At 61.7% G+C, this 47274-nt stretch carries 39 protein-coding genes (1 of these 39 cut by a window edge); 30 read left to right on the top strand and 9 right to left on the bottom strand.

Annotated features, from left to right (window positions below; translation table 11 throughout):
* Positions 1–241 precede the first annotated feature (241 nt).
* The 5 genes from LNV06_RS06945 (at position 242) to LNV06_RS06925 (ending at position 7159) form a co-directional block, all read left to right on the top strand.
* Positions 242–751: a hypothetical protein gene (locus tag LNV06_RS06945; protein WP_263537470.1), complete on the top strand. Its 510-nt coding sequence runs from the start codon at positions 242–244 to the stop codon at positions 749–751.
* A 78-nt stretch (positions 752–829) separates the two neighbouring features.
* Positions 830–1408, top strand: coding sequence for a DUF3885 domain-containing protein (locus LNV06_RS06940; RefSeq protein WP_263537469.1), 579 nt, complete (start codon positions 830–832; stop codon positions 1406–1408).
* Between the two features lie 123 nt (positions 1409–1531).
* Positions 1532–1900, top strand: a complete 369-nt coding sequence (locus LNV06_RS06935) for a hypothetical protein (protein ID WP_263537468.1) — start codon at positions 1532–1534, stop codon at positions 1898–1900.
* A gap of 3547 nt (positions 1901–5447) precedes the next feature.
* Positions 5448–6125, top strand: coding sequence for a hypothetical protein (locus LNV06_RS06930; protein WP_263537467.1), 678 nt, complete (start codon positions 5448–5450; stop codon positions 6123–6125).
* Positions 6126–6520: 395 nt separating this feature from the next.
* Entirely contained in the window at positions 6521–7159 is a 639-nt protein-coding gene (locus LNV06_RS06925; protein ID WP_263537466.1) for a LysE family translocator, read from the top strand.
* Between the two features lie 13 nt (positions 7160–7172).
* Here the strand turns inward: LNV06_RS06925 and LNV06_RS06920 are convergent, their stop codons facing one another.
* The 5 genes from LNV06_RS06920 to asd form a co-directional block, all read right to left on the bottom strand.
* Positions 7173–8789 carry a RimK family ATP-grasp domain-containing protein gene (locus LNV06_RS06920; protein ID WP_263537465.1) on the bottom strand — a complete coding sequence of 539 codons (1617 nt, stop codon included), beginning with the start codon at positions 8787–8789 and terminating at the stop codon, positions 7173–7175.
* A 1-nt stretch (position 8790) separates the two neighbouring features.
* Positions 8791–9966, bottom strand: a complete 1176-nt coding sequence (locus tag LNV06_RS06915; RefSeq protein WP_263537464.1) for a GNAT family N-acetyltransferase/peptidase C39 family protein — start codon at positions 9964–9966, stop codon at positions 8791–8793.
* Between the two features lie 608 nt (positions 9967–10574).
* Complete coding sequence (locus LNV06_RS06910) at positions 10575–11072, bottom strand: GNAT family N-acetyltransferase (protein ID WP_263537463.1); 498 nt, start codon at positions 11070–11072, stop codon at positions 10575–10577.
* 90 nt (positions 11073–11162) lie between these two features.
* Positions 11163–11351, bottom strand: coding sequence for a hypothetical protein (locus LNV06_RS06905; RefSeq protein WP_263537462.1), 189 nt, complete (start codon positions 11349–11351; stop codon positions 11163–11165).
* Positions 11352–11781: 430 nt separating this feature from the next.
* Positions 11782–12630: an archaetidylserine decarboxylase gene (asd, locus tag LNV06_RS06900; RefSeq protein WP_263537461.1), complete on the bottom strand. Its 849-nt coding sequence runs from the start codon at positions 12628–12630 to the stop codon at positions 11782–11784.
* Between the two features lie 80 nt (positions 12631–12710).
* Between asd and LNV06_RS06895 the strand changes: the two genes are divergently transcribed.
* Positions 12711–14378: an aminotransferase class III-fold pyridoxal phosphate-dependent enzyme gene (locus LNV06_RS06895; RefSeq protein ID WP_263537460.1), complete on the top strand. Its 1668-nt coding sequence runs from the start codon at positions 12711–12713 to the stop codon at positions 14376–14378.
* Positions 14379–14486: 108 nt separating this feature from the next.
* On the opposite strand, the gene LNV06_RS06890 is transcribed toward LNV06_RS06895, so the two are convergent.
* Positions 14487–15128 carry a hypothetical protein gene (locus LNV06_RS06890; RefSeq protein WP_263537459.1) on the bottom strand — a complete coding sequence of 214 codons (642 nt, stop codon included), beginning with the start codon at positions 15126–15128 and terminating at the stop codon, positions 14487–14489.
* Between the two features lie 264 nt (positions 15129–15392).
* Between LNV06_RS06890 and LNV06_RS06885 the strand changes: the two genes are divergently transcribed.
* Positions 15393–16634, top strand: coding sequence for a glycosyltransferase family 4 protein (locus LNV06_RS06885; RefSeq protein ID WP_263537458.1), 1242 nt, complete (start codon positions 15393–15395; stop codon positions 16632–16634).
* A gap of 449 nt (positions 16635–17083) precedes the next feature.
* On the opposite strand, the gene LNV06_RS06880 is transcribed toward LNV06_RS06885, so the two are convergent.
* Both LNV06_RS06880 and lplT read right to left on the bottom strand, forming a co-directional pair.
* The gene (locus LNV06_RS06880) at positions 17084–17815 is read right to left on the bottom strand and encodes a PEP-CTERM sorting domain-containing protein (protein WP_263537457.1); all 732 of its coding nucleotides are present in this window, start codon (positions 17813–17815) and stop codon (positions 17084–17086) included.
* 198 nt (positions 17816–18013) lie between these two features.
* Positions 18014–19255 carry a lysophospholipid transporter LplT gene (gene lplT / locus LNV06_RS06875; RefSeq protein WP_263537456.1) on the bottom strand — a complete coding sequence of 414 codons (1242 nt, stop codon included), beginning with the start codon at positions 19253–19255 and terminating at the stop codon, positions 18014–18016.
* A gap of 112 nt (positions 19256–19367) precedes the next feature.
* On the opposite strand from lplT, the gene LNV06_RS06870 reads away from it, so the two are divergent.
* The 23 genes from LNV06_RS06870 (at position 19368) to LNV06_RS06760 (ending at position 46619) form a co-directional block, all read left to right on the top strand.
* Positions 19368–19838 (top strand): YeeE/YedE family protein, encoded by a 471-nt coding sequence (locus tag LNV06_RS06870; RefSeq protein WP_263537455.1) that lies wholly within the window; start codon positions 19368–19370, stop codon positions 19836–19838.
* A 1-nt stretch (position 19839) separates the two neighbouring features.
* Positions 19840–20268, top strand: coding sequence for a DUF6691 family protein (locus LNV06_RS06865; RefSeq protein WP_263537454.1), 429 nt, complete (start codon positions 19840–19842; stop codon positions 20266–20268).
* A 21-nt stretch (positions 20269–20289) separates the two neighbouring features.
* A complete protein-coding gene (locus LNV06_RS06860; protein ID WP_263537538.1) occupies positions 20290–21378 on the top strand; it encodes a rhodanese-like domain-containing protein in 1089 nt (362 codons plus the stop codon).
* An 836-nt stretch (positions 21379–22214) separates the two neighbouring features.
* Entirely contained in the window at positions 22215–22643 is a 429-nt protein-coding gene (mraZ, locus tag LNV06_RS06855) for a division/cell wall cluster transcriptional repressor MraZ (protein ID WP_263537537.1), read from the top strand.
* The gene (rsmH, locus tag LNV06_RS06850; RefSeq protein ID WP_263537453.1) at positions 22643–23668 is read left to right on the top strand and encodes a 16S rRNA (cytosine(1402)-N(4))-methyltransferase RsmH; all 1026 of its coding nucleotides are present in this window, start codon (positions 22643–22645) and stop codon (positions 23666–23668) included. Before mraZ ends, rsmH begins: the two co-directional genes overlap by 1 nt.
* Before the next feature lie 30 nt (positions 23669–23698).
* Positions 23699–24028, top strand: coding sequence for a cell division protein FtsL (gene ftsL / locus LNV06_RS06845; protein ID WP_411970066.1), 330 nt, complete (start codon positions 23699–23701; stop codon positions 24026–24028).
* Positions 24025–25887, top strand: coding sequence for a peptidoglycan D,D-transpeptidase FtsI family protein (locus LNV06_RS06840; RefSeq protein ID WP_263537451.1), 1863 nt, complete (start codon positions 24025–24027; stop codon positions 25885–25887). Before ftsL ends, LNV06_RS06840 begins: the two co-directional genes overlap by 4 nt.
* A 2-nt stretch (positions 25888–25889) precedes the next feature.
* Positions 25890–27677, top strand: a complete 1788-nt coding sequence (locus LNV06_RS06835; RefSeq protein WP_263537450.1) for a peptidoglycan D,D-transpeptidase FtsI family protein — start codon at positions 25890–25892, stop codon at positions 27675–27677.
* The gene (locus LNV06_RS06830) at positions 27677–29188 is read left to right on the top strand and encodes a UDP-N-acetylmuramoyl-L-alanyl-D-glutamate--2,6-diaminopimelate ligase (RefSeq protein ID WP_263537449.1); all 1512 of its coding nucleotides are present in this window, start codon (positions 27677–27679) and stop codon (positions 29186–29188) included. The genes LNV06_RS06835 and LNV06_RS06830 overlap by 1 nt, the downstream gene beginning before the upstream one ends.
* A gap of 11 nt (positions 29189–29199) precedes the next feature.
* Positions 29200–30627, top strand: a complete 1428-nt coding sequence (locus LNV06_RS06825; RefSeq protein WP_263537536.1) for a UDP-N-acetylmuramoyl-tripeptide--D-alanyl-D-alanine ligase — start codon at positions 29200–29202, stop codon at positions 30625–30627.
* Positions 30617–31795, top strand: a complete 1179-nt coding sequence (gene mraY, locus LNV06_RS06820; RefSeq protein WP_263537448.1) for a phospho-N-acetylmuramoyl-pentapeptide-transferase — start codon at positions 30617–30619, stop codon at positions 31793–31795. The genes LNV06_RS06825 and mraY overlap by 11 nt, the downstream gene beginning before the upstream one ends.
* A 154-nt stretch (positions 31796–31949) precedes the next feature.
* A complete protein-coding gene (gene murD / locus LNV06_RS06815; protein WP_263537535.1) occupies positions 31950–33686 on the top strand; it encodes a UDP-N-acetylmuramoyl-L-alanine--D-glutamate ligase in 1737 nt (578 codons plus the stop codon).
* Entirely contained in the window at positions 33683–34957 is a 1275-nt protein-coding gene (gene ftsW, locus LNV06_RS06810; RefSeq protein ID WP_263537447.1) for a putative lipid II flippase FtsW, read from the top strand. The genes murD and ftsW overlap by 4 nt, the downstream gene beginning before the upstream one ends.
* Positions 34954–36042: an undecaprenyldiphospho-muramoylpentapeptide beta-N-acetylglucosaminyltransferase gene (gene murG, locus LNV06_RS06805; RefSeq protein ID WP_263537446.1), complete on the top strand. Its 1089-nt coding sequence runs from the start codon at positions 34954–34956 to the stop codon at positions 36040–36042. The genes ftsW and murG overlap by 4 nt, the downstream gene beginning before the upstream one ends.
* Positions 36039–37445, top strand: coding sequence for a UDP-N-acetylmuramate--L-alanine ligase (gene murC / locus LNV06_RS06800; RefSeq protein ID WP_263537445.1), 1407 nt, complete (start codon positions 36039–36041; stop codon positions 37443–37445). The genes murG and murC overlap by 4 nt, the downstream gene beginning before the upstream one ends.
* Positions 37442–38437 (top strand): D-alanine--D-alanine ligase, encoded by a 996-nt coding sequence (locus tag LNV06_RS06795; protein ID WP_263537444.1) that lies wholly within the window; start codon positions 37442–37444, stop codon positions 38435–38437. The genes murC and LNV06_RS06795 overlap by 4 nt, the downstream gene beginning before the upstream one ends.
* A 13-nt stretch (positions 38438–38450) precedes the next feature.
* Complete coding sequence (locus LNV06_RS06790; RefSeq protein WP_318013446.1) at positions 38451–39299, top strand: cell division protein FtsQ/DivIB; 849 nt, start codon at positions 38451–38453, stop codon at positions 39297–39299.
* An 11-nt stretch (positions 39300–39310) separates the two neighbouring features.
* Positions 39311–40540 (top strand): cell division protein FtsA, encoded by a 1230-nt coding sequence (gene ftsA, locus LNV06_RS06785; RefSeq protein WP_263537442.1) that lies wholly within the window; start codon positions 39311–39313, stop codon positions 40538–40540.
* Positions 40541–40736: 196 nt separating this feature from the next.
* The gene (gene ftsZ, locus LNV06_RS06780) at positions 40737–41981 is read left to right on the top strand and encodes a cell division protein FtsZ (RefSeq protein ID WP_263537441.1); all 1245 of its coding nucleotides are present in this window, start codon (positions 40737–40739) and stop codon (positions 41979–41981) included.
* Positions 41982–42207: 226 nt separating this feature from the next.
* Positions 42208–44370 (top strand): sensor histidine kinase, encoded by a 2163-nt coding sequence (locus tag LNV06_RS06775; RefSeq protein ID WP_263537440.1) that lies wholly within the window; start codon positions 42208–42210, stop codon positions 44368–44370.
* Positions 44371–44375: 5 nt separating this feature from the next.
* A complete protein-coding gene (gene lpxC, locus LNV06_RS06770) occupies positions 44376–45311 on the top strand; it encodes a UDP-3-O-acyl-N-acetylglucosamine deacetylase (RefSeq protein WP_263537439.1) in 936 nt (311 codons plus the stop codon).
* A 39-nt stretch (positions 45312–45350) separates the two neighbouring features.
* Positions 45351–45536, top strand: coding sequence for a hypothetical protein (locus LNV06_RS06765; protein ID WP_263537438.1), 186 nt, complete (start codon positions 45351–45353; stop codon positions 45534–45536).
* Between the two features lie 174 nt (positions 45537–45710).
* Positions 45711–46619, top strand: coding sequence for a PEP-CTERM sorting domain-containing protein (locus LNV06_RS06760; protein ID WP_263537437.1), 909 nt, complete (start codon positions 45711–45713; stop codon positions 46617–46619).
* A 91-nt stretch (positions 46620–46710) separates the two neighbouring features.
* On the opposite strand, the gene LNV06_RS06755 is transcribed toward LNV06_RS06760, so the two are convergent.
* A protein-coding gene (locus tag LNV06_RS06755) for a hypothetical protein (RefSeq protein WP_263537436.1) crosses the window boundary here: on the bottom strand, positions 46711–47274 show its 3' portion. 537 nt of this gene lie beyond the right edge of the window; only the last 564 of its 1101 coding nucleotides appear in the window; the start codon falls outside the window, past its right edge — the gene reads right to left on this strand; the stop codon is at positions 46711–46713.

Below are 47274 nucleotides of genomic sequence, written 5' to 3'. Positions count from 1 at the left end.
GCTTGCCTCCAATCAGCAGCACGCAGTCAGCCGTCGGGCAAACCACGAAGATTTAGCCAGTTAGGACTGGCAAACTGCCGGTGCCGCATTTGCCAGATTTGATAGTGCTGTATAAATACACATATATGCAACGCAAACCCAGACTTGGCGCGCCCTGCAGGCAGGTTGGGGGTGCCGTATTAGGGAGACAGGAGGCCGTGATAAACGGACACGGCTGTCTCCCTACAACACGTTGGGCGTCATGATGTTCCCCTTCCGATCCGCAACACTTGCTTTGGTACTGTTGTGCCTTCCGCCTTCTGCGCTTGCGTCCGAAGCACCGATTTGCGGGGTCGCTCTCGGGCATCGATTTGAAAATGTGCGCGGCGCACTGAACGTGAGTAGCGTCGGCTTCAAAATGTTCAAGAACCTTGAGGCTCCGAACCGCACAGTGCGCGCTGAGAGCTTCGAGGGGCGTTTCATTGCGCCTTGTTCGGAGGTTGCCGCTCAAAGTGTTCCCGAGCCAACTATCGTGGTGGCGGTAGCTGTGCGCAGCCCGCGAAACGTTCTCGCAATCGCCTTCCGTCCGCGAGCAGCCTGCGCCGAGGCAGTATCGACGCTCACAAAGGAATATGGTGCCGCCACATCAACGTCGAATGAGATCACCGAGTGGCGTGTTCCATCATTGAAACGCCATGTCATGGTCTCAAACCAAGACGGGCAATGCTGGGTTCACCATCTTCCCTTCACGCTCAAGGGTGTGCGGCCATGACGCCCAACCCTTCAGTCAACCGGACCTGCCGCATGAAGATGCGGCAGGCCAGTTACTTTGAACGTTAGACGTCACGAAATGCAGCCCGATCCACTGGCTTGGTGGGAATCCACTTTCGGAAGCATTGCCCCTGTTGGACATGCCCTCAGGCGCTACCTGCCGTCAAACTGGACTCGCTTTCACTCACTGCCTGAGTCCAAACGCTATCCCGACTCGAAGAGTGAAGTAGAAGAAATTGTGTCGCGCCACACTCAGGTGGCGGCAGAGTTGTTCGCACCTGGCGAGCCGCTGTACGCTTTCCAGTCTCGGTATTCGACAACCCGTCGAAAGCTCAAGGAGAAGCGCTCAATTTCTGGAAGACAACTTCGTCAATCCATTGTGATGCTCCCAGTCAACACGGGAGCGGTAGCCAGGGAAGACGACGACATTCTGGTTACACGCGCACTAGTGACAACGTGGAAGCCAGACTTCTTTGACCGTCTCGTCAGAGAAGTTGCCAACGAGCAAGAGTCCTTGGTCGCATTCGCAGCGCCAGGCTCCCAAAACGTCTATTGCCCGTACGATGGAGGAATGGACATCTTTGTCTTCTCAACAACACCCGTACAGCTCGAGAAGAAGTTTCCAAATTGGTTGTCGGATAGGCAGGACAAGCTGTGACGTCTAACCAGTCGCTCGAGTGGACCTCCACCAGCTGGCCGCGCTACGCTCAGCAGTTCATCATCGCTTCGCGCGGCCAGCCGGTTCCGGCCCCTCAGCTTCAACGTTAGGGCTCTAGTGCACATGCTACCAACTCACTGGCTACAGTTCGTCGATTCCAATCACCTGGCGGGCAAATCCGCTAGCTTTTCCGAAGACGTTGACTTGTCTACTCTGGGCGCAGATATGGGGTTTCTCAACGAGACACAATCTGCCACCGAACTAACAGACTTCTGGCCTGGCATCGGCGTTGCTAAAGACGGGTACGTTCCAGTTGCCTGGTGCTCCGAGGGCAGTGGGGATTACTACTACATCAATACGAACGACGGGCCAAACGGACCTTTGTATCGCATCTATCACGATGCAGTGGGTCCCGACGGCTACAGCGCTGAGGATGCCGTGGTCAAGGTACTCAATCACTATGAAGAGCTGCTTGTCCATGTCGATCCCTAACCATTCCATCGAGGGGACAAACAACGGCGGTTCAAGCTTGTGCTCGTCGCGGGGGTCGGTGCCGCCGCTGTTTGCCCCTCATGTCAAACGTTAGGCCTCACATGACAAGTGGCTCATCACAGTCCGGAGTATTTGCCTTCAGGCCGCCTACGCCTGCTGAGGTGGATCAACTCGCGACAATCAGCGCGATAAGCTCCATTTTGGGTTTCTTGGCATTTCTATGCATTGTGGGCGCCGCAATGGCGGTAGCGCTTAAGACAAAACTCCCTGGGCGCAGGTCTGTTTTCCTCAGTGTCGTGCTTCTGTTCGGTTGGTGGGCCTTGGTCCAGTTCATGGGCGGCGATCTTGAGATGATTTTTGGTCCAATTGCGCTCCTAGTTACCTACTCGGTGTACTCAGCAATTGCAATTTGCTTCGCACTCGGCTACGTGCGAATGAGTTTTTCGGTCCTCAGGCAAGTCGCTGCAAAGGCTACAAGTAATGAGGCCTAACCATTCGCTCGAGTGGACCTACACCGGCTGGCCGCGCTACGCTCGCCAGAACATTTCCGCTTCGCGCGGCCAGCCGGTTCCGGCCGCTCAGCTCAAACGTTGTGCAGCAGGCTAATCCTTCTTCAAAGAGCCGTGGCCGGTTGCGCATTTGGCCCGATCACGCGGAGCAATTTCCGCAGCGGTTTGCCAGTTCGGTCGTCACTCCATTGGTGTCAGGCTTTGCCAGCAGAGATTTCGCCAGTTCAGGCAAAGTCGGGCGTGCACTTTCCATGGTGCGCGACGAGTCTTTGAGTTTGCGGCCAGCCTGTCGCCTCGGGCGTTCGCCACATGGGTGTGGCTCCGATGTACAGTTTTTGCATTCAACCCGTGGGGCTTTCAATACGGCTCCGCACAACAGGTCGCTGCAGCGGACGGCTTCGCCGCCCGCTGAGCTTCAACGTTATGCGTCACTACCCACACGCTAGACTTATCCGCTGGGACGCTTTAGTCGTCGTGGTGGCCTGGGCGCTGCTCGCGGTTTCTGGCGGCGGTGTTCTGCTGGTCGGATTGCTGAAACCGGCAGCCCTTCAGTGGGCCATGTGGGCGCTTTATGTCGCGCTTGGATTCTCAGCGCTGCATGTACTTCTCGCGTTCATTCACAAGTGCCCGGTTTGCGCAAAGCGTCCAATGATTGAAGGATTCACCCCGGTTCACCCTGACTCGATTTCACAGGCAAGATTAAATGGATGGGCAGGAGTGGCGTGGAATGTGCATCGCCACCGCCGCTTCATTTGCATCCACTGCGGAACTGAGTTCACATGCGACCGGTGACGCATAACCTGTCATTGGAGCGGTCCGCCTTCGGCGTCCGCTCACTTTCACGTTAGGCCTCACATGACAAGTGGCTCAACACAGTCCAAAGTATTTGCCTTCAGGCCGCCTACGCCCGCTGAGGTGGATCAACTCGCGACAATAAGCGCGATAAGCTCCATTTTGGGTTTCTTGGCCTTTCTATGCATTGTGGGCGCCGCAATGGCGGTAGCGCTTAAGACAAAACTCCCTGGGCGCTGGGCTGTTTTCCTCAGTGTCGTGCTTCTGTTCGGTTGGTGGGTCTTGGTCCAGTTTATGGGCGGCGATCTTGAAATAATTTTTGGTCCAATTGCGCTCCTAGTTACCTACACGGTGTACTCAGCAATTGCAATTTGCTTCGCACTCGGCTATGTGCGAATGAGTTTTTCGGTCCTCAAGCAAGTCGCTGCAAAGGCTAAAAGTAATGAGGCCTAACCATTCGCTCGAGTGGACCTACACCGGCTGGCCGCGCTACGCTCGCCAGAACATTTTCGCTTCGCGCGGCCAGCCGGTTCCGGCCGCTCAGCTCAAACGTTAGGCATCACCAAATGGGCTTGGGCCGACTACTCGCCTGTATTGCTGCATCGCTATTTGTGATCGCAAGGGCGCTTGCCCAAGATACGAGTGTCCTCAAGCTGAAAGAGCTTCCACTGAAAGCCCCTGACTATGTGCTCATTGAGTCCGTGTCGGAAGGAGATGCCTACGGCCCCGTAAGCCAAGAGGTTCGCGGCCGCTTTCATCGGCTGGTAGTTTTGCGAGCGAGCGTCGCCTATGACAGGCCAGTCCTTCGCCTAGAGACACTGACTTATGGCGACGAGGGCTGTTGCACTCGCCTTGTTGGGGCGAAGGAGTTGCCAATAGAGCAACTCAGCGAACACGGTATTGCGCTTCCGGAAGCCACAAAATCCGAGTTCAAACTAGTTCGCTGGCTCGACCCGCGCGCTATCGAGTTCAAATACGGTAACCTCGTTTGCAGGCTATCAGGCCTAGGCAGGCCGCAGCCCACGCTGACATGCAAGCAGTGACGCCTAACTGGTCGCTCGAGTGGACCTCCGCCAGCTGGTGGCGCTATGCCGCCTGTATATTTTCAGCTCCGCGCGGCCAGCTGGCTGCGGCCCCTCAGCTCGAACGTTAAGCATTTATGACCAAGTCCGTGAAAGGATGGCGCACGCAGGTTGCGTCGGACGTCGTTCGCGACGGTCTTGGCGTGGAGTTGCTTGACTGTGAGGATCAAGTCGTCGCAGAAGTCTTTCGATGCGATGCGGACCACACAGTTCTCTTTGCACAGTTTGTAGAAGCAATCCCTTTGCACGCTATCGAGACTTTGATTGTCCGAGCAAAGGAATGCCTTGATCCATTTGAGGACGGAACGCCCTTGGCTTCCAGCAACAGCGATGCTTAACCGTTCGCTCGAGTGGACCTCCGCCAACTGGCCGCGCTACGCTGCCTGTATATTTTCAGCTTCGCGCGGCCAGCTGACTACGGCCGCTCAGCTCGGACGTTAGGGCGCTTCAAGTGAAGTCCGTGATTCGGCTGATGCTGCTGTCCTCGCTTAGTTTTGGTGTAGGCCAAGTTCAAGCCACGTCGGACCTCGGCTACGGCGCGGTTCGGTACGGCAAAGGTCTCTCGTTCTCCACAGGCGTCTTCAGTCCAATCCTCATTGGGTACTTGGCCAACCCTGGCAAAGAGCCCTTTCTGATATTCACTGGCCGAGGCTGTACTGAGTGTGACGCCGGCACGAACATATACATACATTCGCCATCAAATGGCGAAATGAAGGGATCAGAGCAAGACCCAAGGCATTTGATTCCAGGTGATTTTTATCATTACGAGACGCGGGAACTGATCGAACGAGTCTGGTTTTTTTGGGGGCGTTGCTTAGCTGATCAATCAGAGGCTGCTGTTTGGTTGCACAGAGCTAAGGTAACCAATGGGGGCTGGGAGCAGCATGTAGTCGTGGCTTCCCAGAAAGACAACAAGCTGAACGTCAAAGTGGACCCGATTCGAGTTCCAACGCTGGTGGCGCTCCGCCGCGCTGTGAGCCTAGGGGCTTGCAATGAACTTGGCCGAAAGAAGCACATTTACACTGAGCCATGAGAAATCGCCCTAACCCTGCGCTCGAGTGGACCTCCGCCAACTGGCAGAGCTGCGCTGCTGGTGTGTTTTTAGCTCCGCGCGGCCAGCTGGCTCCGGCCGCTCAGCTCGGACGTTAGGCCTCTGAATCTTCTATGCACCAGAGTTTCCTCTCGCCGAATCGTGAACTGGCGCTGTCCCATCTGTCAACGCAGCATCCGTCGCGCCTCAGAGTGGTTTCACAAACCTTCGAACAGATCGATGGTTGCTTGGGTGCGTTTGAACGCCATTCACCCGCGGGTCCGTTTGCAACTGCCTGTGGTGTCGCTCTTGTCAAGGGTAAAAACTTCGCGGTTTGCTCCTTCGGATTGATAGCCGATGGGTACGGTCAAGAGAGCGGTGTGCTGCTTCGGCTCTTGGTCGAACACATAGAGCTCTTGAACTATCTTGAGAAGTTTCCTGACGAGGCGGGGCGCGCCCTCGAGAACAAACTTCCAACCGCAGGCGCACGCGCGATGCGAATCAATGGCAAATTCAAGTTTCTCCGTGACTTCCTGAATGAAAACTCCTCGCACGGTAGCTTTTCAGACCACTCCGTGGGGCATGTGCGAAACCGCGATGGCTCCATCAACAAGCGCCCCAACTTTGGAGCGACGACCTTCGACGCGAACTTCAGACTCACTGCCGTTTTCACAATCTTCCTACTTCGGGCTGCGGTTGAATGCATTAGGCCAGTTGATGGTCCGTCGTTCGATGACCATGCAAAGTTGTTCGATAAGTTGATTGGGAGGGCTCGAGATGTATTCAACATTTCCGCGAACGAAGAGGCCTAACCATTCGCTCGAGTGGACCTCCGCCAGCTGGCCGCGCTACGCTGCCTGTACATTTTCAGCTTCGCGCGGCCAGCTGACTACGGCCGCTCAGCTCGGACGTTGAACGACAGCATTCGGGCGCTGCAACACAGGCGGGCAACGTCAGCTTTCGGGTCTCAACTTCCTAGTGATGTTCTGACGCGAGTTTCCGCTCCGGGCACTTTGCAGCGACTGCCGACCGCAGGCTCGCTGACGCCTTTGGGTATGAGACCAGTCATTGACGCGGCATCGGTCTTGCGCAAGCCGTAGCAACTTTGGCGGCCAGGGGGAGTGAACGGAGTGGGCTGAGGCCGACAGGGCGACAATTGGCACCTTCGCGCTTTTTGGCGACGCCCTTTTTTCTATTCCCCCGCCCCATGCTCAGCTTCGACACCGCTTTGACCTTTTTCACCCTGGCCATGCTGCTGGGCTACACCCCCGGCCCGGACAATGTGTTCGTGTTGATGCAGTCCGCCATGCAGGGGCGTCGCGCCGGCTTTTATGTGGTGCTGGGCCTTTGCACCGGTTTGCTGGTGCACACGGCGGCGATTGCGCTGGGTTTGGCGGCCGTGTTTGCCGCCTCGGCCTTGGCCTTCACCGTGCTCAAGCTGCTGGGCGCGGCCTATTTGGCCTATCTGGCTTATCAGGTCTTGCGCGCACCGGTCGGGCCCTTGGCGGACCAAGCGCAGCTGCGTTTGAGCCCCTGGAAGATGTACAGCCGCGGTGTGGTGATGAACCTCACCAACCCCAAGGTGGTGTTCTTCTTCTTGGCCTTGCTGCCGCAGTTTGTGGACGATGCCGCCACCGCGCAAAAAGGCCCGGTGGCCTGGCAAATCGCCCAGCTGGGCCTGATCTTCATCGTCGCCACGCTGATCTCTTTTGGCTCCATCACCTACTTTGCTGGCGCGCTCAGCCAGGTGCTGAAGCGCTCCACCCGCGCTCAGCGCGGCTTGAATTGGTTGGCAGGTACGGTCTTCATTGGACTGGCACTGCGTTTGGCTTTGGCTGAACGCTGAGATTGCAGGCCCATCAAGTAGAAGCAGCTGCCGCGCTACGGGGCACGCCACTCTCTCGCTTGGTAGGGGGGCTTTTGCGATTCAAAGCACCGCTGCTGATGGACAGCTGCAGCGGCGTCTGAGGCGCCGCCACAAGTTCGCGCTTCTCGAACTTGGCCAGCAAATGGTTCAGCAGGCGCCGGTACACCTCGTCGCCGAGGATTTTGTCTTCGGCGCCGACATCGAGATTGGGGTTGTCGTTGATCTCGATGACGAAAACCCCGGCCTCGGTCTGTTTCAGGTCCACGCCGTAGAAACCATCACCAATCAGGCGGGCCGCGCGGATGGCGGTGTCGAGCACCGCGATAGGTGTGTCTTGCAGGGCCACCGCTTCGGTGCGGCCTTCGGTGGAGGGGCCGTCGCCAGCGTGTTTGATGATTTGCCAGTGGTCGCGCACCATGTGGTAGCGCGCCACGAACAGGGCTTCACCGCCGAGCACCCCGACTCGCCAGTCAAAGGCGGTGTACATAAAGTCTTGCACCAGCACGATCTCGGAGTCCTTGAACATGGCGTTAGCGATCTCTTGGAACTGTGCGTAGTTCTGGGCCTTGCGGACCTCCCGGCTGAAGGACCCATCGGGCACCTTCAGCACCACCGGGTAGCTCAAGGTGTCTTTGAAGCTGGGCAAGCTGCGCCGGCTGACCAAGCGGGTGCGCGGCGTGGCGATTTCATGTTCGCGCAGCAACTCGGCCAAAAAAGCCTTGTTGGTGCAGCGCAAGATGGAGCCCGGGTCGTCGATCACCGGCATGCCTTCGGATTCGGCCTTTTTGGCGAACTTGAAGGTGTGGTGGTTGACCGCCGTGGTTTCGCGGATGAAGAGCGCATCAAACTGGGTCAGACGCGAGAAGTCTTTTTTGCGAATCAATTCGACGGCAATGTCCATGGACTGGCCGATCTCGACCATGTGTTGCAGCGTCGCCAAGTTGGACGGCGGTAGCGGGTCGCTCGGGTCATGCAAGATTGCCAGATCCATCTTGGGTGCAGACGGCACTAGCGCCGGGCTCCAGCGTCGCCGTGAGAACTCATCGAGCGCACCCATGAACAAGGCGTCGCGCGAGGCATCCACCTCACGTGGGTCCAAGGCCCGCACAGCGGCGGTCTTCCAGCCGTTCAAGCCATCGGGCCGCTCCAACTCGATCTGCAGCAGCGGGCAGCGGAACAACTCGAAGGCCTTGCGCGCCAGATCGGCCAGCTCCGGGTCTTCGATGTGGCCGAAGAAGACATGGAAGCTGAGCGTATTGACCGAGCGCGGCACCTCGTCCAGCCCGGCAATCAGGCGGTCCAGGCGCTCCAGCGAGCTTTGCTGGTTGCTGCGGTGTTGCAGATCGAGAATGGTTTCGACGCTGGGCGTGACCCGGTCGCCGCGGGCCTCGGCCAGCAGGGAGCAGTAGTAGCCCAGGCTCAGATAGTCATAGCTGCGGCAGAGATTGATGAGTTTGCGTGGCCGCTTGCCGGCCTGAATCTTTTTTGATTCATCGCTTTCGGCGCTGCATTCGGAAATGAACTCCTCGGCCGTCAGCACGCGGGTGTCGGCATCGACCCAGCGAAAGTCAGCGAGTCGTTCCACCACGATCAAATGATCGGAAGCCATATCAAGTTCCTTTGGAGAGGATGACGGCCGCGCCTTGTCGGCGCCGCCCATAGCGCGCCATGCGCTTGAATTCGTCCACGCTGACCGAGAGGCCGGGGTCGGCGCCAGCCGGTGCAGGGGCAATCGGGTCGAGGATGCGAAAGACCTGGCCATCAAAGCCGGTCACCACCACCCAGTGCGGTCCTTTCTCGCCGTGCAAGCGCCACAGGCTGATCAAGACCAGGGGCACGCCGCCCTGACGCAGATGCTCGGCCAGACGCTGCGGCGTCAGCGCGGTGTTGACCCATTCGGCCTTGGAGGCGAGCAACTCGCTGCGGAAGTCGGCCTCAACCAAAGCGATCACGTCTTTTTTGCGCGGGTCGCGCACCGACTCGATGAACATCGAGGCACCGGCCGGCGCGTAAACGGTGGCGCCGAAGCCGCGCTGCAGGGCCGCCAGAGCCAGGCCGAAAGGGCCGCAGCCGCCATGGCCCGCCGCCATGAAGACGGTGGTGGCTTCGCGCCAGAGCCGGATCTCGGCGGCGCGGTCAATCACCGTGCTCGGGTCCAGCGCGGCCATCGCCATCAAGAGGGCGCAAGGGCCGCAGGTGAAGTCCAGGGTTTGGCAATAGAAGGGCGCTTGCAGGGCGACGGCCTGATTCGCCCGGCCGCTGTCCCATAGCGATTTTTGAAAGCGCAGTGCGTCGGCGCCGTCTTCGTAATAGGCCGGCTTGCGATCCAGCGCGCTGAAGCCATGGCGTTTGAAGAGGCGCTGGGCCGCATGGTTGTGAAGCCGGGTTTCCAGCCTCAGCACGGCCGCGCCGCTGTCACGCGCACTGTGCAGCACTTCGCCCAGCAGCCGGTCAGACAGACCGCGACCGCGTGCGCTGGCTGCCACCGCAATCGAGTACAGGCGTGCGACCGAGCTTCGGGCTCGGCGCAGCACCACCGCAGCGCCCAGCAACTCGCCGCCACCTTGGCCACCGCGCGCCACCAGCACCATGGCCGAGTCGCTGCGGATCAAGTGCTGCCAACTGCGCGCCGAGATGCGGTCGCCGCTGAAGGCCGCCTGCTCAAGTTCGGTGAGCGCCGCCAGGTCCAAGGGCTGGGCAGAAGAGATGCGTATGGGGCCGAGTGAGTCGGCTTTGGCAGTTCGGCGCGGCCGCCGTGTTGGAGATCGGGGAACAGGTTCTGGCATGGAGTCAAACGGGGCACGGCCAAAACGCGGCCGCTTGCTTTCGATTGCGTTTGATTGGACGCCGGGCTCTGCAAAGATCGCATCAAGCTTGTCCGCGGGCCTGTAAAGAAACTGTCTAGAACCAGGGAAAGCCTGGCCGTCAATGCGGAGCGACACCTCCGCATTGACGGCTTCAGTACGCGGGGAAGGCTGATCTCTACAAGTTCTTGAGGTCCGGCTCGCTACAAATGGAGCCCATGGAAAAACTCAAACATCGCTGCCCCAAGTTTCCTAACTGTCCGCCCCAGCAGGCCTCAGGCCAAGCGGGCGAATCGCGCCAGTCGGCATGTGAGTCGTGTGGCCTTCGGTCAGGTCCGTCAGCACGGTCCTTTCTTGCCAGCCTGGAAGCCAAGCTTTTATTCTTCTCTGGAGCGCTCTTGCTGGGCACCCAGATGCCTAGCCTCAGGCTGGTGCTGGGTCTGGATGAATACAGTTTCTGGCGATTCGCCCTCGATGGTCTGTTTGCGACTGCGTACTACAAGCTGTGGCGCCATGCCTATGCAATTTGCATGCGTCGGCAGCGCGGTTTGAAGTGGCCGCCTTGAGGCCTATCCGCTGAAAAGTTGGCCTCAGACCGGTAGCTTCAAAGACATGCGAAAGGCGTTGTGGAAGACGCCGTCGATCAGCATGGCGTCGCGCACGATGGAATCCATGTTGAAGCCGAGCGAGCGGTACAGATTTAGCGCGCAGCGATTGTCGGCTCGCACCTCCAGTTCGATGCAGGCGATGCCCTTGGCCCCAGCCGCACCGATGCAGCTCAGCAAGAGCTGCTTGCCTAGACCGCGGCCTCGGTAGGCCGGGCTCACGCCCATGCCCAGATCGCCGCGATGGGCCACCACAGCGCCTTGGCCGCGCTGAATCTGGGCCCAGCCGACCACGCGCTGCTGGTCGCGCGCCACGATCAGCACCGAGTCATCCTCCAAGCTGCTGCGAATCAGCTGCGTCAGCTGGTGTGGCGGAGGTGCTTGGGTGATGGCCAGAAAGTTGCGCTCACGGGCAACGGCATCGATGCACGCGCGATAGCTGTCGACATCGCTCAGCGCGATGGGGGCGAAGGAAATTGACATGAAAGATGAAATGCGAGCAGGCCTGAAGACAGGCCTTGCGAAAGGGGGGGGCGGCGTGGCTAGGGTGCCTGAGCCTTGGAGGAATGCCAATCAGCGCCGATGCGGCTTGTGGAGCCACTCTTGCATCCAGTCAGAGCCGGACGCCAGTCGGCGTGACCACCAGAGTTCCTCGCGCATATTCATCGCCCCATCGGTTTGGAGCTTGGGGTGAAGCGCGACTTCGCGCGCGGCAGGCGGTGCGCTGAACTTGGCCTGCATGATGCTTTTCGACCGTTGCATGAGCTTCTCCTCATGGCCTTGTCGGTGTCGGTTGGCACCGTTCTGACCATGGCTAGAACTCTAGGAGGGTCGATCTCAAGAGACTGGAAATCTGCGGCTCTGAAGTATCAATTTCCTGTCAAGGCGAGGGAGGAGCCTTGTCTCGTGGGGAAAACCAAACCCGCAGGTGGCCCGGCCTGCCGACGGGCGATTTGTGCGCGGCCGAGGGCGCAGCGCAGCAGGTCAGGCGCGCGCAGCGCGCTTCAAGGTCTAGCTTGGCGGCACCTGTTTGAGCGCAGTGAGCCAAGCGAACGACGCGAGTTTGCCGCCGCTGACCTGCGCAGTGAGCAGCGAGGGAAGTCGGCTCGCCAGAGCCGACCCGGGCACCATGAGCACGGCGGCGGGCCGGGTCATCGGAGCGACCCCTCACCAAGCTCTGCAAAACTCTTGCTCAGGCCTGCGGCGACTGATGCTGCAACAGCGCCTGCCCCATGCGAATCTGCGTGCCGGTGCTGATGCCGGGGCAGAGCTCAAAGCCCTTGGGCACGAAGACGATGATGGTGGAACCATGCTGGAACCAGCCCATCTCCTCTCCCTTTTTGAAGCTCGCTTGGCAGGGCAGTTCATTGGCGCCTTGGTAGTCCACATGCAACAAGAGGTCGAGGAAGTGCAGGCGCAGGCTGGCCACCAAGATGGCGGCCACCGGCACGATGGCAATCGGCTCGCCGCCTTTGAGCCGGGTGCGCAGCACCGCCCGCTCATTGCGGCAGAACAAACGCTCGACCCGCTTCAAGGCGATGGGGTTGACGTTCCAGGTGTCGCCGGCGATGTGGGTCACATGCTCGACCGTGCAGTCCTGCGGCGCATGGAAGCGGTGGTACATGGCCGAGGTCAGGCGCAGGGTGATGAACATGCCGTCTTGAAAGGCGGAGGTGTCTTGGCTTGGCCCGAACAGGTCTTGCATCGAATAGGGGAAGCCTTTGGCCTGAAAGACCTGGCGGCCTTCCACCCGGCCGCAGGCGCCGACGATGGCGTCGCAAGGGCTGCTCAGCACGTCCTCGCGCATGTCCACCTTTCGGGCGCCTGGCACTAGCTCGCGGGTGAAGCAGTCGTGCAGGCTGTCGAAGCGCTGCTTCTTGGCGTCGCTCAGGTCCAGGTCGGTGAACAAGCGCCAGACGGCGATGGACATCTTGGCCAGCAGCGGGCTGCGGATCTGGCTGAACTTGCCCATCAAACGGGTCAGCGCAATGCGCGGAATGCGGTTGGTGAGCAGGAAATTGAGATCCTCCTGTTGGAGCATCTTTCGCACAGAAATTGTCATATTCATGAGGCTGTCAAGCAGCGCTGTTTAGATAAGGGACTGGACTTCTTGCCCATCCCATGGAACATCAAACTTTTGCACTTTCCGCATTGGCCCTGGCCGCCTTGGCCTGGACCTTGCCGCGCGCCAAGCGCCGCCTGGAGCTGTCGCGCGCCAAGCATCGCTCGCTGGCCGGGCACTCGCGCATGGCCAAGCGGCTGGCCGGCTGGATTCCGGGCTACGCCTACGACGAGGCACGGTTCTTCAATTCGGACGGCGCGCCCGACGACGTCGTCAGCCGCCGCCGCGTCGGCTTCAAGCGCCTGGCGGAATCCTTGGCGCAAAGCAGCCCCAAGAGCATTGCCATGTCGGCCCAGGCCCGCGAGGCCATCTCCGACCTGCAGTTCACCGGCAGCTACCGCGTGCCCTTCCAGTACAGCCCCTATCTGCGCCAGCATTTGAAGACCGGCAGCTTTTTGCAAAGCTCCTCCGGCGTGCAGGTGGTGGATCTGGACGGCAACGCCTTCTACGACCTCACTGGCAGCTACGGCGTCAACGTCTTCGGCTACGACTTCTACCGCGAGTGTGTGGACGAAGGCATTGCGCTGACCCACCAGCTCGGCCCGGTGCTGGGTGCCTACCACCCCTGCGTTGCTGAGAACGTGCAGCGCCTGAAGGCCATCTCCGGCCAGGACGAGGTGTCCTTCCATATGTCGGGCACCGAGGCGGTGATGCAGGCCGTGCGCCTCTCGCGCTATCACACCCGGCGCAAAAACCTGGTGCGCTTTTGCGGCGCGTATCACGGCTGGTGGGAGGACGTGCAGCCCGGCATCGGCAACCCCTTGCCGCCGCGCGAAACCTACACCTTGCAAGACATGGACGAGCGCAGCCTGAAGGTGCTGCGCACCCGCAAGGACGTGGCCTGTGTCTTGATCAACCCGCTGCAAGCGCTGCACCCGAATGCCGGCGCGCCGGGCGACTCGCAGCTGCTGGACAGCAGCCGCCGCGCCGGCTATGACCGCGCGGCCTACACCGCCTGGTTGAAGAAGCTGCGCCAGGTCTGCACCGAGAACGGCATCGTGCTGATCTTTGACGAGGTCTTCCTGGGCTTCCGTCTGGCGCCCGGTGGTGCGCAAGAGTACTTCGGCGTGCGCGCCGATATGGTCACTTACGGCAAGACTCTGGGCGGCGGCCTGCCAGTCGGCGTGGTCTGCGGCAAGGCCGCGCTGATGAAACGCTTCCGCGAACAGCGCCCGGCCGACATCTGCTTTGCCCGCGGCACCTTCAACGCCCACCCCTATGTGATGGGCGCCATGAAGGTCTTCTTGGACCGGCTGCAGACGCCGGCGATTCAGGCCATCTACGCCGGCTTGGACGATCGCTGGAACGCCCGCGCCGCGCGCTTCAATGCGGCGCTGAAGGATGGCGGCGTGCCGGTGCAAGTGGCGCAGATGCAGTCGATCTGGACGGTGTTCTACACCCAGCCTTCGCGCTACAACTGGATGCTGCAGTTCTATTTGCGTGAGCAAGGCTTGGCACTCAGTTGGGTGGGCACGGGCCGGCTGATCTTCAGCTTGAACTACAGCGACGCGGATTTCGATGAGGTCACGCATCGCTTTGTGAAGGCGGCACAAAAGATGAAGTCTGAAGGCTGGTGGGATGCGGATGCGGCCCTGAGCAACAAGGCCATCAAGCGCGGTCTGCTCAAGGAGATGTGGCAAGCCTTCAGGTCGGGCGGCAAGGCTTGATGGCTGGACTGAAGCGAGAGCGCTGAATCAAGATTCAAAAAGAGGGCTTCGCAAGAAGCCCTCTTTCTTTCTTTGTTCGTTCGCTCGCTTGCTTCAGCGATCTAGGCTTTAGCGCTTCTTCGCTTGCACCTCGTGGGCCACATGCTCCATCGGGTCGATCAGCTCGCCGCGCAGCAGATAGAGCGGGGCCTTGTGATACAGCATGATGTCGTGGAAGGGGTCGGTCAGGATCTTGGTCATCCAGGCCACGCCGGTCATCAGGTCTTGCTGAATCCACAGCTGCAGAACGCGGAAGATCAGGCCAGCCGCGCCCAGCGCCAACCAAGCCATGCCGACGTCATGCACAAAGCCATTGAAGTCGGTGGCGGGCTGAATCAGGCCGAAGGCCGAAGGCTGGAACCACAGCAGCGCGGGGATGGCCACCCAGATCGCCAGCAGCACAATCTTGCGCTGGATGTTGTAGCCGATCTTGATTTCTTCTTTGTGCTCGTCGGTGGCTTGGTTGACATGGTCATAGCCGCGCGGCTCGAAGAAGAAGTGGCCGGCCTGGCGGCTGGTCATCGAGACGCACCAGGCCAAGATGGCGGCCATGGCCGGGTCAAAGTACAGCATGCCGTAGGCGATCACAAAGCAGACCGCGCTCAGCAGGTGCAGGCTTTGGTTGATGCGGCTGTGGTGGTAGTAGCGGTGGTCGTCCCAGCGCTGCTCTTTCAGAGTGGCAGCGAGAGTGGGCAGGAAGGGTTTGTTCACACGCGTCCTCGAAAGATAGAAACAATGAAAAGGGCAAACCAAAAAGACTGCCCGCCAGGCCGAAAGCAGCAAGACGCAAACACATGGGCTTGCCGGCCGCTTTGGCTTCGGTGGCGCGATGGTGACGGCCCTGCATGAAAATTCCGTGACGATGGCGGCTCATCGATGCTTTGAAAAGCGCCGGGCTGCTGGCATCAGACCCTTGCTTGCAATTAAATAGTCCGCTGTCATCGAACTGTTATGCGTGCTGGGCACCATGCAGGCATGAAGCACGACACACCGGACGGCATCCTCGTTGACAACTACCCGGCGGCGCATCGCTCCTTGCGCATTGCCTTCGTCACCGAGACCTACCCGCCGGAGGTGAACGGCGTGGCCATGACCATCGCCCGCATCGTGGAGGGTCTGCACGCCCGTAACCATGATGTTCAGCTGATCCGGCCACGTCAAGACGCCAATGACTCAGCCGAAACCGCGGTGCGTTTTCATGAAGTGCTGATGCGCGGTCTGCCGATTCCGCGCTACCCGAATCTGCGCATGGGCGTGCCGTCCAAAAAGGCGCTGGTGCAGCTGTGGTCGGTGCACCGGCCCGATGTGGTGCACATCGCTACCGAGGGCGCGCTGGGCTGGTCGGCCCTGCAAGCGGCCACGCATCTGAAGCTGCCGGTTTGCTCCGACTTCCGCACCAATTTCCACGCCTACAGCCGGCACTACGGCATTGGTTGGCTCTACAAGCCCATCATGGCCTATCTTCGCAAGTTTCATAACCGCACCCAAAACACCATGGTGCCCACCGAAGCCCTGCGGCGCGATCTGGAGGCCGGTGGCTTCAAGAACCTGACCGTGGTTTCGCGCGGGGTCGACACCAAGCAGTTCACTCCTTTGCGGCGCAGCCAAGCCTTGCGCGAGCAATGGGGCGTGGCGCCGGATGATTTGGTCGTGCTCTATGTGGGCCGCATCGCGCCCGAGAAGAACTTACCCGCCCTGATCGCCGCCTTTGAAGCCATCAGCCAAAAAGATGCGCGCGCCAAGCTGGTGGTGGTGGGCAGCGGCCCGCAGCAAGAAGAACTGCAACAGCGCCTGCCGCAAGCCATCTTCGCCGGCCAGCGCAAGGGCGAAGACTTGGCTGCGCATTACGCCAGCGGCGACTTGTTCTTGTTCCCCAGCCTGACCGAGACCTTTGGCAACGTCACCACCGAGGCCATGGCCAGCGGTTTGGCCGTGCTGGCCTTCAACTACGCCGCCGCCGCGCAGCTGATTCGCAGCGGCGAAAACGGCATGTTGGCGCCCATGGACGACACCGCCGCCTTTGTGCAAGCTGCCGCCAGCTTGGCTGCCGATCTTCAAGGCCGTCGGCGCATGGGCGAAGCCGCTTGCCAAACCGCCAGCGCGCTGGACTGGAGCAGCATCGTTGCCCGCTTCGAAGGCGTGCTGGACTCTGTCATCCATCGCGCTGAAGTGCCGTATCGGTCGCCGATTGTGGGGGTGAGGCAGGGGGCGGTTTAAGGGCGAGCGTCTAAATCTCATGCGTTTGAGGTTAGTGCGTACGGCCTGTTGGTGAAACGGGATCGCGTCTGCCCGCACCGTGCCGGGAGTTCGGCCCGGCGGCCGACCCACTTTCTTGTGCGCACAAGAAAGTGGGCAAAGAAGGCGCCCCTGCCGCATGGCCCTTCGGGTCCGCTCGGATACTCAAATTTGCCGGGCCGCGCCCAACTCACTTCGCTACGCTACGTTCAAACAGGGGGCGCGAAGTCAGTGCTTGAAGTCGCTGCGCGACGCCCGGCAAATTCTCCGCTCCTCGCCCATGCAGAAGGGGAAGCCCCAAAGAATACGGCTCGCTGCGCGTCGCCTCGATGGATGCTGCGCTGAGCGGAAGCTACCTGGTGGTTTTTTGGGGGGGGGCAGGTCTTGCCTATAGATTAAAGACCTGACCCCGATCCATGCACTTCGGATCCTTATTCTCGCTGGACTCGCACACTCTGATGCCGGCCAATCAAACCAACTACGCCCAGACCACCTAGCAGCAACGCATAGCTCGATGGTTCTGGCACTGCGGCAGCCACAGACAGATCAAAGCCCGAGTACGACCTGTAAAGCAGGGTGTAGTTCTCGGCAACGTTGGTAACGTAATTGTTGGCAATGAAGAACACTCGGTAGCCATGACCAGGCGTTAGCAATGCGCCATCAATGAAACTCAGTTGATCAGCCTGAGTCGATGTCGCACTGTAGACGTACGACTGATTGAGGGGGTCCCACACCCATAGGTTGTAGTTGTCTGCCTTAGATACTGCTTGTCCACTGATGCTGAAACCCAGCCCAGTCCACACGTACTGGACCTCCGGCATTTCCATCTCTTCCGAGGGTTGAAATCGGACAGAGACTTCCGCACGCTGTCCTGCCGTGTCGGTAGCGCGGACGTTCAGCATCCCATCAACCGGACCGGTGTCTTTCGGAAAATAGTTCGATAACGGCGAATAGGCGTGCCAATACGCGACTTTGTCAGTCAGCGCCCAGGAACCAAAGCTGTTTGTCGACGATCCTTGGTGGTCTGCTGTAACGCTCACCAGAGGAAGATCAGACGTCACATTCGCTTCAACACCCAGAGAATAGGTTGCGTTGTATGAAGGCTTGTCGACGGTCACGACAACTTTTAATAGTTGCGGGTTCGCTGATGCGGCGGTGCTCATTGCGCACGCAAATATTGCGGCGAATGGCTGAGAATTGCGTAATATTTTTTTCATAAACTTCCGTGCTAGTTGGTAGTTATGTTGGGCAAATTGGTTTTCGATGATAGGGGGGGCAAAAAGCGCACGGGTCCCCCTCAACCAAAGGGGTAGTGCGGCCGTTTATGCGCATAGAAAAGACACAAGGGTATTGACCTCCTTTCATGTTTTTGGGTTGCTGCTCGTCTCCCTTCCCATCAATAGCCCCATCGCCAACGCAATCGCCAAGCCAAAGCCCCACATCAAGGCCACGATAGGCACATCCAGGGCGAGCAGGGCGGCGTAGGTGGCCAGCATCATCAGGACGCTGGCGTTTTCATTGAAGCCTTGCACGGCAATCGAGCGGCCGGCGCTCAGCAGGGTGTAGCCGCGGTGCTGCAACAGGGCGTTCAGCGGCACCACCATCAGCCCGCCCACCGCGCCGACCAAGACCAGCAGCGGGATCGCCCAGGTGAGGCTCTGTGTGCTGGCAATCGCGGGGATGAACAGGCCTAGCAGCACGCCGAAAACCAACATGCGCTTGGCCGCGTGCAGCGGCACCCAGCGGCCGGCGGCAGCGGCGCCGACGATCACGCCGACCGCCACGGCGGCTTGCAGATAGGCGGATTGCGAGAGCGGCAGTTGCAAGACATCGGCCGCCCAGCGCAGCACCGCCAGTTGCAGCGTGGCGCCCACGCCCCAGAATAAGGTGGTGACGGCCAGCGAAAGGCCGCCGTCGGCATCGGCCCAGAGCTTGCGGTTGGCGCACCAAAAGTCGCGGCTCAAGGCGATGGGGTGAATGCCGCTGGCCGGGTAGCGGGCGCCGCTATTGGGCACGCCCAGATTGAGCAGGCCGGCCAAGGCGTACACCGCCATCAAAATCAAGATGGATACGCCCAAGCCGCTGGCGCTGAAGCAGCCCAGGTGGCTCAGCCCCTCTCGCAACTCGGCGTACGCGCCTTGGCTCAGCAGCCAGGGGCTGACCAACAAGCCCCCCAGCACCGTGCCGAAGAGGGCAGCGCAGACGACCGAGACTTCTAACCAGCCATTTGCGCGCACCAAGCGATCGGGCCCGACCAGTTCGGTCACCAGCCCGTATTTGGCCGGCGCATAGGCGGCAGCCCCAAAACCCACCAGGGCGAAAGCGGCAAAGGGATGCACGCCCCAGGCCAGGCCGCCCACGGCAAGCAGCTTCACGCCGTTCATCCAGGCCATCAGGCGCGCCTTGGGGAAGGCGTCGGCCAGCGGCCCGACAAAAGGCGCCAGCAGCACATAAGACACGGTGAAACCAAACTTCAACATCGGCGCCCACCAGCCCGGCAGGTTCAGCTCTTGCAGCCGGGCGATGATGACGATGAGCAGGGCGTTGTCGGCAAGTGCGGAGGCAAACTGGGCCGCGATCAAGAGGTGAAAACCGGTGGGCATGGCGGCGTATGCCTCTTCTTGGGGGTGTCGAAGTCAAAAGCGTGACAGGCCGGCATGAAACGGCAGTGACAAGCCAGGAGCGCTTGCCGCCCACTGCCCTAAGATTTGCGCCATGAACATCGATTGGATTCACTTCACGCCTTGGCAGGCGCTGGGCGGCGGGCTCTTGATTGGCCTGGCCAGTGCGCTCTATTTGCTGGGCAATGGCCGCATTGCCGGCATCATCGGCATCGTCGCCGAGCCTTTGCTGGCGCTGCTCAAGCCCAGGGCTGGGGCGGCCTCGCAATCAGTCTCGCAATCGGCGCGCTTGTTTTTCATTGCAGGTTTACTTCTGGCGCCCTGGCTGTGGCGCTGCTTTGCGCCTTGGCCGGAGGCGCAAGTGGATGTGGGGCCGCTGGGCTTGGTGCTGGCGGGCGTCTTGGTGGGCTTTGGCGCGCGCCTGGGCAATGGTTGCACCAGCGGGCATGGCGTTTGCGGGCTGAGCCGGCTGTCTTTGCGCTCGCTGGTGAATGTGATGATCTTCATGGCGGCCGGCTTCGGCACCGTTTATCTGATGCGTCATGTCTTGACGCTGGGAGTTTGAGATGCGCGCCGTGTGGGCCTTGCTCGGTGGTTTGATCTTTGGTCTGGGCCTGATGCTGGGCGGCATGAGCAATCCGGCCAAGGTCAAGGCTTTTCTCGACCTGGCCGGCGCTTGGGACCCCAGCCTGGCACTGGTGATGGGCGGCGCGGTGGGCGTGGGCCTGCTGGCCTTTGCCTATGCCAAGCGTCAAAGCCGAGCCTGGAGTGGCGATGCGATGGAGATCCCCAATAGCCGGCGCATCGATGTGCGCTTGGGCGTCGGTGGCGTGTTGTTTGGTGTGGGTTGGGGCATTGCCGGTTTTTGCCCGGGCCCGGCCTTGGTGGCTTTGGGGCAGGGCATGGAGGCGGCCTGGATTTTCGTGCCCGCCATGCTCTTGGGGATTTGGCTGCACGACCGTTTCTTCGCGGCGCGCGGCTCATCGCTTGACTGATTTTTGGAGGCGCTTGCCATGTTGATTTTTCGTCAGTTGTTTGACCCCACATCGTCGACTTACACCTATTTGCTGGGCGACTCGAACAGCGCCGAGGCGGTGATCATTGACCCGGTGTTCGAGCATGAGCGCCGCGACCTGGCGCTGCTGCGCGAGCTGGGCCTGCGCTTGGTCGCCACGCTCGACACCCATGTGCATGCCGACCATGTCACCGGCGCTTGGCTGCTGAAGCAGCGCTGTGACAGCCAGATCATGTTGGCCGCCGCCTCGGGCGCGGCCCATGCGGACCGCTTGCTGCAGCATGGCGACCGGGTCGCCTTCGGCTCGCGTTACTTGGAGGTGCGCGCCACGCCCGGCCACACCAATGGCTGCCTGACCTATGTGCTCGATGATTTGAGCCGCGCCTTCACCGGCGACAGCCTTTTGATCCGTGGCTGCGGCCGCACCGACTTCCAGCAGGGCAGCCCGTCCATGTTGTATCAATCGGTCAAGTCGCAAATCTTGAGCCTGCCGGCCGCTTGTTTGCTTTACCCCGGCCATGACTACCGCGGTCTGACGGTCACCAGCGTCGCCGAGGAGTTGCGCTTCAACCCGCGCCTGGGTGGCGATGTCAACGAGGCCGACTTTGCCGGCTATATGAACCATCTCGGCCTGCCGCACCCCAAGCTGATGGACAAGGCCGTGCCTGCCAACCTGGTCTGCGGCCGGCCGGATTCGAATGGCGCGGCGCTGGACGAAGGCGAGTGGGCGCCGCTGACGCTGGCCTTCAGCGGCATCTGGGAGATCCAGGCCAATGCTTTGGCGGAGTTGCGTGCGGGTGAGGGCGCGGCTGGGAAACTGCAGCTCTTGGATGTGCGGGAGCCGGCGGAGTTCATCGATGCGCTGGGTCATATCGAGGGCGCGCAGCTCTTGCCCTTGTCGCAACTCGCGGCGCGGGTTTCAGAGCTCGACCCACAGCGCCCGCTGGTGGCGGTGTGCCGCTCCGGCGCTCGCTCGGCGCAAGCCACGGTGCTGCTGCAAAAAGCCGGCTTCAAGCAAGTGGCCAACTTGAATGGCGGCATGCTGCGCTGGCGCGCCGAAGGCCTGCCGGTGGTGGGCGGTAGCGAATAAGTGGAATTGGTGCAGTCATGTTGGCTGCATTGTTTTCTTGATTTCGGGCTGCCGCGCTCAGGTGGCCCAGCCCGCCGCCGTGCTCATGGTGCCCGGGTCGGCTCTGGCGAGCCGACTGCCCTCGGTGCTCACTGCGCGGGCCAGCGGTGGCCAACTCACTTCGTTCACTGTGCTCACTGCGTTCAGACAGGGGCCACCAAGCATGATGTTGAAGCGCGCTGCGCGCGCCTGACCCGCTCCGCTGCGCTCTCGGCCGGGCACAAATCGCCCGTCGGCGGGCCGGGCCACCTTCGAGTTTGGCTATCGCCATCGTCGCGGTCGCCCATCGCTCGCTATGCAAGCGCACTGCAGTTCGGGCGGCTGCCGGGCGATTTGTGAGGGGCTGAGCAGCGCAGCAGCTTGGGGCTGCGCGCGCAGCGCGCTTCAACGACTGACTTGGCGCAGCATGTTTGAACGAAACGAGCGTAGCGAGTGCAGTGAGTTCTGCGCTGGCCCCAAGCTGTGAGCAGCGCAGGGCAGTCGGAGCGAAGCGAGGACCCCCGAGCCATGAGCCTGCCGGCTGACCGGGCTGCAGTGCCCGGCCAACTGGCGCTGTCTGATGCGCCATACCCGCTCCCCGTGAACTTTCCCCGAAAGTGCCTGTGCTTTCTCAAGCTCTGGTTTCACACCCCTCTGCAAGTCCTTATTTTTGAACGATATTTGCTTTTAAAAATTCTGAGAAAGCCTCCCTAAGTACTTGATTTGAAAGAGAAATTCCACGATTTGCCTTGACCCAGTGCCTTTCGGGTATTAAAGTGTTGAAAAGTGCAATTTGGTGGGTCGCCGTGGCGAATTTTGTGTTTCAGGGGGCTTCAGCCTTGGCAATGGATGCCAAGGGGCGTTTGGCCGTCCCAACACGCCACCGCGAGGTCTTGCAGGCGCTGTGCGCCGGCCAGCTGACCATCACCAAACACCCCGAAGGCTGCTTGATGGTCTTTCCTCGTCCGGCGTGGGAAGGCTTTCGTGACCGCATCGCCGCGCTGCCCATGTCGGCGGCCGGTTGGAAGCGGGTCTTCTTGGGTAATGCCATGGATGTGGAGATCGACGGCGCGGCCCGCGTGCTGATCTCGCCCGAGCTGCGTGCCAGCGCCGGATTGCAAAAAGACGTGATGCTGCTCGGCATGGGCAGCCACTTTGAGTTGTGGGATGCGGCTGCCTATGCCGCGCATGAAGCCCAGGTCATGGCGTCCGACATGCCGGATGCCCTCAAGGACTTCAGCTTCTAATGGCTCACTCCAATAACACCCCGGACAACGCTGCCAACGCAGAGTCGGCACCGCTGTTCTCGCACACCACGGTCTTGCTGCATGAGACGGTGGACTCGGTGCTGACCTCGCCCGACGGCATTTATGTCGACGGCACTTTTGGCCGCGGCGGGCATTCGCGCTTGCTGCTGTCCAAGCTGGGCGCTCAAGGCCGGCTGATCGCGATTGACCGCGACCTAGAGGCGATTGCCGCCGCCACCGCCGGTGACTCGCGCATTGACGACCCGCGCTTTGCCATCTGCCACTCGCCCTTTGCCGATATGCAAGCGCAGCTGGCCGGTTTGGGCATTGAGCAAGTGCAGGGCGTGTTGCTGGACCTGGGCGTTTCTAGCCCTCAGATTGACAACCCCGAGCGTGGCTTCAGCTTCCGTTTCAACGGACCGCTGGACATGCGCATGGACACCACGCGCGGCGAAAGTGCTGCTGACTTTTTGGCACGCGCCGATGAGCGCCAGATTGCGGAAGTGATACGCAACTATGGAGAAGAACGGTTTGCTGGGCAGATTGCAAAGGCGCTTGTGGCTCGCCGCGCAGACGGCCAGCCCGTGCGAACAACCGATGAGCTGTCCGAAATCGTGGCTCGTGCGGTCAAGACTCGCGAACCGGGTCAAAACCCCGCCACGCGTACCTTTCAAGCTCTTCGGATTCACGTCAACGGCGAACTCCAAGAGCTGGAACAAGGGCTGAACGCGGCCCTGCATTTGCTGGCCCCGGGCGGCCGCATGGCCATCATTTCCTTCCACTCGCTGGAAGACCGCATCGTCAAAAACTTCATCGGCGCCCACAGCAAGCAGGTGGTGGACCGCCGCGCGCTGTTCGCCGAGCCCAAGCCGCTGGCGCTGCAGGCCATCGCCCGCATCATGCCCAGCGACGCCGAAGTGGCGGCCAATCCGCGCGCGCGTTCGGCGGTGCTGCGGGTGGCGCAGCGCACCGAGGCGCGGCTGCCGGAAGTGCATGTGAAGAAGCGCCATCGGCGCGCTGAGTGATTGCCGGATCGATTCGCGAGTAAGTTCATCATGTTCGGGCGCCTCAATCTCTTGCTGATCATTGCCGTGCTGGCCAGTGGCCTGGTGCTGGTGCGCAGCGCCTATGAAGCACGCCGCCTGTTCACCGCGCTGGACCGGGCTCAGGCCGAGGGCCGCCGTCTCGAAGCTGACAACCAGCGCCTGCAGGCCGAGCGTCATGCGCAGGCGACCAATCTGCGGGTGGAGCAAGTGGCGCGCGAGCGTTTGCAGATGCGCGCCATCACCCCGGCCGTGACCCAAAGCGCCGAGGACCACGGGCCTAGCGGCAAGGGGGCCAAGGGCGGCAAGGCAGTTGCCGCAACCGCTGGAGGCACGCAATGAGCTGGCTGAGCCGTTTTCGCAAGCCCAGTACTTCGGGGGCGACCCAGGTCAAGCGGTCCAAGCGACCGCTGGCCGGCGCCGGCCGGAATCCGACAGCGCGCAGCGTTAGCTATTCCAGCAGCCCTTTGTTGGCTTCTAAAACACCGCCCTGGCGCTCGCGCTTTTTGGTGGCACTGGTGGGTCTGGCCTTTGCCGGCTTGCTGGGCCGCGCGCTCTACATCCAGGTGATCGGCACCCGCTTTTATCAAAAGCAGGGCGAGGCCCGATTTGTGCACCAGGTCGAGTTGCCCGCCAGCCGTGGCCGCATCAATGATCGCAGCGGCCAGGTCTTGGCCGCCAGCGTGGCTGTGCCTTCCTTCTGGGGCATCCCCAAGGAAATGGACACTGACCCGGCCAAGCGTCAGGCGCTGGCCAAGATCTTGGGCTGGTCGCAGGCCGAGATGGAGCGCAAGCTCGACCCGAACAGCCGCTTTGTCTGGTTGCAGCGTCAAGCCGATGAGCATGTGGCCGCGCAGATTAAAGAGCTGGGCCTCAAAGGCGTGTTCCAAGACCGCGAATACAAGCGCAAGTACCCCGAAGGCGAGGCCGCCGCCCATGTGGTGGGCTTCACCAATATCGAAGAGCGTGGTCAAGAAGGCATCGAGCTGGCCTTCCAAAAAGAGCTGCAAGGGCGGGATGGCACTCGATCGGTGGTGCGCGACCGTTTGGGCCGGGTGGTGGAAGACATCGGCGAGCGCGTGCCCGCCGCCAATGGTCGTGACATCGACTTGTCCATCGACTCCAAAGTGCAGTTCTTCGCCTACCAGCGCATTCGCGATGCGGTGGCCGAGCACAAGGCCAAGGCGGGCAGCGTGGTGGTTTTGGATGTGAAGACCGGCGAAGTGCTGGCCCTGGCCAACTACCCCAGCTACAACCCCGGCGAGCGCAAGAACCTGAGCGGGGCCCAGCTGCGCAACCGCGCGTTGACCGACATCTTCGAGCCCGGCTCGACGATGAAGCCTTTTGTGGCCGCGCTGGCGCTGGAGACCGGCCGGGTTACGCCCGAAACGCCGATTCAAACGGCGCCCGGCAGCATCGTTATCACCGGCTCCAAGATCACCGATGCCCACCCGCACGGTGTGCTGAGCGTGGCCGAGGTGATTCAGAAATCCAGCAACGTCGGCACCGTCAAGATGGCCATGAGCATGCAGCCGCGCGAGCTGCATGAGATGTACACCGCCATCGGCCTGGGCCAGCGTCCGCAGATTGACTTCCCCGGCGCTATCACCGGCAAGCTGCGGCCTTACAAGAGCTGGCGCCCGGTGGAACAGGCGACCATGAGCTTTGGCTACGGCTTGTCAGCCTCGCTGCTGCAGCTGGCGCGCGCCTACACCGTGTTTGCGCGTAATGGCGAGGTGATCCCCGTCACCATGATGCGGCAAGACGCGAATGCCAACCCGGCCGGCATCAAGGTGTTCTCGCCCAAGACAGCGCATGACGTGCGCATGATGCTGCAGATGGCGGCTGGCCCCGGCGGCACCGCCCCCATGGCTCAGGTCAGCGGCTACAGCGTGGGCGGCAAGTCGGGCACCGCGCACAAGCAAGAAGGCAAGGGCTATGCCGGCCACAAGTACCGCTCTTGGTTTGTGGGCCTGGCGCCGATCAGCAACCCACGGGTGATCGTGGCGGTGATGGTGGACGAGCCCAGCAACGGCGTCTACTTCGGTGGCGCCGTGGCCGGCCCGGTGTTCAGCCAGGTGGTCTCGCAAAGCCTGCGCTTGCTGAATGTGCCGACCGATCTGGAAGTGAAGCCGCAAATCGTGGCCAGCCAGAACAACAAGGCCAAGCCGCAGCCGCAAGCGGTGGAAGAAAGCTTCTGATCATGGGGACGAAGCGCTTCAGCAGCAAGAATCGCCAAGACGGACTCAGCGGACTCAGTCATACGCAGAGCCCCTTGCTGGCCACCCGCACGCCGGTCTGGCGTTCGCGTTTGCTGCTGGTCTTGGTGGGCACCGGCTTGGCCGGTTTGTTCGGCCGCGCGCTCTATGTGCAGGTGATCGGCAGCGACTTTTTTCAGCAGCAGGGCGAGGCTCGCTTTGTGCACAAGCTGGAGCTGCCGGCCAGCCGCGGCCGCATTCATGACCGCAGCGGCCAGGTGCTGGCCAGCAGCGTCGCGGTGCCTTCGTTCTGGGCCATTCCGTCCGAGATCTTGGCCCTGCCTGTGGACCAATTCAATGCCTTGGCCAAGGCCTTGAGCCTGAGCCCGGCAGAGCTGAACAAAAAGCTTGACCCGAGCAGCCGCTTTGTCTGGCTGCAGCGGCAGGCCGGTGAGCGCATGGCGGCAGACATCTTGGCCTTGAAGCTGAAGAACGTTTATCAAGACCGCGAATACCGCCGCAGCTACCCTGAAGGCGAAGCCTCGGCCCATGTGGTGGGTTTCACCAACAGCGAAGAGCGCGGCCAAGAGGGTATTGAGCTGGCCTTCCAAAAGAGCTTGCAAGGCCAGGACGGTTCGCGCTCGGTGATGCGCGACCGGCTCGGCCGTGTGGTCGAAACGCGCGGTGAGACCGTGCCGGCCATCAATGGCGAAGATGTGGACCTGAGCCTGGACGCCAAGACCCAGTACTTTGCTTACCAAGCTATTCGTGACGCCGTGGCCGCCAACCAGGCCAAGGCCGGCAGCGTGGTGGTGCTGGATGCGCGTAGCGGCGAGATTCTGGCCCTGGCCAACTTCCCCAGCTACAAGCCCGATGAGCGCAAAAAGCTCAGCGGCGAGCAACTGCGCAACCGCGCGCTGACCGATGTCTTCGAGCCCGGCTCGACCATGAAGCCCTTCATCGCTGCGCAGGCGCTGGAGACCGGCCGCGTCACGCCTGACACCGTCATCCAGACCGCGCCGGGCCGCATCACCATCACAGGCTCCACCATCAGCGATGCCCATCCCAGCGATGCGCTGACGGTGGCGCAGGTGATTCAAAAGTCCAGCAATGTCGGCACCGTCAAGATGGCCATGCAAATGCCGGCCAGCGAAATGCACCAGCTCTATGCCTCCATCGGCATGGGCCAGCGCCCGCAGATCGCCTTCCCCGGCGCCGTCACCGGCAGCTTGCGCCCTTACAAGAACTGGCGCCCGATCGAGCAGGCGACCATGAGCTATGGCTACGGCCTGTCGGCCTCGCTCTTGCAGCTGGCACGCGCCTACACCGTGTTTGCGCACGACGGCGAGCTGCTGCCGCTGAGCATGACCAAGCGCGCTGAAGGCGAAGTGGTGCAGGGCCAGCGCGTCTTCTCCGCCAAGACGGCGCAGCAGGTGCGCCAAATGCTGCAAACCGTGACCGCAAAGGGCGGCACCGCGCCGATGGCGCAGGCCGAGGGTTATAGCGTGGGCGGCAAGTCCGGCACCGCTTACAAGCAAGAAGGCCGCGGCTATGCCCGCAACAAATACCGCGCCTGGTTTGTGGGCCTGGCGCCAATCAGCCAGCCGCGCATCGTCGTGGCGGTGATGGTGGACGAGCCCACCCAGCAATTTCACGATGGCGGCAAAGTGGCCGGCCCGGTGTTCAGCAAGGTCGTCTCCAAGAGCCTGCAGCTGATGGGTGTGCCGGCCGATCTGGCCGTTAGCCCGCAAATCCTGGCCCAGCAAGCCGCCAGTGGCAAGGAAGTTCTCTGATGTTGACCCGTTTGAAATCCCCCGAAGCCGCCGCCCGCTGGCTGCAAGAATGGACCACCGGCGTGCTGCGCACCGACAGCCGCGCGGTGCAGCCCGGTGATGCCTTCATCGCCTGGCCCGGCTATGCCCGCGATGGTCGCGAGTTCGTGGCCCAGGCGCTGGCGGCCGGCGCCGCCACCTGCTTGGTGGAAGACGAGGGCGTTGATGCCTACGGCTTTGTGGACGCTCGTGTGGCCTCGCTGCCCGGCCTCAAGGCCAAGACCGGTTTGATCGCCGCGGCCTACTACGGCCAGCCGTCCAAGGCCTTGCCCATCATTGCCAGCACCGGCACCAATGGCAAAACCTCCACCGCTTGGTGGTGCGCGCAAGCGCTCTCGCTCTTGGGCCAGCGCTGCGGCGTGGTAGGCACCCTGGGCGTGGGCGAACCGCCGCTGCCCGCACGGCCCGGCCATGCGGCGCGCGCTGCCAATATCGACTACACCGGCCTGACCACGCCGGACCCGGTGCTGCTGCAAGCCAATTTCCGCCGCATGCTGGACGAGGGCTACGGCGCTTGCGCGATTGAAGCCTCCTCCATCGGCCTGAAGGAATTCCGCCTCAGCGGCAGTGAGATCCAGGTCGCCCTGTTCACCAATTTCACCCAAGACCACCTCGACTACCACGGCTCGATGGAGGCCTATTGGGCCGCCAAGCGCGAGCTCTTCGACGTGCCGGGTCTGCGCGCCGCGGTGCTGAATATCGACGACCCCAAGGGCGCCGAGCTGGCGGTGGAGCTGGCGTCGCGCCTCGACGTTTGGACTTGCTCGCTCAGCAGCGCTGCCCGCCTGCAAGCCAGTGACTTGCATTACCGCGCCGGTGGCTTGGCCTTCACGCTGCGTGAGGGCGAGCAGGCGATCTTGGTTGAGACCGGCTTGATCGGCGAATACAACGTCGCCAACTTGCTGGGTGTGATCGGCTGCTTGCGCGCGCTGGGCCATGGCCTGGCCAAGATCGCCGCCGTTGCCGGCAGCGTCACGCCGGTGCCGGGCCGCATGCAGCGCGTGGGCAATGGCTTGGAGTTGCCGCAGCTGGTGGTGGACTATGCTCACACGCCCGATGCCTTGGACAAAGCGCTGAGCGCCCTGAAGCCGCTGGCCGAGGCGCGCGGCGGACGCTTGCTCTGCATGTTTGGCTGCGGTGGCAACCGCGACCGCGCCAAGCGTCCCGCCATGGGCGCGATTGCGGCTCGCTTGGCGGATCGCGTCATCATCACCAGCGACAACCCGCGCCATGAAGCGCCGGAGCAGATCCTGGCCGACATCGAAGCCGGTCTGGCCGCTGAGGCGCCGCGCCTGGTGGAAGTGGACCGCCGCCATGCGATCGAGCGCGCCGTGCGTGAAGCTGGCCCGCGCGATGTGATTCTGGTGGCCGGCAAGGGCCACGAGGACTACCAAGAAGTGGCCGGCGTGCGCCAGCCTTTCTCGGATGTGGACGAAGCCCGCGCCGCCTTGATCGCGAGGGCCGGCCTGTGAGCGCTTGCCTGATGACCCTGGCTCAAGCCCATCAGTTGCTGCTGGCGGCAGTGCCGACGGCGCGGCTGATCGGCTCGGGTGAGACCTTGATTGCTCGCGTGCACAGCGACACCCGCAGCCTGGCTGCTGGCGATTTGTTTGTGGCCTTGCGTGGCGAGCGTTTCGACGCGCATGAGTTCTTGCCGCAGGCGGCTGCAGCCGGCGCAGTAGCGGCGCTGGCCGAGCGGGGCTTGGCCGAAGCCGGTCTGCCCGGCATTGAGGTGCCCGACGCAAAAGCAGCGCTCGGCCACCTGGCCGCCGCCTGGCGTGCCCATTGCCAATTGCCGGTGATTGCCGTCACTGGCAGTAACGGCAAAACCACCGTGACCCAAATGATCGCCAGCATTCTGCGCGCCTGGGTGGGTGGCGGCGCCTTGGCGACTGAAGGCAACTTCAACAACGACATCGGCGTGCCACTGACGCTGCTGCGCCTGCGTCAGGACGAGCAGCAATGGCACAAGGCCGCCGTGGTGGAACTGGGCATGAACCACCCCGGCGAGATCGCCCCGTTGGCGGCCATGACCCGCCCGACCGTCGCCTTGGTGAACAACGCCCAGCGTGAGCACCAGGAGTTCATGCAGACGGTGGAAGCTGCTGCGCGCGAGAACGGCGCGGTCTTTGAGGCTTTGGCTTCCTCGGGCGTGGCGGTGTTCCCGGCCGAAGACGCTTGCGCACCAATCTGGCATGAGATGGCCGGCAGCCGCCCGCATCTGAGCTTTGCCCTGCAGGGCGAGGCCGATGTGACCGGCAGCGCGGTCTGGGTCGAGTCGGACAGCAGCGTGGGCCACTGGGCCCTGGAGCTGCACACGCCGGCCGGTGTGGCACCGGTGGCGCTGGCCGTGGCCGGCGTGCATAACGTGCGAAATGCACTGGCCGCTGCAGCCTGCGCTTTGGCTGCAGGCGCGCCCCTGGCGGCGATTGCTCGCGGACTGGAGAGCTTTGAGCCGGTCAAGGGCCGCTCGCAGCTGAAGAGTTTTATGCAAGGCGAGCGCCGCGCCACGCTGATCGACGACAGCTATAACGCCAACCCCGATAGCGTGCGCGCCGCCATCGATGTTCTGGCCGGCCTGCCAGGCCCGGCGTGGCTGCTGCTGGGCGATATGGGTGAAGTGGGCGATCAAGGCGAGGCCTTCCACCGCGAAGTCGGTGCCTATGCCGCCGAGCGCGGCATTCAGTCGCTATGGACCGCCGGCACGGCGGCCGCGGACATTGCCGCGGCCTTTGGCCCCGCGGCACGTCATTTCAAGACCACGGCCGAGATGGTGGCCGCGGTGAGTGAGGCCAGCGATCGACCGCTGGCTCACAACGTTCTGGTCAAGGGTTCACGATTCATGCAGATGGAAAAAGTAGTTGCGGCCATGCAGGCCAACACGCAAGGGGGCGCAAACCATGCTGCTTAGTCTGGCTCAATGGCTGCAGGGGCTTTACCCCGATCTCGGCTTCTTGCGCGTTTTTCAATACATCACCTTCCGCGCGGTGATGGCGGCCATGACCGCGCTCTTGATTGGCCTGGCTTTTGGCCCTTGGGTGATTCGCCGCCTGACCGAGATGAAGATCGGCCAGCCGATTCGCGAGTACGGCATCCAACAGCATTTGGCCAAGAACGGCACGCCAACCATGGGCGGCGTTTTGATCCTGATCGGCATTGGCGTCTCTACGCTCTTGTGGTTTGACTGGAGCAACCGCTTCGTCTGGGTGGTGATGCTGGTGACCATGGGCTTTGGCGCTGTGGGCTGGGTGGACGACTGGCGCAAGGTGGTCGACAAGAACCCTGAGGGCATGAAGAGCCGTGAGAAGTTTTTCTGGCAATCGCTGATCGGCTTGTTCGCGGCCATCTATCTGGCTTTCAGCGTGTCTGAGAACTCCTTCCTCGGCGTGATCGAGTTGTTTTTCCGCTGGATCAGCAGTGGCTTCTCGACCGACCTGCCGCCCAAGGCTGATTTGATCGTGCCTTTCTTCAAGACCGTCAGCTATCCGCTGGGCGTGTTTGGTTTTATCGCGCTGTCTTTCTTTGTGATCGTGGGCGCTAGCAATGCGGTCAACTTCACCGATGGCTTGGACGGCCTGGCCATCATGCCGGTCGTGCTGGTGGGTTCGGCGCTCGGCCTGTTCGCCTACCTGACCGGCTCGACGGTGTATGCCAAGTACCTGCTGCTGCCTTACATCCCGGGCTCGGGTGAGCTGCTGATCTTCTGCGCCGCCATGGCGGGCGCAGGGCTGGCCTTTTTGTGGTTCAACGCACACCCGGCCCAGGTCTTCATGGGTGATGTGGGCGCGCTGTCTTTGGGTGGCGCCCTCGGTACGGTGGCGGTGATCACTCGGCAAGAAATCGTGCTGGGCATCATGGGCGGCATCTTCGTGGCCGAGGTGCTGTCGGTGATGTTGCAGGTGAGCTGGTTCAAGTACACCAAGAAGAAGTACGGCGAAGGCCGGCGCATCTTCAAGATGGCACCGTTGCATCACCACTTCGAAAAATCGGGTTGGAAAGAAACCCAGGTGGTGGTTCGCTTCTGGATCATCACCATGCTGCTGTGCCTGGTTGGCCTGGCCAGCTTGAAGCTGCGTTGATGGTTTTGTGATGACTGAGATGATGAACTTGCCCACCACCACTGACGCCGGCGCCGACATCGCGCAGCCGCAGGCTGAGCTGCGTCAGGCTGTGGGGGCCAGTTTTGCCGGCCGCCAAGTGCTGGTGCTGGGCTTGGGGGACTCGGGCCTGGCCATGGCCGCCTGGGTGGCGCGCTATGGCGCGCAAGTGAAGGTCTGGGATTCGCGCGAGCAGCCACCTCAATTGGCGCGCCTGCAATCGGACTTGCCCGAGGCGAGTTTCATCAGCGGTGAACTGCCCGAGTCGGCTTTGACGGGCGTGCACCTGGTCTTGAAGAGCCCCGGTTTGTCGCCTTTGGATGCGCGCCTGCTGCCGGTGTTGAATCTGGCGCGCCAGACCGGCGTGCCGGTGCAAGGCGAGTTGGACCTGTTCGCTCAGGCCTTGGCCGAGCTGAAACTGGAGCGCGGCTATGCGCCGGCGGTGCTGGCCATCACCGGTACCAATGGCAAGACCACCACCACGTGCATGACCGGCCTCTTGGTCGAGCGCGCCGGTAAGCGGGTGGTGATGGCCGGCAATATCGGGCCGAGCATGCTGACGACCTTGAGCCAGGCTTTGGATTTGGAACCTGCGCCGGCAGTTGCTGAAGCCGAAGTGGTCGGCGAAGTCGTGGCTGAGTCAGCGGAACTGCCTGAGCCTGAATCAGCCTCAGCCCCCAACTTGCTTGAAGCCGCTGCTGAAGCGCCCGCAGAAGTTCCGGCTGATGAACCATCGGCACTTGCGACCGAGGTCGCTGCAGCAGCCACGACCACGATGGAAATGGTCGATGCGCTGCTGGACGAAGCGCCGCTGCCGATCAAGCCGCCGCCGCCCAAGGCGCCAGTCTTTGAGTACCTGCCCGAGGTTTGGGTGCTGGAGTTGTCGAGCTTCCAGTTGGAAGGCGTGAAGGGTTTCGAGCCCACCGCCGCGGCTGTCTTGAACATCACCCAAGATCACTTGGACTGGCATGGCGATATGGCCGCCTATGTGCGCGCCAAGGCGCTGATTTTTGGCGAGCAAGCGCTGATGGTCATCAACCGCGACGACCCGGTGGTCGAGGGCATGGTGCCCGCCGCAGTGATGGTCAAGCAAGGTCGCGGGCGCGCGGCCAAGTCGGTGAGCCGTCGCGTCAGCCGCTTTGGCTTGGACGCCCCGGACCGGCCCGGTGACTTTGGCTTGGTGCAAGAAGCCGGCATGGCCTGGTTGGTGCGCGCCCGTGAGCAAGACGAAACGCTGAAGCGCAAAAAGGGTGATGAGGAAGAAGAGATCACCCTGCAACGCTTGATGCCGGCCGACGCGCTGCGCGTGCGCGGCCGCCATAACGCCGCCAATGCACTGGCGGCTTTGGCCTTGGCCAGCGCTGCCGGTTGCGCCTTGGCGCCGATGTTGCATGGCTTGCGCGAGTACCGCGGCGAGCCGCATCGGGTCGAGCATGTGATGAGCATTGACGGGGTCGATTACGTCGATGACTCCAAGGGCACCAATGTAGGCGCCACCGTGGCCGCCATCAGCGGCCTGGGCGCGGATCGCGCACCGGCCAAGCTGGTTCTGATTTTGGGCGGCGACGGCAAGGGTCAAGACTTCAGTCCGCTGGCGGCCGGCGTGTCCCGCCATGCGCGCGCCGTGGCCTTGATTGGCCGAGATGGCGCGCAAATTGCCGCCGCCTTGGCCGATTGCGGTGTACCCATGCAAGCGCATGAAACGCTAGAAGCCGCCACGGCTTGGTGCCAAACCCAGGCGCAAAGCGGCGACACCGTCTTGCTGAGCCCGGCTTGCGCCAGTCTCGATATGTTCCGCAACTACGGCCACCGGGCCGAAGTGTTTGTGGGCGCCGTCCAGCAATTAGCGCAAGACGGAGGGCTGGCAGCATGAGCGGAGACAGCTCCGCGAGCTCCGCCTTCAAGGGCTTGGGCGAGCGCCTGAGCGCTTGGTTGGGCAGCCGCAAGAGTGAGTCGGCCGATGTGCCGGTGCGCGACTGGGTCTCGCCCTCGGCCGGCCAGCCCACGCGCATCCAGGGTTTTGACCAAACCTTGGTCTGGGTCGTCTTGGTTTTGATGGCCTTGGGTCTGCTGATGGTCTATTCGGCCTCCATCGCCATGCCCGACAACCCGCGCTTCGCCAAGTATTTGCCGACGCACTTCTTGACCCGTCACATCGTGGCCATCGTGTTTGGCTTGGTGGCTGGACTGCTGACGGTTCAAGTGCCGGTGGCTACTTGGGAGCGGGTGGCGCCCTGGGTTTTCGTCGTGTCCTTGGTGCTCTTGATTGCGGTGCTGATTCCGGGTGTCGGCAAGGTGGTTTATGGCGCAAGGCGCTGGCTGCCCTTGGGCGTGATGAACTTCCAGCCCTCGGAGTTGGCCAAGATGGGCATCGCCATGTATGCCGCCAGCTATATGGTGCGCAAGATGGATGTGAAGGAGAACTTCTTCCAGGCGGTCTGGCCGATGGCCGTGTCGCTGGCCATCGTCGGTGTGCTCTTGCTGGCCGAGCCCGATATGGGTGCCTTCATGGTGATCGCGGCCATCGCCATGGGCATCTTGTTCTTGGGTGGCGTCAACGGCCGCATGTTCTTCTTGATCGTGGCGGTGTTGGTCGGCGCGTTTGTGCTGATGATTACATTCAGCGAGTTCCGTCGCGAGCGCATCTTTGCTTATCTGAACCCCTGGGATGAGAAGTACGCCCAAGGCAAGGCCTACCAGCTGACCCACTCGCTGATTGCGCTGGGCCGTGGTGAATGGTTCGGTCAGGGCTTGGGCTCCAGCGTTGAAAAACTGCACTACCTGCCCGAGGCGCACACCGACTTCTTGCTGGCGGTGATCGGCGAAGAGCTGGGCTTTGTCGGCGTGGCCCTGGTCATCATCGGCTTCTTCTGGCTGTCGCGCCGGCTCTTCCACATTGGCCGTCAAGCAGTGGCTTTGGACCGTGTGTTCGCCGGTCTTTACGCGCAAGGCATAGGCATTTGGATGGGCGGTCAAGCCTTTATCAATATGGGCGTGAACTTGGGGGCACTGCCCACCAAGGGCCTGACCTTGCCCTTGATGAGTTTTGGGGGATCGGCGATTTTGATGAACTGCATCGCCCTCGCCATCGTCCTGAGGATTGATATTGAGAATCGGCAACTCATGCGAGGAGGCCGAGCATGAGCACGAAGCACTTGGTCATCATGGCCGCCGGCACCGGCGGTCACATCATTCCCGGCCTGGCCGTCGCAGAAGAGATGAAGCGTCGCGGTTGGTCCGTCAGCTGGATGGGGACTGAGCAGGGCATGGAGAACAAGCTGGTGCCGCCGACTGGCATCCCCTTGGACCGCCTGGCTTTTGGTGGTTTGCGCGGCAAAGGCCTGATGCACAGTGTCAAGGGCGTCTTCAAACTGGTGCAGGCTTTTGTGCAGAGCCGCTCGGTTTATGGCACACGCAGCGCCGATGCGGTGCTGGGCATGGGTGGTTATGTCTGCTTCCCCGGCGGCTTGATGGCTTGGCTGATGCGCAAGCCCTTGATGCTGGTGAACGCCGACGCGGCCATGCTTTTGAGCAACCAGGGCCTGAAGCCTTTTGCGCAAAAGATCGCTTTTGGATTCGATGGCGCTGCGGCAGCGTCCACCGCCAAGTCGGTGGTGACTGGCAACCCGGTGCGCAGCGAGATCGAGAACCTGGCACCGCCGGCCGAGCGCTTTGCCGGCCGCAGCGGACCGCTGCGGGTCTTGGTGGTGGGCGGCTCTTTGGGCGCGCGTGCCATCAATGAGGTCTTGCCCAAGGCCTTGGCCTTGTGGCCGCAGGAAAGTCGTCCGACCGTCGCGCACCAAACTGGCCAAGCCAATCTGGCGGTGGTGCAGGCGGCGTACAAGGCGGCGGGCTTGGTGGACGGTGTGGCCGTCTTGCCCTTTATCGACGATATGGCCGCGCAGCTGGCGCAGGCCGATTTGATTCTGTGCCGCGCCGGTGCGGTGACGGTCAGCGAAATCTGTGCCGCCGGTGTTCCCGCCGTACTGGTGCCGCTGGTGGTCAAAACCACTTCGCACCAACGCGACAACGCCCGCTTCATGGCGCAGCACGGCGCGGCCATCCATTTGCCGCAAGAAGACTTGTCAGCCGAAGGGCTCTACCAACTGCTGAAGAGCATGGACCGTGAATCGCTGCTGAGCATGGCCGAGAAGGCGCGCAGCCTGGCCCGCCCGCGCGCTGCCTCCAAGGTGGCCGATGAAATTGAAAAAATGAGTGCCGCCCAATGAAACACGCTTTGCAACGCATTCACTTTGTGGGCATCGGCGGCGCCGGCATGAGCGGCATTGCCGAGATCCTGCAAGCCCAGGGCTACCGGGTTTCGGGTTCGGATCAGTCCGATAGCGCGACTTTGCAGCGCCTGGCCAGCTTGGGCCTGATCGTGCACATTGGCCATGCCGCAGAACATCTGGGCGATGCGCAGGTGGTGGTCACTTCCACCGCGGTGCGGGCTGACAACCCCGAGGTCTTGGCCGCACGGGCACGCCATCTGCCGGTGGTGCAGCGCGCCGTCATGCTGGCCGAGCTGATGCGTCAGCAAAAAGGCATTGCGATTGCCGGCACCCATGGCAAGACCACCACCACCTCGCTGGTGACCGATGTTTTGATCGAAGCCGGCCTGGACCCGAGCTTTGTGATCGGCGGCAAGCTGGCCAGCGCCGGCGCCAACTCGCGCCTGGGCCGCGGCGACTTCATCGTGGTGGAGGCGGATGAGTCGGACGCTTCCTTCTTGAAGCTGCTGCCCATGGTGTCGGTCGTCACCAATATCGACGCCGACCATATGGACACCTATGGTCACGACTTCGCGCGCTTGAAGCTAGCCTTTGTCGAGTTTCTGCATCGCATGCCGTTTTATGGCGCAGCCATTTTGTGCGCCGACGATGCGGGCGTGCGCTCCATCCTGCCTTTGCTGTCGCGGCCAGTGGTCACTTATGGCTTTGATGAAGGCTTGGACGTGCGCGCCGTGGATATGCAGGCCTTGCCCGGCGGCGGCATGCAGTTCACCGTGCAGCGCAAAGGACATGCCGATCTGCCGGTGACTCTGAATCTGGCCGGTCGACATAACGTCTTGAATGCACTGGCTGCGATTGCGGTGGCGGACGAGTTGGAGCTGGCCGATGCGCCGGTGCAGGCGGCGTTGGCCAAGTTTGGCGGCGTGGGTCGGCGCTTTCAGCGTTATGGCGATTTGCCTGCGCAGGGCGGCGGTGAGTTCAGTCTGGTGGATGACTACGGCCATCACCCGGTGGAAATGGCCGCCGTGCTGGCCGCCGCGCGTGGCGCGTTCCCGGGGCGCCGCCTGGTGCTGGCCTTCCAGCCGCACCGCTACACCCGCACGCGTGATTGCTTCGCCGAATTTGTGCGGGTGATCGCCGGCTTTGATGCGGTGCTGCTGACCGAGGTTTATGCCGCTGGCGAAGGCGTGATTGCCGGCGCCGACGGTCGCGCTTTGCAGGCCGCGCTGCAAGCCCAAGGATTTAGCGCATTGCAATTCATTGAAGACGTGGCCGTGCTGCCGCAGGCGATTGCCGCGGCCTCGCGCGCTGGCGACGTTGTGATCGTGATGGGCGCAGGCTCCATCGGTGCCGTGCCGGCACAAACCAAGTCCATGCTTTTGAAGGAAGTCCAGTCATGAATCTGGATCTGAATATCGATCCCAAGTCGCTCGGCAAAGTGGCCGTGCTGATGGGCGGCGCCTCGGCCGAACGCGAAGTCTCGCTGACCATGTCAGGCCCCGGTGTGCTGAAGGCCTTGCGCTCGCAAGGGGTGGATGCCCATGCTTTTGACCCCTCCGAGCGCGGTCTGCACGAGCTCAAGGCCGAAGGTTTTGATCGTTGCTTCATCGCGCTGCACGGCCGTTACGGCGAAGACGGTACGGTGCAAGGCGCTTTGGAACTGCTGGGCATTCCTTACACCGGCTCCGGCGTGATGGCCTCCAGCATTGCCATGGACAAGATCATGACCAAGCGCTTGTGGCTGGCCGATGGCCTGTCGACGCCGCGTTATGTGAAGCTGCAAAAGGCCGACATCAGCCGCGAGCGCTGCATGGCGATTCCCGATGATCTGGGTTTGCCGGTGATCGTGAAGCCGCCGCATGAAGGCTCGACCATCGGCATCAGCAAGGTGCAGGGCTACTCTGAGATCTTGGATGCGGTGAACCTGGCCGCCCAGTATGACGACGAAATTCTTTGCGAGGAATTCATCGACGGCCCCGAGCTGAGTTGTCCGGTGCTGGGGGAGGGCGACGCCGCCTTTGCCCTGCCGGTGATCGTGATCGAGGCTGAAGGCGGCAACTACGACTACCAGAACAAGTACTTCACCAACACCACCCGCTACCTGACCGGTAGTCTGAGCCCGGAGCTAGAAGCCGAGATTCGTGATCTGGTCTTGCGTTCCTACCGTTCGCTGGGTTGCCGCGGCTGGGGCCGCGCCGATGTGATGCTGCGCAAGAGCGATGGCAAGCCTTTCCTCTTGGAAATGAACACCTCGCCCGGCATGACTTCTCATTCCTTGGTGCCGGTTGCGGCCAAGGCGGCCGGCCTGAGCTATGAGCATCTGTGCTTGTGGCTGCTCTCGCAGGCGCGCTTGGACGGTCAACCCAAGCCCATGCGGGCCGCGCAAGCCTGAAACGGAGCCCATGATGCGTGCCGCCCGTCAACCCAGCCTGGTCACCTTGCCGCCCGACGTCCGCCTGATGAATGCGGTGTCGGCGCTCTTGGTGGCGGCCGTGTTGGTGTTCGCGGCCGGTTTAGCGCTGCGCTGGGTCGCGCGCTTGCCCTTGTTTGCGATTCAGGCGATCGAGGTCGAAGGGGAAGTCAGCCGCAACAGCGCCGCTTCACTTCGGGCCAATGCGCTGCCGAATCTGTCGGGCTCCTTCCTCAGCATGAATCTGAAGCAAGGTCGCGAAGCTTTTGAAGCCGTACCCTGGGTGCGCCTCGCGGTGGTGCAGCGGGTTTGGCCGCACAAACTGCGGGTCAAGCTGGAAGAGCATGAGCCCGCCGCTTACTGGGAGACCAAGGTCGAAGGCGCCGACTCCCAAAGCGACGCCAGCGTTGAGCGCCTGTTGGTGAACAGCTTTGGCGAGGTGTTTCAGGCCAATTTGGGCGATGTCGAAGACGAAGACCTGCCGATTTTGGCCGGCCCGTCCGGCACAGCTGGCGCCATGTTGCAGATGTGGCAAGGCCTGCAAGCGCTCAGCCGCGGCTTGGATGAAAAGGTGGAACGCCTCGATTTGTCGGGCCGCGGCTCCTGGCGTTTGGCTCTGGAGCGCGGTGCGGTGATCGAGCTGGGGCGGGGCAGCGAGGCCGAGATATTGGCTCGATACGGCCAGTTTGTCCGTTCCATTACCCAGATTACCTCGCTCAATAGCGCCCCTGTGTTATCCGCCGATCTGCGTCATGCCGATGGGTTTGCGGTGCGCTTGAGCGGCATATCAACCACGCCGAATCCGGTGAAACCCGGCTTGAATGGCCGAACGAAAAGAAACTAAGGACAACATAAATGGCCAAGGAATACAAAGATCTGGTCGTCGGCTTGGATATCGGCACCGCCAAGATCATGGCAGTGGTGGCAGAGGTACTCGGCAATGGCGAATTGCGCATTGCGGGTTTGGGCGTCGCTTCATCGAATGGTTTGAAGCGCGGCGTGGTCGTCAATATTGATGCCACGGTGCAGTCGATTCAGCAGGCCCTGAAAGAGGCCGAAATGATGGCCGACTGCAAGATATCCCGCGTCTATACCGGCATCACTGGCAGCCATATTCGCGGCCAGAACTCCACCGGCATGGTGATTGTTCGCGACAAAGAGGTCACGCCGGTCGATGTGGCGCGGGTGGTTGAAACCGCCAAAGCCATCAATATTCCGAACGACCAGCGCCTCTTATTGGTCGAACCGCAGGAATTCGTGATCGACGGCCATGAGGTGAAAGAGCCCATTGGTATGAGCGGAGGCCGCCTTGAGGTCAAGGTTCATATTGTCACAGGCGCCCAAAGTGCCGCCGAAAACATCGTCAAATGCGTGCGCCGCTGCGGTTTAGAGGTCGATCAACTGGTTTTGAATTCCAGCGCTTCGAGCCTGGCGGCCCTGACCGCCGACGAGCGCGACCTGGGCGTCGCCCTGGTCGATATCGGCGCCGGCACTACCGATGTGGCGATCTTTACCGGCGGCTCGATTCGCCATACCGCCGTCATCCCCATCGCTGGCGACTTGATCACCAGCGATATTGCAATGGCCTTGCGCACACCGACCAAGGATGCGGAAGAAATCAAGGTCGAGCATGGGGTGGCCAAACAAATGCTGGCCGACCCGGCGGATCAGGTGGAAGTGCCTGGATTGGGTGACCGTGCGCCGAGAATGCTTTCAAAACAAGCACTTGCGGGCGTTATTGAACCTAGAGTCGAGGAGATATTCTCGCTGGTGCACCAAGTTATTCGCGAAAGCGGGTATGAGGAACTGCTGTCTTCGGGGATTGTTTTGACCGGTGGCTCGGCCGTCATGCCGGGTATGGTCGAGTTGGCCGAAGACATATTCCTGAAACCTGTTCGGCGCGGCAACCCAACCTATGGTGGCGGCCTGTCCGATATGGTGGCCAATCCTCGTTCGGCCACCGTGATGGGTTTGTTGGAAGAGGCCAGCCTGTCGCGCACCCGGGGTTTGAAGGCGGCCCAGCAGGCCGGTTCCATGAAGACCATGTTCGGTCGCGCTAAAGATTGGTTCTTGGGCAACTTTTAATAAGAGGCCCTGGCCTCGAAGCCGAGCCAGGGCGCCAAAAAACGCAGACAACTGGCCAAGCGAGTGAGTTTCTTACCTTTGCTTGCAAGCTCAGGCCAAATAAATGTCTGAAAAAGGCGGCTTCAGTAAAAAAAGAGGGTCATCCCTGTAGTTTTTAACGCTTGTCGGCGGCACAATTGGGCAAGGAGAATTGAATATGCCAATCGAAATGATTGAAGAGTTTGACCAAGGCACCCAAATCAAGGTGATTGGCGTGGGCGGTGGTGGTGGCAACGCGGTTGAGCACATGATTGCTCAAGGCGTTCAGGGCGTGGAGTTCATCTGCGCCAACACCGACGCTCAGGCGCTCAATCGCTCGAAGGCAGACCAGTTGCTGCAACTGGGTACCTCAGGTCTGGGCGCTGGCGCCAAGCCTGAAATGGGCAAGTCGGCCGCCGAAGAGGCTGAAGCACGCATTCGCGAGTCCATCCAAGGCGCGCACATGCTGTTCATCACTGCCGGCATGGGCGGCGGCACCGGTACCGGCGCTGCCCCCGTGATCGCTCGTGTGGCCAAGGAAATGGGCATCCTGACCGTGGGCGTGGTGACCAAGCCTTTCGAATTTGAAGGCGGTCGTCGTTCCAAGGCGGCTGATGCCGGCCTGGCCGAGCTGGAAGCCAATGTCGATTCGCTGATCGTCGTTTTGAACGACAAGCTGCTCGACGTGTTGGGTGACGATGTGACCCAGGACCAAGCTTTCGCACACGCCAATGACGTGCTGAAGAACGCTGTTGGCGGCATTTCGGACATCATCCACATGCCCGGCTTGGTGAACGTCGACTTTGAAGACGTCAAGACCGTGATGAGCGAGCCTGGCAAGGCCATGATGGGCACGGCCGTGGCCAGCGGCCCTGACCGCGCCGCCAAGGCTGCCGAAGCCGCCGTCGCTTGCCCGCTGTTGGAAGGCATCGATCTGTCCGGCGCGCGTGGCGTGCTGGTGCTGATCGCGGCGAACCGCAGCACCTTCAAACTGGCCGAAAGCCGCAATGCGATGAACGCTGTCAAGCGCTACGCCGCTGAAGATGCGCACATCATCTACGGCACGGCCTACGACGAAAGCCTGGGCGACACCTTGCGTGTGACCGTGATTGCGACCGGCCTGTCCTCGCAGCGCGCTCGTCAGCAGGCGCCGCTGTCGGTGGTGCAGCCGCAAGTTCAGCTGCGCACCGGTACCGACAATATGCCAGTGCTGACCCAAGCCGTGAGCATGGGCGCCCATGCGGCCCAGGGCGGCAGCGGTCTTGGCGCAGCCCAAGTGGGTGGCGGCAATGACTTCGCCGGCATGAGCGTGCCCAGCGTCTGGCGCCATGGCCGCACTGCAGCGGCCAAGGTGGAAGCCCTGTCGTCGAACGGCATGGACGAAATCGAGATCCCCGCCTTCCTGCGCAAGCAAGCGGACTGATCGCGCTGGCCCTGCGGCCAGATGAAGGTCGGTTGAATGTCGGTTGAAGCCCGACTGAATATTCAAGGCCTATTGTGGAGAGTCCAACTCACCACAATAGGCCTTGCTGCTTTTTGATAGCCCTTGTGTCCTCGTCTGTGCCCTCTCTACCCCGCACAAGCTTGTGGCATGCTGCAGTCCAGACCGCGCTTTGTCCGAGCGTACAAGATGCTGAGAGGCTATTTCTTTGTGCAGATGTGATGTCGCCGCGATTGCCCAGGCCCAGCTTGCCAAGTACCGGCAAGCCCTGAGAGTTGATGCCGGACTGCTGGGCCTGGTCTTGTTCTTCTGCCTGAGTCTTGCTCCTGCAGGCAGCTGGGCACAGATGGCTTCGGAACCTGAGTCCGCTGCCGCCTCCTTAGCTCCCGCAGCAAGTACAGCATTGCGGCACCAGGCGGCCGAACTCGCAGTAAGCCAATGGAGCTGTGGCGACCTTGAAGCCTGGCGCGGCGCGCTGCGCCGTATGGACCTGGGGAGTGCCAATGCGCATCCTCGCGCGAGCAGTCTGCCCGCCCATTTATTGCCCCCTGAAAAACGGGAGGCATGGAGCTCGGTGCCATTGCCCGATGTGCGAGCGGCGAGCGAGGGTCGCAATGCCGATGCGAGTGCTGCGCCCTATCAAATGCGCTGGTACCGATTGCGCTACGCCCCTGACGGCACTTGGCCTACCAGTGTGGCGCTGTATATGCCGCGTCTGGTCGGCCTCGCTGCTGCGGTGTTGGTGCGTACGGAAGAAGGTTGGCAGCCGGTGTTTGACAACCAAGCCGGAGCTCGTGAGCAATGGGTGCGGCCGCTTTGGGCGCTGATCCCATCCGCCTTGACCGATACACCCAAAGACCAGGGCCTGGACATCGTCTTGGCCGTGCCGGTCGCTGCGGATGAGCCCTACTCGGTGCCCACGGTGTGGCTGGGCGCCAAAGAAGAGTTGGAGGCTAAGCAAGGTCGCCGTTGGACGCTGCAAATCGCCGTGCCTCAAGCGACCGGCTTGTTGCTGGTGGTCTTGGGCTTCTTCTCCTTGTCGCTGTGGCTGCGGCGTCGCGATGAGCCGGCCTATCTGCTGTTTGCCTTGCTGACCTTGGCCTGGCTCTTGCGCAATCTGCATTACTACCTGGCCACGCCGCGTACCCCTCTGGGCGAGGGCTGGTTTTGGTGGATGAGCAATGCGGCCTTGTCTTGGGTGATGCTGCTCACCTTTATGTTCGCCTTGCGCTATGCCCAGCGGCGTTTCAAGCAAATGGAGCGCGGCATGGTGGTGTTCGTCGTGCTCAGCAGTGTGTTGACTTTGCCTTGGTGGCATCAGCCCATCGCCGCGCCGGTCTTGCAGCATTCGGCCAATGCCGTTTTGGGTCTGGTGTGTACCTTGTTTCTGCTGGGCTTGGCTGTGCGAGGCGGCCGGAGTGCTGTGAATAGTGAGGACGGTTCTCGCCCATTACCCGGCCTCACCGAGTTGCGTGTGATCGCGGTGAGTTTGGTGATTTGCGTGGTGCTGGGCCTGCACGATCTGGTACTGATGGCCGGTTGGGCTTGGCCCGAGCATCTGTATTTGCTGCCCTTTGCCACCTTGATCTCGGTGGCCACCTTTCTCTACGCGGTGCAACGTCGCTATCTCGGCGCCTTGAATGAAGTCGAGTTGCTGAACACTCAACTGGCCGAACGTCTGTCGCAGCAAAGCATGGAGTTGAAAAGCCAGTATGAGCGGCTGCGGGAAGTCGAGCGCCAACAAGCGCTGCTGCTGGAGCGGCAACGCCTGATGCAAGACATGCACGACGGGCTGGGCTCCGCGCTGCTGTCCGCCATGGTGGCGGTGGAGCAGGGCAGCATGGATCAAGACAAAGTGGTGGAGGTGCTGCGCGAATGCGTGGACGATCTGCGTTTGGTCATCGACTCGCTCGAGCCGGTCGCGCATGATCTGGTGGCCCTGCTGGCCACCATGCGCTATCGCCTGGGCAAGCGATTGCAAGCCGGCGGTTTGATGTTGGAATGGGACGTGCAAGACCTGCCCATGCTGGAATGGCTAGAGCCGCCCGACGCCTTGCATGTGCTGCGCCTGATGCAAGAAGCGCTCAGCAATGTGCTCAAACATGCCCGGGCCACGAGGGTGCGTATGGTCACCCGCAACCATGGCCACTATGTCGAGATTCGTGTGGAGGACGATGGCGATGGCTTTGACTTGGCCACCGCCCAACGAGGCCGGGGCTTGAAGAGCCAGCAGCGGCGTGCTCAGCGCTTGGGCGGTGTGGTGCGTATCGACTCAAGTCCGGGCCAGGGCACCAGGCTGAGCCTGCGCCTGCCGGTCAAGCGGCCACAAGCCCCAGGGCAGCAAGGTCCTGCCGAATCACGGACAATTTGAAGCTTATGTTGCAACAAAGAACCCTCAAGTCCTTGACCAAGGCAGTTGGCGTCGGCATCCACAGCGGCCAACGTGTTGAATTGACCTTGCGTCCGGCGGCGGCCAATACAGGCATCGTGTTCCGCCGCGTCGACCTGAATACGCCGGTCGACATTCCGGTGCGCGCCGATACCGTCTGCGACACCCGCATGGCCACCACCGTCAGCCCAGGCGGCGACCCCGGCGGGCCCAAGGTGCAGACGATCGAGCATCTGCTCTCGGCTTGTGCGGGTCTGGGTTTGGACAATCTGTATGTCGACATCAACGCCGACGAAGTGCCGATTCTTGACGGATCGGCCGCCAGCTTTGTCTACCTGCTGCAAAGCGCGGGCATCGAGTTGCAAAAGGCTGCCAAGAAATTCCTGCGGGTGAAGAAGACCGTCGAAGTGCGCCAAGGCGAGGGCAAGCGCCTGATGTGGGCCAAGCTGGCGCCCCACCATGGTTACACCCTCAGCTTCGAGATCGAGTTTGACAACCCGGCCGTCTCGGCCACCGGTCAGCAATATGTCTTTGACATGGGCAGCGGCCAGTACAAGCGCGAAATCGCCCGAGCCCGCACCTTTGGCATGACCAGCGACATCGAACTGATGCGCTCACGTGGCCTGACCCTGGGCGGTTCGATGGACAACGCCATCGTGGTGGATGACTACCGGGTCTTGAACGCTGATGGATTGCGTTATGACGATGAGTTTGTCAAACACAAGATCTTGGATGCGATTGGCGATATGCAGGTCGTGGGTTATCCGCTGCTGGCCGCCTACACCTCCTTCAAGGGCGGGCATGCGCTCAACAACAAGCTCTTGCGCGCGCTCCTGGCCGATGAGACGGCCTATGACATTGTCAGCTTCGAAAACGAGGCCGACGCGCCGGCCGGCTTTGCGCAATTGGCGCCGGCTTGGTAAACGCCTGCTACAAAAAGACCACTTAAAGGACTGCTTTCGATGCTGATCTTTCGCCTGGTCGTTGGCCTGCTGCTGTTTGCGGGTGTGCTGTGCTTTGCCCTTTATATCGGCAGCGGCCAAGTCATTTGGCGCCAACGCGGCGTGCTGATCATCAAATGGACCGTACTGGCGGCGCTGGGCTTTTTTGCCGTGCTGATTCTTGAGCGCTTGGCGATGATGCTCTAACACCTAGAACCGAAGTGCTGGCGCGCCTTCGCGCCATGATGGGTCGTGCTAACCTCATGTCTACTCAGATTTTGCGCAAGGCTGGGTCATGGGTTTACCGATGATGTCCTTGTCTGCGTGTCCGTCTGCATGTCTGTATCGAATGCTTGAACATCAATGAGCAAGGAGCGTCACATGATTTTTTCAAAGCGCCTGAACTTCGTGGCCTTGGCTTGCGCCGCATGGCTAGTCGCTATGCCGTCCGTGCAGGCCAATCCAAGCCTTTCTGCCATTTCGAGCGCCAACGCCGGTGTGGGTTCGGCGAGCCCCGTTTCGGGCGGTGATGCCGATTTTGTTTACAGCCGGAGCGTCATCAGTAATAGCGAGGGAACTGGCCAATCAAGCGGGTTTGCTCGATCCAACGGTTCCTATGCCGTGTCCAGCCAGGCGACGGGCGTCAGCAATAGCTCGGCCCATGCAGGGTTCAGCTACGACTTGCTGAATGACAGTGGCGCTGCGCAAACCTATTCGCTGCACTTCAAGATCTACGGCGGCTACATCGGCTCTTTTCTGTCGGATGGTGAGACCTTCGGCGATGGCGAATTCAGTCGTAGCGATTACTTGGCAACCATCGGTCTGAACGGCGACAAAGTTTTCAGCAGCAGTGCAACGATTCGTGGTGACAAATCGGGCTTCAGCATGACGCACGAGGGTGTCCGATTGAATGCAAACAATGACGGCAGCGACGGCGAGTACTTCTGGGACTATGTCTACGTCAATATGGAGCGCACGCTGGCCGCTGGCGAAAGCCTCAGCATTGTGGCCAATATGGACATCAGCTCTTTCTCGCAGGTGGGGGCTGCAGTCAACGGTTGCGCCGCGCCGCCTACTGCCCAGACAGCGCTTTCTTCGCTAGCAGGGGACTGCTTCAAGGCTGAAGGGCGAGGCTTTTATGGCGACCCATTCATTGCGGACGGCGAGGGCTCACCCGGCTTTTTCTTTACCGCGGCCCCCGCGAATCAAGTGCCCGAACCGGCCAGTTTGGCGCTGGTATTGCTGAGCCTGGGTTTGTCTTGGGGTATGGCCAAAGGTCGTCGCGCCTGACCTGCGCATATGTGACCTGCGCGTATGTAGCCTGCGCGTATGTGACCTGCGCATATGGCCAGGCTGAAAACCAGTTTCAGCCTGGCCTTTTTTAGATCGCCTTCAGCGTCTGCGCATTCAGCTTTTCTTGACGACGTTGCTCTTGTGCCAGCGTTTGCTCGCGCAGGGCGGTAACGCGTGAGGGCAGTTGGTAGCTGAGCAGAAGCTCATTCGGGCCGTCGCGGCGCAGTTCAATCTCGATGCCGTCGCTGGTGCGCCAAAGGCTGGGCATATTGGTTTCGGCATTGCGCTGCTGAGCTTCGCCGTATTTCTTGCGCAGGCCATCGGTGATGCGCTGCTGAGTTTGTGCCAAGGCCAGCGCATCTTGGTTGCTGAAGCGATAAGACAGGATGGCCGGCTTGAGCAGGTAGGAGGGCAGCTCGCGTGCATATTGCAGGCTCAGTTGCTTGGCGCCCGGCAGCAAGTCGCCCAGATTGAAGACCTCGCGCTCGCTGCCCGCTTTTTCTTCCTGTTCTCGCAGGCCCAAGCCCTTCAAAGCCAGGCGCAGTTCGCCGCGGTTCATGCAAAACAGCGGCAAATCGAACATCTGCACCTTGGCAGTCTCGCGGCATTGCTGGCCTTGCTTGAGGTTGTCGAGCAAGAGCGAGGCTTTGTC

Source organism: Paucibacter sp. Y2R2-4 (genome assembly GCF_025717535.1).
Lineage (GTDB): Bacteria > Pseudomonadota > Gammaproteobacteria > Burkholderiales > Burkholderiaceae_C > Paucibacter_A.
The sequence above is the reverse complement of the archived record's forward strand: the minus strand, read 5'-3'. Positions and strand labels throughout refer to the sequence as shown.

Excerpts from the sequence above, each read along its gene's own strand:
- LNV06_RS06915 (WP_263537464.1), bottom strand. The coding sequence starts at position 9,966 with ATGCCAGAACCTGTTCCCCGATCTCCAACACGGCGGCCGCGCCGAACT.
- LNV06_RS06945 (WP_263537470.1), top strand. The coding sequence starts at position 242 with ATGATGTTCCCCTTCCGATCCGCAACACTTGCTTTGGTACTGTTGTGC.
- mraY (WP_263537448.1), top strand. The coding sequence starts at position 30,617 with ATGCTGCTTAGTCTGGCTCAATGGCTGCAGGGGCTTTACCCCGATCTC.
- LNV06_RS06865 (WP_263537454.1), top strand. The coding sequence starts at position 19,840 with ATGCGCGCCGTGTGGGCCTTGCTCGGTGGTTTGATCTTTGGTCTGGGC.
- LNV06_RS06765 (WP_263537438.1), top strand. The coding sequence starts at position 45,351 with ATGCTGATCTTTCGCCTGGTCGTTGGCCTGCTGCTGTTTGCGGGTGTG.
- LNV06_RS06925 (WP_263537466.1), top strand. The coding sequence starts at position 6,521 with ATGCTCAGCTTCGACACCGCTTTGACCTTTTTCACCCTGGCCATGCTG.
- LNV06_RS06920 (WP_263537465.1), bottom strand. The coding sequence starts at position 8,789 with ATGGCTTCCGATCATTTGATCGTGGTGGAACGACTCGCTGACTTTCGC.
- LNV06_RS06905 (WP_263537462.1), bottom strand. The coding sequence starts at position 11,351 with ATGCAACGGTCGAAAAGCATCATGCAGGCCAAGTTCAGCGCACCGCCT.
- ftsZ (WP_263537441.1), top strand. The coding sequence starts at position 40,737 with ATGCCAATCGAAATGATTGAAGAGTTTGACCAAGGCACCCAAATCAAG.
- LNV06_RS06795 (WP_263537444.1), top strand. The coding sequence starts at position 37,442 with ATGAATCTGGATCTGAATATCGATCCCAAGTCGCTCGGCAAAGTGGCC.
- murC (WP_263537445.1), top strand. The coding sequence starts at position 36,039 with ATGAAACACGCTTTGCAACGCATTCACTTTGTGGGCATCGGCGGCGCC.
- LNV06_RS06880 (WP_263537457.1), bottom strand. The coding sequence starts at position 17,815 with ATGAGCACCGCCGCATCAGCGAACCCGCAACTATTAAAAGTTGTCGTG.
- ftsL (WP_411970066.1), top strand. The coding sequence starts at position 23,699 with ATGTTCGGGCGCCTCAATCTCTTGCTGATCATTGCCGTGCTGGCCAGT.
- LNV06_RS06835 (WP_263537450.1), top strand. The coding sequence starts at position 25,890 with ATGGGGACGAAGCGCTTCAGCAGCAAGAATCGCCAAGACGGACTCAGC.
- LNV06_RS06940 (WP_263537469.1), top strand. The coding sequence starts at position 830 with ATGCAGCCCGATCCACTGGCTTGGTGGGAATCCACTTTCGGAAGCATT.
- murG (WP_263537446.1), top strand. The coding sequence starts at position 34,954 with ATGAGCACGAAGCACTTGGTCATCATGGCCGCCGGCACCGGCGGTCAC.
- asd (WP_263537461.1), bottom strand. The coding sequence starts at position 12,630 with ATGCTCCAACAGGAGGATCTCAATTTCCTGCTCACCAACCGCATTCCG.
- rsmH (WP_263537453.1), top strand. The coding sequence starts at position 22,643 with ATGGCTCACTCCAATAACACCCCGGACAACGCTGCCAACGCAGAGTCG.
- LNV06_RS06840 (WP_263537451.1), top strand. The coding sequence starts at position 24,025 with ATGAGCTGGCTGAGCCGTTTTCGCAAGCCCAGTACTTCGGGGGCGACC.
- murD (WP_263537535.1), top strand. The coding sequence starts at position 31,950 with ATGGCCGCCTGGGTGGCGCGCTATGGCGCGCAAGTGAAGGTCTGGGAT.
- ftsA (WP_263537442.1), top strand. The coding sequence starts at position 39,311 with ATGGCCAAGGAATACAAAGATCTGGTCGTCGGCTTGGATATCGGCACC.
- lplT (WP_263537456.1), bottom strand. The coding sequence starts at position 19,255 with ATGCCCACCGGTTTTCACCTCTTGATCGCGGCCCAGTTTGCCTCCGCA.
- LNV06_RS06895 (WP_263537460.1), top strand. The coding sequence starts at position 12,711 with ATGGAACATCAAACTTTTGCACTTTCCGCATTGGCCCTGGCCGCCTTG.
- LNV06_RS06930 (WP_263537467.1), top strand. The coding sequence starts at position 5,448 with ATGCACCAGAGTTTCCTCTCGCCGAATCGTGAACTGGCGCTGTCCCAT.
- LNV06_RS06935 (WP_263537468.1), top strand. The coding sequence starts at position 1,532 with ATGCTACCAACTCACTGGCTACAGTTCGTCGATTCCAATCACCTGGCG.
- ftsW (WP_263537447.1), top strand. The coding sequence starts at position 33,683 with ATGAGCGGAGACAGCTCCGCGAGCTCCGCCTTCAAGGGCTTGGGCGAG.
- lpxC (WP_263537439.1), top strand. The coding sequence starts at position 44,376 with ATGTTGCAACAAAGAACCCTCAAGTCCTTGACCAAGGCAGTTGGCGTC.
- LNV06_RS06825 (WP_263537536.1), top strand. The coding sequence starts at position 29,200 with ATGACCCTGGCTCAAGCCCATCAGTTGCTGCTGGCGGCAGTGCCGACG.
- LNV06_RS06830 (WP_263537449.1), top strand. The coding sequence starts at position 27,677 with ATGTTGACCCGTTTGAAATCCCCCGAAGCCGCCGCCCGCTGGCTGCAA.
- LNV06_RS06760 (WP_263537437.1), top strand. The coding sequence starts at position 45,711 with ATGATTTTTTCAAAGCGCCTGAACTTCGTGGCCTTGGCTTGCGCCGCA.
- LNV06_RS06910 (WP_263537463.1), bottom strand. The coding sequence starts at position 11,072 with ATGTCAATTTCCTTCGCCCCCATCGCGCTGAGCGATGTCGACAGCTAT.
- LNV06_RS06885 (WP_263537458.1), top strand. The coding sequence starts at position 15,393 with ATGAAGCACGACACACCGGACGGCATCCTCGTTGACAACTACCCGGCG.
- LNV06_RS06790 (WP_318013446.1), top strand. The coding sequence starts at position 38,451 with ATGCGTGCCGCCCGTCAACCCAGCCTGGTCACCTTGCCGCCCGACGTC.
- LNV06_RS06870 (WP_263537455.1), top strand. The coding sequence starts at position 19,368 with ATGAACATCGATTGGATTCACTTCACGCCTTGGCAGGCGCTGGGCGGC.